Source organism: Sanguibacter gelidistatuariae (assembly GCF_900096585.1).
In the GTDB taxonomy this organism is placed as follows: Bacteria; Actinomycetota; Actinomycetes; order Actinomycetales; family Cellulomonadaceae; genus Sanguibacter; species Sanguibacter gelidistatuariae.
The window spans coordinates 154,081-211,493 of record NZ_FMYH01000002.1; the positions used below are offsets into that span (position 1 = coordinate 154,081).

A 57,413-nucleotide genomic window follows, 5' to 3' on the forward strand; every position below is an offset into this window, starting at 1 on the left:
GTCGTCAAGTCTTCCCCGCGTATGCGGGGGTGAGCCCTCCACCTCGAGGCCGTTCAGGCGGAAGAACTGGTCTTCCCCGCGTATGCGGGGGTGAGTCGCCGCCCAGGATCACTACCAGGAGATGCTGCGAGTCCTCCCCGCGTACCCCGCCCAACGGAGACTCACCATCTCTGTCATACCTGGCCGAGTCGATGTACCAGATCGGCAGCTGCGAGCCGTCATATGCCGAGCAGCAGACCGACCGAAGCGTCGAGCCTCCCAGCCGTCAGGCTTCAGGTGCCCGCGGTTCGCGCCACCCGTCACTTGACCGCCGAGCACACGGTCCCAGCACGCCAGCATGGCAGCCGGTCGCCGCAAGCACCGTGCGGGGAATGAGATCGACTGATGGCAGGGGGCCGCCCATGTCCACTGGGCGACCCTGCCCCAGACGAGTGTCAGCTGACCTCGGTCCCGGCGGGCTGATCCCCCGTGGCCGGGATCTCCGCGAAGGGCATCACGAACACATAGCCGCTGATGACCTGCTCGACTTCGCCCTTAACGATCGCAGGCTTGCCCCCAGACGGCTCAGCCGCATCCTGACCGGCGATGTTGACTGTCTGGACGATATAGAGCCGTGAGCTCGCCCTTTGGAGGTCGTCAAGAAAAAGCGTCGCGTTGTCGTATGTCCCGAGGACTGTGATGCTCACCGAAATTGCATAGAGATTCGCGACGCCCTCGGGTTCGGTCGCGGGGTCGGAGGCTACGGGATCCGTCGCCACAACTGCATCTGGAACTGCGGCCAGCGGAAGCACCAGAGTGGCAGGGTCGGCTGTCACAGATAGGATCGTGACGCCGCGAGCCGCCGCGAGTTCACCGACGAAACGGTTGAACGCCGTTATGCCGTCGTCCCCGGGGATCTGTGTCTGAAGGGTCGCGAGCTCCGACTGGAGCTCGCCGATTCGCGAGAACTCGTCAGCGAGCTTCGCGGTCTCAACGCGCAGCTGGGCGTTGCGCTCGCTCGCGACCTTCGTGTCGGCCTCGGCCTGGGACGCCTCAGAGAGAGAGGTCGAGGCACCGAGGAACCAAACGATTGCAAGGATTGCGACCGACAGGAGTGCCGTGCCAAGGATAAACGTCGAGGACTTGACCTGACTCATCAGCCGGTACCTTCTTCACTGAAACGGTTGGCGAAGACGGACGTGTCGACCTGGACCATCGCCTGGACCTCGTAGATCGGTTCGAGGTCGTCGTTCTCACCGAGCGTCGCGGTGCTGAACGTCGCCTCCATGAATCCCGGAATCTCATCGAGCACGTCAAGCCACGCGGACGTGTCGAGGACGGTCGGCGACTCGACGGCGACCGTGACGGTCGCAACGCCCTGGTCGGTGATGGGGTCAGGGGCGGCCGGCGCTCCTGCGAGCGGGGTCGTCGTCGCGATGTCGATCACTCCGACCACAACCCCCTCGGGCAGGCCGACCATGATCTGGTCGGTCAAGGACTTCCAGAAGATGTCGTGACCAGTCACGAAGGTCCGTGCCAAGAGCGCGTCCCCGATCTGACCCTTGATTGCAGGAACGGCCGCATACTTGGCCTGCTCCCTGAGCAGCTTGCTGGTCTGCATCTGCTCGTTCTCGAGTTCAGTCTGGGCATTGATGGCAATGTTGGCAGTGGTGAACCAGATGGCCACTCCGAGCACCATGACAGCGCCGAGCACGAAGAGGAGCCGCACCTTGAGCCGTTGCAGCTGCCTCCGGGCTCGGATCGATGGCGGGAGCAGATTGACCTGCGGGAGCCGGGAGGCGCCTGCGATGACCGGCGTGTAGCCCCCCACTCCGGCCCGGTTCTGGGAGAGTTTCGTCGTGCTCATGCTGCCGCTCCCATCGCGAGGCCTGCCGACAGGCTGATGGTCTGCTGCCACGACTCGTCACTCTGGCTGGCGATCGCGTGCCCCAGCCTCAGGCCGGACATCGGCGCAGCGAGGGAGACGCTCACGCGTGCAGCCGTCGACAGATACTGACCAAGCCCGGGCAGGCTTGCGCCCCCACCTGTGAGGAGGACCATCTCGATCGCCCCGCCGGAGTTGTTCATGGAATAGAACGACAGGGTATTGCGCACGGCCTCGACAAGCACGTGCCCAACCTCCGCGATCGCGGACGCTGCCTCCTGGTAAGCCGGCGGGACGGTCTTCCCGATCCCGACCTGACGCTTGAGCTGCTCGGCATCAGACAACGAAAGATTCATCGAGCGCGCAATGGCCTCCGTCATGTCTGCGCCACCGGTCGGCAGGGTTCGCACGAACCGCGGGGCACCGCGGTCGATGACAACGACGTCGGTGATCCGTGCGCCGAGGTCCACGACTGCGATGGTGCGTTCAGCCCACTGACCGCGCGAGAGCGCCCGGGTCAGTGCGAACGCATTCACGTCGACCATGACTGGGCGCAGACCGGCAGCCTCGACCGCAGCAGTGTTCGCCTGGACCGTGTCCTTGGTCGCGGCGACGAGAAGGCCTCCGACGAGGGAGCCGTGCTGTCCGTCGTAGATCCCCGTGGGCAAGTAGTCCAAGACGGCGTCTTCGACGGCGACTGGCAGGAGGTCTTGCACTTGATACGGGAGAGACGCGCGGATCTGGTCGAGCGGCATAGCGGGCAGGTCGAGATCACGGATGAGCACGCGCTGGTTCCCGACGCCGATGGCGACGTCCTTGGTGCTGAACTTCTGCTCGCGCCAGAGCTGCTTGAGCGCTGTGGCGACCACGTTGGGCTCGGCGACCTCACCGTCGCGCAGGGCGCCTTCCGGTAGCGCTACCTGACCGAATCGCACAAGCTCCGGAACGCTCTGTGAGTCCAGGCCTTTGGGGTCGAACTTGAGTTCGGCAGCACGCACGTGCGTGCTACCGATATCCAGTCCGATAATTCGTGACTTCGTCACAGGTCTCTCCATCCTGGGGCCGTCGCATGGCCCACCGGAGTCATCGTCCTCAGCCGGGCGACTCTTGAGGATTCGGCGCGACGAGAATCTCGGCGGCTGTCACATGACTGCCGAGAGGTAGGACGACCAGATCTGCTCCCCGAATGCGATGCCACAGGCGGCACCGAGGATCATCCACGGGCCAAACGGGATTCCAGACTTCCGGCCCGCACGGCGAAGAACGATCAGAACCAGGGAGAATGCTCCACCAAGCAGGAAGGCGCCGAAAGCGCCGATGGCCAGTGCTCCCCATCCGATCCATCCGAGGTAGGCGCCGATGAGGGCGGCGAGCTTCACGTCACCGAATCCCATGCCCGCGGGATAGGCGAGGCACATGAGGAAGTACGCCGCATAGAGAACCACTCCACCGATCCCGGCGCGCAAGAGCGCGGACCAGTCTCCGGTGCCGATGGCTGCAACCAGGAGCAGGGCGCTCACGACGATGTATGACGGGAGGACGATCGCATTGGGGAGCCGGTGCACCTTGAGGTCGATGACCGTGAGTGCGACGCCGATCGCGGCGCCGTAGAGGTACCCGGGTAGCTCCCAAGTGAGCCCGAAGCGCACGAGAACCAGCACGAACAGCACTCCGGTCAGGAGCTCGACGACCGGGTACTGCGCGGAGATGGGCGCACGGCAGTCGCGGCACCGTGCTCGCAGGAGCAGCCACGAGAGCACCGGAACGTTGTCACGTGCGCGGATCTTACGGCCACAACCGGGACAGGCGCTCGGCGGGCGGACGACGGACTCCCCGCGAGGGACGCGCCAGATGACGACGTTGAGAAACGATCCGATGGCGAGTCCAAGTGCGGCGAAGAGCGCGACGATCACTGCTGTCATGGTGGGTCAGGTCGCCTAGCGGTAGGAGCCGTCGGGGTCGAAGGCTGTGTCGACCTCGATCCAGGTCGAGACGCCGTAGGTGGTCGTCACAGGTGAGAGGAACTTCGGGGGGGCTGTGTAGCGGAACCTGGTGTCGTACTTGTAAGCCTTCTTGTACCCGCTTGAGATGGCCGTGCCCGAGATGAGGCCGACGGTCCCACGGAACTTCTGACTGATGGCTCCGTTGATCGTGAGAGTTCCGCGGCTGACGCCCTGGTCGTAGTTCTGCACCTGGAACGTGTGAGCGACCGACAGGATTGCGGCGTCGATCCGGCGGCCGGAGTCGCTGAGAAGGTTGCTCTTGTCGCTCTTGACGGGGTTCCAGACCCAGACGACGTTGTTCGCCACGAGCCCGAGCATGTCGTCGGCGGCGCTCTTGTACTTGATGTCACCAGTGATGTAGATGTGGTTCTCGGTGGCGATCGTGAGCTGTCCGTCCAGTGTGCCCTCGACAAAGGCATCACCAACATTGCACCCGTATGCCGACGCCGTCGGGACTACCTCATTGGCCACGGGATAGCCAATTCCGTTACCGGCGGCGCCGCTGGCGCCCTTGCAGGTTGTCGCAGCGGTCGTTGCGAAGTTGGGGTCGCTGGACAGGCTAGGGACGTTCTGGATGTAGACCACGTTGTGATCGGGAACGGTGATCTTCGCACCAGTGGCACTTCCGAGCTGGTTGCTGCCGGTGCCCGGAGTTCCGCACTGGCTCGAGATCGCGCCGGCAGTAGCGGGAGACCCTGAGACCACCGTCTTCTTGGTCCACGGTGACCGAACAGTCATCGTTCCGTCGCTGTTCAGCTTGATGGAGGTGGGCCCGGTGTAGAGGCACCCTGGGCGAGGGACCTCTGCCGCCAGGTCGTTGCGGACCTCCCGGCGGAGCTCGGAGTTGGTGGGGGGCATCGGGATGCTGGGGCTGTAGACCGGCTTCCCATTCTCGAAGACCGCGCCGGTGCAACTCGTACCGGTCGATCCCTGCGCGAGGTACTTGAGGCCGGTGGTCGGGTTGTACGCGGTCGAGACTATTCCCTTGAACGTCGCGTCGCAGATCCTCAGGGTGTCGTTCGAGTGCACCGGACCGTCGACGACGTCGCTTCCGCCGAACTGGATCTCGCCGCAGCTTGTCCCCGTCCGGCCCTCCCAGTAGTGCTTGACGCACGAGGTGGCCTTGCCGGAGATGCTCGGGTCTTGGATCTCGTAGTCGGTGAAGTACAGGAAGTCGATGAAGCCTTGTTGCTTGAGGTCCGCCACGATCGTCCGGGTCTCCCCGCCTGCTCGCCCTGTTGCGCGGAGCCGGAGCTGCCCTGCCGTGGAGTAGGTGGAGCTGTCGACCTCATAGCGGAAATGTGCGCTGCCCCCGCTGCCGGCAACCTCGGCCCACGTCCCGGTTTTCCCGATCCCAAAGGCTGGGTTGCTCGCGAGCCCTGTCGGCAGCGTCAGGTTCGTCGACGCTGAGGAGAACTGGGCGGCAGGATTACCGAAGCGGACGTACGCGGTGTCGTTCGCCAGGCGACTCTGGTACTCCTCAACTCCCGCGTAGGCAGCCGCCATGGCCGAGCTCCAGTCCTGGTCTGTACGCGCCTTGCGCTGAGACCCGAGGGCGAGCGCCACACCGGCGACGAGCAGAATGGTCAGGGCCGATGAGACACCGATGACGAGGACGAGCGCGAAGCCCGACTCGTCGCCCCGGCGGACAGCAAGCTTGCGAAGCATGGTCAAAGCCCCAATCGGCTGACGGAAAGGTTCGGGATACCGATGGTGTTCTCAATCCGGACAGGTGCCGTCTTACCGGCAGGTCCGGTCTGGGTCTCGATGCTGACGGTCACCGCGACAACTCCTCGTCGCGCATCAAGCGTGAGCTCGCCGCTCGTGAAGGGCCAGGGTGAAGCATCTTCCTTGAGGTACGCGAACAGTGGCGTTGATGCGGTCGGTGCCGTCACGTTCCGCGCGATCACCCGAGTGCTCGTGGGAGTCGCGACGAATGTCCAGTTGGGCTTGCTCGATGCGATAGCGGCCCATCGGGTCTCTGAGAGTTCTCCGGTAGCCACGTTGAGCTCGAACCGCACCTGCACGGGTTGTGACGCAGCCGCCGAAGTGTCGAGGAAGGCGGAGAGCGTCACCGAAGTCGCGGAAGCTTTCAGGAACACCGGTGTCCCCGTCGTCTGACCCGCGACGGAGATCGTGGTTCCTGCCCGAAGAACTCGGTTCATCTCGTTCATCGCGATCGCGGCGGTGGTCGTGTTGTCGTTCGCGATGCGATCGGAGGTGAAGGCGCGCGACACCGACGTGACCAACGTGCCTACCAAGATTGCGATAAGAGACATGAGCATCATCGTGACAAGAAGCTCCGCCAGGCTCATACCGGAGTCCCGACCTTCTCTCTCCGCACGTGCCCAGCGGCTCCCCTGCCAGGCCATCACGGGACAACCTCAACTCGCGGGTCGAAGGTCACAGAGTTGCCCGTGACGGTGCCGCCGTTGAGCGGCACGAGTGCAGCCCCGGGGACGGGGACAGTCGCGCCGGTAGCGCTGGACCCACGAAAGACGTTCCACGAGCCGTAGGGGAGCGCGATGGTTGCGTTGTTCCCTATGTTGTCGAAGGCGTACGTCATCTTCTGCGCGCAGCCAGGATCGTCACCGACAGCGGCCGCTGAAACGGCCTTGACGAACCCTCCACCGCTGCCACCGACGGTCACCACTCCCATCGCCACGGGGGCGTCGACGCTCTGCCCACCTGCAGCGGCCACAGCGATGGGCTGGGGACTGCTGACAGCGACTCCATTCACCGTGCCGTCCAGCCACGCTGCAGGGTCGACGGACAGGCAGCTCTGGATACCGTCTGCGGGAGCCACGTACTTCCCCGCGAGGACCGTGTATCCGGAGGAGAACGGGAAGAGCTTCGCCGACGTACCCGTCACGACGTGCGCTCCATAGGAACTGATGAACGTCGTGTCGAGGGCGGTCGGGAACTTCACGGTGACACCTGGCGGCGGGGTGAAGTTCGCTGCGCGCTTGAGCACGAAGGTAGCAGCAGCGTCGTACTGGAACCCGACGGCCGCGGACTCACCCGCGGCGACACCCACGATCTGGCTGCTCGTCCCCTCCTGCAGGTAGGAGACGTAGTTGGTCGCGGAAACCCCGACATTGTACGTGCCCGGGATCACCTTGAGGATGTAGGTGCATCCCTGTGCATCTGTCTTGGCCGGTGCGACGGTGAGGGGCTTCGCGCCGTTCGCCGGACTTGCCGGGGACGCAGTGACCGTCACGTTGCTGCGGCCCGTCCCGTCACCGCTGAGTACGGAGACGAGGATCGTGCCGAGGCTGGGGTCGTTGAGGTGCCCCTTGGGACTGATGACGGTGTCTGACTGCACGGCCTTTGTGGACTCCCGCATGCCATCCCATGTGACGCTGATGTTCACGCGCTTGTAGCGCAGGGTTGCACCCGCGCTGCCGGTCGAGCTCGCACCGCACTGCAGGGACGCGCCCGGGTCAGAGACCCACTGTGTCTTGCGCGTGACGTGGAACTTGTCCTTGTTCAGCGTGACGTCCTTCGTCGCGTCAAGCACCGCGAAGAGGTCTTGTGTGTCCCGGGCGAGATCGATCTCTTGGGACGCGAGGTTGAGGGCGACCTGGCGGGCGCGGGAGTCGCGGCTCACGCTCAGGACGCTGAGCATCGTGTAGATGATGCCGGTAGAGACAAGCGCGAAGATCATCATCGCGACGAGGGCCTCGACGATCGACATCCCTGCCTCGCCCTCGGACGCGATCATGACTCGTCGACGGATCGCCTTCACTGTCCCTCTTTCGCGTACGTGGTGCGGAGTCCGACCTGTGGCCGGAAGTGGCTGGCGGGAACCCACAGGACCTTGTTTGATACAGCCGTGTGGGGCGCCGCCTGCGCGACGCCCCACACGTAGACCCAAGTATCTGGGAATTACGGAGTCTTCGTGATGACTCCGGTTGCGCTGCTGTACGTCCAGACCGCCGTGCCGAGGTTCGCGTGCTTTCCGGTCAGCGTGTAGGTCGTGGTAGGCCCTGTGCCGACCGCCACGGTTACGTCCGCCGTCGCGTTGTAGCCGTTCGCCTTCAGCTCTGCGTCGGTCAACTTTTCGAACGTACCGTTGTGTTCGGTTGCGAAGGACTCGGCCGCGATCGACGCGTTCTTGAGGTCGGAGGTCACCGCGGAGGCCCAGGCCTTCTCGCGCTGCTTGAGGAAGGCCGGGATGGCGATCGCGGCGAGGATGCCGATGATGATGATGACCACGAGCAGCTCGACGAGGGTGAAGCCCTTGTCGCGGTCCTTGTCGTTCATTGCCTTGTTGATGCGAATGAGCACGGAAGGCTCCTGTTCTAGGTGTCGAGATGAAAGGGAAGCACCGGTGCCGCACGTTCTGCGGCCTACATCATCTATCGGTCGCCGTCGGGCGGGACTTGAGGACGATGTCGAGCGCCTGGAGGATTGGTACTCTTGCGTACGGCATCACGCCGAGGTTGCGCGCGAACCGGCCGACGGCGACCTTGCGGAGGAGCCCTCCGAATACGGGATCTTGTGCTGGATCAGTTCTTCTTGATGACCCCAGTAGTACTGCTGTACGTCCAGGTGTCACTCAGGTTCGCGTGACCCGCAGTGAGTGTGTAGCCCGTGTCGCCAGTACCAACAAGGGCGACTGTGATAGCGGTCACGTCCGCCGTCTTGTTGTATCCGTTGGTGCCGAGCGCGGTCGCGTCCAGGCCCGTGAACTTCCCGTTGTGGTCGGTCGCGAACGACTCGGCCGCGATCGACGCGTTCTTGAGGTCGGACGTCACCGCGGACGCCCAGGCCTTCTCGCGCTGCTTGAGGAAGGCCGGGATCGCGATCGCGGCGAGGATGCCGATGATGATGATGACCACGAGCAGCTCGACGAGGGTGAAGCCCTTGTCGCGGTCCTTGTCGTTCATTGCCTTGTTGATGCGAATGAGCACGGAAGGCTCCTGTTCTAGGTGTCCAGATGAAAGGGAAGCGCCGGTGTCGCACGTTCTGTGGCGTACATCATCTATCGGACGCCGTCCGGCGGGACTTGAGAGCGTTAGGCAAAGAAGTTCTTTTCACCCGCGCTGCGCCCAAGATCACCCGATGAGTTCGAAGATGGAGAAGATCGGCATGTAGAGCGCGATGATCATTCCGCCGATAAGAATGCCGAGAACAAGGATCATCAACGGTTCGATGAGGCTCGTGAGCTGCTCGGTCGTGGATTCGACCTCCTGGTCGTAGAACTCGGCGATCTTCTCGAGCATCGTGTCGAGCGCGCCGGTGTCCTCACCCACGGCCATCATCTGCACGACCATCGGTGGGAAGACCGGATGCTTCGCCAAGGGGTCGGTGAGCGGGAGCCCTTGGCGGACCGACGCCTGGACGTCCTTGATCGCGTTCGCGATGACCACGTTGCCACTGGTTTCGCCGACGATGTCGAGCGCCTGGAGGATCGGGACGCCCGCGTGCAGCATCGTGCCGAAGTTGCGAGTGAACCGGGCGACGGCGACCTTACGGAAGAGCCCCCCGAACACGGGGATCTTGAGCTTGATCGGGTCGAGCTTGGCACGCACGCCGTCGTCGTTCTTGTGCTTCGACCACCACGCGGACCCGATGATCAGGGCGACGACGAGTGGGGGGAGGACAAACTTCATGGACCCCGAGAGGAAGACGAGGAACTGAGTGGGTGCTGGCAACGCTCCTCCGAGGTCGGCGAACATCTTCTCGAAGACCGGCACGATGAACAGGAGCATCCCGACCACGGCCAGGATCGCGATACAGAACACGACCACGGGGTAGGTCATGGCGGACTTGATCTTCGAGCGCAGCCGCACCTCGGACTCGAAGTTCTCGGCAACGGAGACGAGCACCTGGTCGAGGAACCCTCCGATCTCTCCGGCGCGCACCATGTTGAGCATGATGGGTGGGAAGGTCGCCTTGTGCTGGCCGAGCGCGTCGGAGAACGACAGTCCCGTCTCGATGTCGCCGCGGACGAGGTTGAGGATCTTTGCGAGCTCCGGGTTGTCCGTCTGCTCGGCCAAGATGCTTAAGGCCCGTAGCAAGCTGAGGCCCGCAGAGATCATGGTCGCCAACTGGCGCGCCATGATCGACAGGTCCTTCATCGTGATCTTCTTGCTGAAGCCAGGGATCGTGATCTCCCGCTGGAGCCCGGTGTTCTGGACCTCGGCGATCGACATCGGAGCGACGCCCATGCTCTTGAGGCGTGTCGCGACCGCGGACTCGTTGTTCGCCTCGATCCGTCCCTTGATCACCTTCCCCTTGGCGTCGCGCAGGGTGTATTCGTATGTGCGTTGGCCTGCCACGGTCAGAGTCCTCCGATGTTGGTGGCTGCCTGCTGGAGCGTGGCGCCGCCCTGGTTCATCCGGGCCTGGCGTCCCGTGAGCTTGTTGTAGTCCTCGACGTGGTGGCACTTTTCGAGGCCGGTCTCGTACGAGATCTGGTTGGTCCGGACGAGGTCCGCGAGGTGCTGGTCGAGCGTGTGCATGCCGAGCTTCTGCCCTGCCTGCATGGCGGAGTAGATCTGGTGCGTCTTGCCTTCGCGGACAAGGTTGCGGATCGCAGGGGTGGCAATCATGACCTCGGTGGCCACGACACGTCCCGGACGGCCCGTTCGTTTGCACAGCGTCTGGCAGACCACGCCCTGGAGGGCGCCGGCAAGCTGGGTGCGCACCTGGCCCTGCTGCTCGGAGGGGAACACATCGATGATGCGGTCAATCGTCTGCGCAGCGTCTTGTGTGTGCAGGGTCGCGAAGACGAGGTGCCCGGTCTCGGCTGCTGTGAGAGCAACGGACATCGTCTCGAGATCGCGGAGTTCGCCGATGAGGATGATGTCGGGGTCCTGGCGCAGCACGTGCTTGAGGGCGGTCGAGAAGCTGTGCGTGTCAGATCCGATCTCGCGCTGGTTGACGATCGACTTCTTGTGCCTGTGCAGGAACTCGATCGGGTCCTCGACCGTCATGATGTGGTCGGCGCGTGTGCGGTTGGCGAGGTCGATGATCGATGCCAGCGTGGTCGACTTTCCTGAGCCGGTGGGGCCGGTCACGAGGACCAGCCCGCGGGGCAGCCCGGCGAAGTTCGCGACCACCGCAGGGACGCCCAACTCCTCGAGCGGCTTGATCTCGTAGGGGATGACGCGGAAGACGGCACCTACCGACTCGCGCTGCTGGTAGATGTTCACACGGAAGCGGGCCAGGCCGCGCAGAGCGTGCGAGAAGTCGAGCTCGAGCTCCGTCTCGAACTTCTCACGCTGCTTCTGAGTCAGGATGCTGTAGAGCGTGCGCTGCAGACTCTCAGCCACGATCGGCGGGTAGTCCTCGAGCGGGACGAGCGAGCCGTTACGCCGAATCATCGGCGGCGCGCCCACTGTGAGGTGGAGATCGGACGCCCCGGCCTCGACCAACGCCCGGAGGACGACCTCGAGCTCGATGTCACTGTCCTGCTGCTGCCGGCTCATGCCGACGCGGCTCGGAGCTACGCCCTGCGCACGGGGTGCGCTGGAGAGTGCCGTCGGAGGCTGGGCCTGGTGCAGGCTCGCAAACGCCGCAGCTGGAGGTGTCGCAGACGGCACCTGCGCCGTCTGCAACGGCTGCTGGATCGCACGTGGGGGTGGCGCAGTCTCTTGACGCGGACCGCCCCACGGCGCCTGGCTGGCTGAGGCCTGCGGCGGGGGCAGAGGTGCCGGGGCACCGTAGGCGCGTGCGAGCGGCGAGGTCGGACTGTCTATGCCGGCGCCACCCATCCAGCTGGCCGCTGATCTGCGCGTCGGAGGCTCCGCTCGGAGAGCGGGCGCCTGCCACTCCCGGGCGATCGTCCCGTCTGCCGGGTGGGACCCACCCTGGGGCTCCACAGGAGGAACCGGGAACTCGCTCATGGATTAGCCTCTCGCGTCGACAATCACACGAAACATGTGACGCCTGGTTATCGGCGCACCGACGGCAGACCTTAAGCGACCACTCGCATGATCTCCTCGATCGAGGTCTGCCCCTGGACTACCTTCATCCATCCGTCGTCGCGCAGCCGCCGCATCCCCTGGGCCACTGCAGTCTTCATGATCTCCGCGGACGACGACCCTGTGACCGCGTGCCGCTCGATCTCCTCGGTCACCCGCATGACCTCGTGCAGGGCGAGGCGCCCGCGGTACCCGGTCCCCGAGCACGTGGTGCATCCGCCCGCCCGGAACAGCTGCGGCTTGGGCTCCCCCGGCGTCCACGGGAACCGAGACGCGACGAGCTCGACCTCATCCGGCTCGTACGGCGCCTTGCACTTGCCGCACAGCTTGCGCGCGAGGCGTTGGGCGACGATGCAGTCGATCGCCGACCCGACGAGGAAGGGTTCGATGCCCATCTCGACCAACCGGGTGATCGCCGACGGTGCGTCGTTGGTGTGCAGGGTCGAGAGCACGAGGTGACCGGTGAGCGCCGCCTCGATGGCGATCTGTGCGGTCTCGTGGTCGCGGATCTCACCGAGCAGCACGACGTCGGGGTCGGAGCGCAGGATCGAGCGGAGCGCGCCGGCGAAGGTGAGCCCGGCCTTCGGGTTGACCTGCACCTGGTTGATGCCGTCGAGGCGGTACTCGACCGGGTCCTCGACCGTGATGACGTTGATCTCCGGCTTGGAGACGGCGTTGAGTGTCGCGTACAGCGTCGTCGACTTTCCCGAACCCGTGGGCCCGGTGACCAGGATCATCCCGTAGGGCTTGTTGTACGCCTCGGAGTAGACCGCGTAGTTCTCCTCGCCGAAGGACAGGTCACGCAGGTCCAGGCTGGCCGTGGAGTTGTCGAGGATTCGCATGACGATCTTCTCGCCCCACACGGTGGGCAGCGTCGCCACGCGGAGGTCGATCTTGCGCCCGTTGTGGACCACGGACATGCGCCCGTCCTGGGGCTTGCGGCGCTCGGCGATGTCGATGTCGGAGAGGATCTTCACGCGGGAGGTGACCCCCGCGGAGATGCTCTTGGGCGAGCGTTGCATCTCGTGCAGCACGCCGTCGATCCGGTACCGCACCCGTAGGTCGTGCTCGGCCGGCTCGATGTGGATGTCGGAGGCCCGGTCGGTGATCGCCTGGGTGACGATGAGGTTGACGTACCGCACGATCGGGGCGTCGTCCTCGACGGAGTCACCGATCTTAGACAGGTCGACGTCCTCGAGGCGGCCTTCTTCCACGAAGGCGTTCGTGAGGTTGTCCATCTCGTCGTCGGCGCGCACGAAGCGGTCGATCGCGCGGGAGACGTCCTCGTGCGTGGCCACGACGGGTCGCACCTGCATGCCGGTCATGGAGCGCACGTCGTCGATGGCGAGCACGTTGCCCGGGTCGGCCATGGCCAGGACGATCGCGCCGTCCTCGAAGGCGATCGGCAGGACCGTGTACCGCCGGCACACCGAGCCGTTGAGGCGGGCGACGGCGGTGCGGTCGACCGGGAACACGTCGAGGTCGACGAACTGCATGCCGACCTGGGCGGCCAGCGCCGAGACCAGCTGGCCCTCGGTGAGCACCCCCAGCTCGACGAGCACACGCCCCAGGCTCGTGCCGCGGATGACCTGCTCGTCGAGCGCAGCCATCAGCTGCGTCTCGTTGACCAGTCCCTCTTCGAGCAGGATCTCACCGAGCTGCTTCATGGATTCTCCTCATCGGCCGCTGCGCGCTCAGTGTCGCCGAGCGAGTTTCAATCGTCCGTGGAGTTATCGGCAGAGGATCGGCCGCACGTGAGGGCGAGACTGGGTGACGTCTCTCACGCCTCGAGGGTGCGGGTAGGCGCCTGGGCGAGCGCCTGCTCGAGCGCGTCAGCCATCGCCTCGGTCGGGGCGACCCGCCCGGTCATCAGCCGCACCTGCTCAACCGCCTGGTGCAGCAGCATCCGCTGCCCGCCCACAACCGCTCCGCCGGCCGCGCTCCACGCGGCGGCCAACGCCGTCGTGCGGGGTTCGTAGCAGACGTCGAGGAGGACTCCGGTCACGCCGGACTCCCCCGCCGCGACCAGCGCGCCGAGCTCGCCAGCGACCCCGTCGGCCCCGTGGGCCGGCAGCGTCGAGACGACCACCGCGGCCCCGAGCATCGCCCGAGCGGCGCCGTCGAGAGCGTGGAATCGCGGGGTGACGCCCATCCGGTGCGCCGCGCGCTGCAGGTCACCGGTGCGCCCGAGGGAGCGCACATAGACGTCCGCCGATGGGTAACCGAGCTCGGCCAGCGCCGCGAGCGTGGACGACGCCGTCGCGCCGGCCCCCAGCACGACCGCGCCCCCACGGGGCGCAGAATCCACGGCCCCCTCCCGGATCGCCGTGACCAAGCCATAGACGTCCGTGTTCGTCCCGACGAGCGTCCGCCCGGCTCCCACCCCGGAGAACACGACCGTGTTGACCGCGCCGGTGACCTCGGCGAGCGGCTCGATGTGGTCGAGCAGGGCGATGATGGTCTGCTTGAGCGGCATGGTCAGGCTCAGCCCGGCCCACGAGTCGTCAAGGTCAGTGACAAAGGCGCCGAGGGTCTCAGAAGTTACGTCGACCGCGTCGTACTCCCAGCCCGTCAGGCCGAGCGCGGCGTAGGCCGCGCGGTGCAGCACAGGCGAGAGGGAGTGCGCGATCGGATGACCGAGCACCGCGGCGCGGCGTGGAGCGAGGGGCACGTCCCGCTCAATCCTTGGCCGCGTTGTGCTCTGCGCGCCACGCGTCGTAGAGCTTCTTGTTCGCCTCGTGCTCGGCGAAGGTCGCCGCGAACTTCGTCACCTTGTTGACCGGGTCGACGGCCACCCAGTAGAGGTAGTCGGTGTCCGCCGGGGTGAGTACCGCCTGGAGGGACGCCACGGAGGGCGAGGCGATCGGGCCCGGAGGCAGGCCGGCGTACTTGTACGTGTTGTACGGGTTGTCAACCTCGGTGTCCGCCGTGGTGGAGCTCGCGTCGTCGGTCGTGCCGAGGAAGTAGTGCAGCGTCGCGTCCATCTGCAGCTTCATGTCGATCGCGAGGCGGTTGTTGATGACCGAGGCCATGAGCGGGCGGTCCGCGTCGGTTCCTGCTTCCTTCTCGACGATGGACGCCGTCGTGAGAAGCGTCTGACGGTTCTCGATCGGAACAGCCAGGCTATCGAGCGTGGCAACCGTCCCGGCCACCATCTGCGCGATCATCTGGGTCGGGGTCGAGTCGAGGCCGAACTCGTAGCGCGCCGGGGCGAGCCACCCTTCGGCGTTGCCGCCCGCCTCGGCGGGCAGGCCGATCCCGGCGGCGTCGGCCATCGCGGCGGTCACGTCGGCCTCGGCGAAGCCGGTGACCTTGACGATCCGGGCGATGGTCTTGGCCTTGTTGAAGCCGTTGGGGATCTCGACGATGAAGTCGGCTCGGTTCGCGGGGTCCAGCAGCGCGGTGACCGCGTCGGACGCCTTCATCTCCTTGAAGAGGTTGTACGTGCCCGGCTGGATCGAGGCGGCATTCGGGTTCGCGGTGTACGCGGCGGTGAATGCCTTGGCCGAGGCCACGACGCCGGACTCGGCGAGCGTCTGGCCGATCTGCGATCCCGCGGCGCCCGCGGCGACCGTGACCTGTACCTCGCCGGTACCCGGTCCCGGGTAGTCGATGATCTCGTCCGGTGCGCTCGACCCGAAGGGGTCGAAGTCGTCGAAGAAGGCCGTGCCCTTGGTCCACACGAAGTATCCGCCGGCGCCGATCAGGACGACGGCCACGAGCACACTGATCAGGGCGCGCCGACGGCGCTTCGCCGCCCGCTTGCGCTCGGCACGCAGCTCGCGCTTCTCGGCGCGCGACAGGTGCTCCTCGCCATGAGGATGTTCGACATGTGTCGGTCCCTCGAAGAGATCATTCACCGGTTGGAGCCTCCACACTCGTCAAACATCGTCGCTGCGCCCCCGTGGACAAACCCACAACCTACTGCAGATACACCGTCAAGGACATACCCGCGACCGCGGGTCACAGGTATCGCTCAGGGAATGAGCTCTCCCGCGCGCTCACCGCTGCTGCGCTCACGCTCGAGAGAGGACTGCAGGATCACGACCGCAGCGACCTGGTCGATCACCGAACGGTGCTTGCGTCCTGCCCGTCCCGACGCGTGCAACGCCTGGTGTGCGCTCACGGTGCTCATCCGTTCGTCGACCATGCGAACCGGGACGGGTGCGATGATCGCAGCCAAAAAGCCAGCGTACGCCCGTGCACTGGCCGAAGCCGAGCCCTCAGCCCCAGAAAGGTGCCGCGGAAGACCGACATACACAACCTTCACACCGCGCTCGTCCACCTCGGTCGCAATCTGCGCGACATCGGTCGGCACGGCCGCCGGGTTCTTCGCGGCCGTGACCATGTCCCGGGCCAAGGTGTCGACCGGGGTCGCGATGAGCCCGTCGGGGTCGCTCGCCGCGACCCCGACCCGCACGCTCCCCACGTCGATGCACAGCCGCGGACCGCGGGGAAGGCCCTGCGGAAGCTCCTGTGAAGCGGGATCGCTCATGCGCCGAGGACCTGCGCGACGCCGTCGCGCACCCCGGCGAGGGCCGCCGGCAGCGCGGTCGCGTCCTGTCCCCCGCCCTGGGCCATGTCGTCCTTACCGCCACCGCCACCGCCGAGAACGCTCGAGGCGGCCTTGGCGAAGGCGCCGGCCTTGAGCCCCCGCTCACGCGCACCCGCGTTGGTCACGATGACCACGAGCGGGCGGCCGGAGGACACCCCGCCGATCGCCACGACGGACGCCTCAGCCTCGCCGAGCCGCCCGCGCAGGTCGAGGGCCAGGGCCCGCAGGTCGTCTGCGGAGGCCACCTCCCCGGCGTCGTGCACGACGACGCGCGCACCGGCGACGACGTCGGCGCCGGCCGCGAGGGCACCGGCCGAGGCGAGAAGCTGGCGCTGGCGCATGGCCGCGAGCTCCTTCTCGGTCTCCTTGAGGCGCGCGAGCAAGCCGCCGACGCGGTCGGGCAGCTCGTCCGTGCGGACGTTGAGCAGGCCCGTGAGCTGGCCGACGAGGGCGTGCTCCTTGGCGTGGAAGCCGTAGGCGCCGTCGCCCACGAGGGCGTCGACGCGGCGGACGCCGGAGCCGATCGAGGCCTCTCCGAGCAGCGTGACCATGCCGAGCTGACCGGAGCGCTTGACGTGGGTGCCCGCGCACAGCTCGCGCGACCAGTCGCCGCCGATCGAGACCACGCGCACGCGGTCGCCGTACTTCTCCCCGAAGAGGGCCATGGCGCCCAGCGCCCGGGCCTCGTCGATGTTCATGATCTGCTCGGTGACCTCGAGGTCCTCGGCGAGCTGGGTGTTGACCCGCTCCTCGATCTCGCTCAGCGCGCCCTGCGGGAGCCCCGTGCTCGAGCGGAAGTCGAAACGGATCCGGCTCGGGGCGTTCTCCGACCCGGCCTGGGTCGCGTCCTTGCCGAGGGACTCCTGGAGTGCCTTGTGGATCATGTGCGTCGCGGAGTGGGCGCGGCTGATCGCCTTCCGGCGGGCCACGTCGATCGTCGCCGTGCCGGTCTCGCCCATGGTGACGATGCCGTCGACGACCCGGCCGCGGTGGACCGAGAGGCCCTTGATCGGGGCCTGGACGTCGTCGACCTCGATGGTCGCGCCGCCGTCGAGCACGATCGTGCCGTGGTCGGCGAGCTGGCCGCCGGCCTCGGCGTAGAAGGGGGTGCGGTCCAGGATGACCTCGACCGTGGCCGGGGCGGTGGCCGCGGGGCCGGGCACGCCGTCGACCACAAGGCCGACGACGGCCACCCGGGCGGTCGTCTCGGTGTAGCCGAGGAACTCGACCGGCTTGGCTATCTCGCTGGCCAGCGCCTCGTAGGCGGCCTTGTCGGCGCCGCCGTTGCGCTTGGCGAGCGCGTCCGCGCGGGCCCGGGTGCGCTGTTCCTGCATGAGCGCGCGGAAGGCCTTCTCGTCCACAGTCACGCCGTGCTCGGAGGCCATCTCGAGCGTGAGGTCGATCGGGAAGCCGTACGTGTCGTGCAGGGCGAAGGCCTCTGGTCCGCCGAGCACGGGCGTCGCGGAGCCAGCCTTGGTCGCCGACTCGATCGCCGAGCCGACCGCCGACTCGAGGATCGTGGTCCCAGCCGTGAGAGTGCGCCGGAACGCCTCCTCCTCGGCGTAGGCGATCGCGGAGATCCGCTCGAAGTCGGTGCCGAGCTCGGGGTAGGACTCCTTCATGACGTTCATGCTGGCCGGCAGGAGCGCGGGCAGCGAGGGGTCCTCCACGCCGAGCAGGCGCATGGCGCGGACCGCGCGGCGGATGAGACGGCGCAGCACGTAGCCGCGGCCCTCGTTGGAGGGGCGGACGCCGTCACCGATGAGCATGAGGGCCGAGCGGATGTGGTCGGCGACGACGCGCATGCGCACGTCGTCGGCGTGGACCGCGCCGTAGGCCTTGCCGGAGAGCCGCTGGGCGACCTCGATGACCGGGAAGACCTCGTCGATCTCGTACATGTTGTCGACGCCCTGGAGCAGGAACGCGACGCGCTCGAGGCCCATGCCGGTGTCGATGTTGCGCTGCTTGAGCTCGCCCAGGATCGGGAAGGAGTCCTTGCCGCCGCCGTCGCCGCGCTCGAACTGCATGAACACGAGGTTCCAGATCTCGATGTAACGGTCCTCGTCCGCGACCGGGCCGCCCTCGATGCCGTAGGCGGGGCCGCGGTCGACGTAGATCTCCGAGCACGGGCCGGCGGGTCCGCGCGCGCCGGTGGACCAGAAGTTGTCCTTCATCCCGCGGGACTGGATGCGCTCGTCGGGCAGGCCCGCCACGCGCTTCCAGATCTCGCGCGACTCCTCGTCCTCGTGGAAGACGGTGACCCAGATGATCTCTGGGTCGAAGCCGAGCTTGCCGTCCTCGACCGAGCCGGTGATGAAGTCCCACGCGAACGTGATGGCTTCTTCCTTGAAGTAGTCACCGAAGGAGAAGTTGCCGTTCATCTGGAAGAACGTGCCGTGCCGGGTCGTCTTGCCGACCTCTTCGATGTCCAGGGTCCGTACGCACTTCTGCACGCTCGTCGCCCGCTTCCACGGCGCGGTCTGCTGACCGGTCATGTACGGGATGAACGGGACCATCCCCGCGATCGTGAAGAGCGTGGAGGGGTCCGGGGAGATGAGAGACGCGGACGGGACCACCGTGTGATCGCGCTCGGCAAAGTATGTGAGCCAACGCTTGCGAATCTCGGCGGTGCGCATGATGTCCTCTATCGACGGTTGTGCAGGGAAGGATGGTGCGGAGGCCCGCGGCAGGGCCGCAGTGCGGATCAATCTTAGTCAGAAGGAGTAGCCGAGCTCGTCGTCGTCGGAGTCGTCGTCCTGGATCGGCGCGTTGTCATTGTCGACGGCATAGCGGGCCCGGGTCGCGCGCTCGGAGTCGTCGGCGTGGCGGCCGGGACCGTGCCGGCCGGCGTCGTCGCGAGCGGCGTCGGCGTCATAGGCACGGCGGCGGGCCTGCAGGTCCTCGACCGATCCCTGGGTCGGTGCGAGCAGCGCGTCGGCGAGCTCTCTCGCCCGCTCGTCGCGGGCCGCTCGGAAGTCGGAGAGGAAGTGCGTGGCTGCGTCCGAGAGCGCCGAGCCGGTGGCCGCTGCGGTCGCGGTGGCGCGATCGACGACGGCGGCCGGGGCGTAGCGGTGGATGATCTGGCGTCCCTTGATCACGACGACGACCGTCAGCGCGACCCCCGTGCCGACCCAGAACAGGCGGGCCATCAGCGCGCCTTCTTGCCTGCGCCGTCGCGCACCCGGGAGGCCGCCTGGCCGAAGGCCTTGCGCACGCCGTAGGAGAAGGCCGCGACCTTGACCAGCGGGGCGCCGAAGGTGGCGGCGTACAGGCCGGTGAGGGCCGAGACGTTCTGGCTCACCTCGGCCGCGGCCGTGGTGATGGTGTCCACCTTGATGAGCTGGACGTTGGCGCTTGCGACCGTCTGCGCAGACTCGTCGAGGATCGGCACCGAGTGCTCGGTCAGGTCCTTGATGGACTGCGTCGTGGTGTCGAACACCTTGCCCAGCTTGAGCAGGGGTACAGCGATGAGACCGACCAGCGCCACAAAGGCGACCGCCGCGATGAGTCCCGCGATTTCTCCGATCACAGACGCGCTCCTTGCCATAGACACCAAAGTCATCCCCACACCCACCCAGCCCCGCTGAGTGCGGCCGAATGGCTGCACATACCGGACGTCAGGCAGCCATCTCCCCGCACTCAGCGGAGGTGGCACTGGGGACGAGACTACCTGCACACAAGGACGCCCCGCTCGCAGCAGCGCTGCGAGCGGGGCGTCCTTGTGTGCAGATCAGGAACAGATCAGCGCGAGTAGTGCTCGACGACGAGCTGGACCTCGGCGGTGACCGGAACCTCGGCGCGCTTGGGCGAACGCACCAGCGTGAAGGACAGCTTCTCGAGCTGAACCTCGAGGTACGGCGGGACGGCCGGGAGGACGTCGCGGTGCGCACCGGCGGCGGCGACCTGGAACGGAACCGTTGCCTGGCTCTTCGGCTTGACCTGGACCGTCTGGCCCGGCTTCACCTTGAACGAGGGGCGGTCGACGATCTTGCCGTCGACGAGGATGTGGCGGTGAACCACGGCCTGGCGCGACTGGAGCGTCGTGCGGGCGAAGCCCGAACGCAGCACGAGGGCGTCGAGGCGGACCTCGAGGATCTCGACGAGAGCCTCACCGGTCAGACCCGGAGCCTTGCGAGCCTCTTCGAAGGCACGCGCCATCTGCTTCTCGCGGAGGCCGTACTGGGCGCGCAAACGCTGCTTCTCGCGAAGACGGACCGCGTAGTCCGACTCGGTGCGGCGACGGGCGCGGCCGTGCTCGCCCGGGGGGTAGGGGCGCTTCTCGAAGTGCTTGACGGCCTTCGGGGTGAGCGCAATGCCCAGCGCGCGGCTCAGGCGAACCTGGCGGCGCGAACGGGTCACAGAAGACATAAAAAGTCGTCCATTCCTGTCGTGATTGACGTCGCATACCTCACGCGGGTCGCGTGGGATGCGGGACCAGCCGACGGAGCGAACCCGTGCGTCAGACGCAGGTCCCGCTCACAGGGCCGAGGTCCCAGTGGTCACCCAAGAGGGCAACCTGAGAATTCTAACATCTGTGGGGCTACTCCCCGCGCAGGATGGTGCGGATCTTGTCCATCCGCTCGGTCACGGCACGCTCGTACCCGCGGTCGCTGGGCAGGTAGTAGCGCGATCCGGCCAGCTCGTCGGGCAGGTACTGCTGCGCGGCGACTGCGTGCGGGGCGTCGTGGGCGTACTTGTAGCCCTGCCCGTGCCCGATCCCCTTCGCCCCCGCGTAGTGGGCGTCGCGCAGGTGCGCGGGGACCGACCCGGCCTTGCCGGCGCGCACATCGGCCAGCGCCGCGTCGATCGCCATGTACGCGGCGTTCGACTTGGGCGCGGTCGCGATGTGCACAACCGCCTCGGCGAGGATGATCCGTGCCTCGGGCATGCCGATCAGCGCGACCGCAGTCGCCGCGGCCGTCGCGGTCTGCAGCGCGGAGGGATCGGCCATGCCGACGTCCTCGGCCGCGGAGATGACGATCCGGCGGGCGATGAACCGCGGGTCCTCCCCCGCCGCGATCATCCGGGCCAGGTAGTGGATCGCCGCGTCGACGTCCGATCCCCGCATGGACTTGATGAACGCGCTGATCACGTCGTAGTGCTGGTCGCCGTCGCGGTCGTAGCGCACCGCCGCGACATCGATCGCGCGCTCCATGGTGGCCAGGTCGAGCGTGACCGGATGCTCACGGTCCGGTGGGGCCCCGTCCTCCCCGTCCGGGGCGGACAGCACCGCACCGGCGGCCGCCTCGAGGATGGTCAGCGCCTTACGCGCGTCGCCGCCGGCCAGGCGCAGGAGGTGGTCCTGCGCGTCGTCGGCCAGGGCGACCGTGCCAGCCAGCCCGCGCTCGTCGTCGACCGCCCGGTCGACGAGCGTGCGCACGTCCTGCGTGCTCAGAGGCTGCAGGGTGAGCAGCAGGGACCTCGACAGGAGCGGGGAGTTGACGGAGAAGCTGGGATTCTCGGTCGTGGCCGCGACGAGGGTCACCCAGCGGTTCTCCACGCTCGGCAGCAGCGCGTCCTGCTGCGACTTGGAGAAGCGGTGCACCTCGTCGATGAACAGGACGGTCTCCGACCCACCGGTGGCCAGGCGTCGTCGGGCATCCTCGATCACCGCGCGGACGTCCTTGACGCCCGCCGTGACCGCCGAGAGCTCGACGAAACGCCGGCCCGAGCTTGTCGCGATGAGGTAGGCCAGCGTCGTCTTGCCGGTCCCGGGCGGGCCCCACAGGATGACCGAGCCGGGCGCCGCGCGGCGCGAGGACTCTTCGGCGGGCTCCACGAGCCGGCGCAGCGGCGAGCCGGGCACCAACAGGTGCGCCTGCCCAGCGACCTCGCTGAGCGAGGCGGGGCGCATGCGCACCGCGAGCGGGGACCCCGTCCCGACGCTGGGGACGCCACTGGCTGCCTGCGTCGTGGCGTCGAACAGATCCATGGACCCAGCCTAGATCCTCCTGCGAGATCGCCCGCATGTGGGATGCTGGCCTGCGTGTTCGAAAGTCTAGGTCGCCGAATTGCAGACCATCCGCGCAGCGCCATCGTCACGTGGGCCGTCATCACGGTCCTCGGCTTCGCCCTGGCCGTCTTCGGCGTACACGGAGAGAGCCTGTTCTCCAGGCTCACCTCGGGGGCGCCGGTGGTCCCCGGATCGCAGAGCTACGAGGGCGCGGCGATCCTCGACCGGATCAGCCCGACAGGTGAGTACGTCTCCCTCATCGTCGACGGCGTCACGCCCTCCGCGACCGGCGTCGCGGACGTCATGGCCGCCGCACACACCGAGCTGCTGAAGATCAGCGGCGTGGAGTCCGTGCTCGACCCGATCATCGTCCCGGACGGCCCCGAGAGCGACGTCGGCAAGCTCTTCACCGCCCAGGACGGCGCCGGCTTCCTCGTCGTGGTGGGCGTCGAACCAGGGATGTCCGACGACGCCGAGGCCGCCGCGATCGCCGACGTCGCCGACGTGCTGCGCACCGTGCCGGAGTCCCTGGCGGCCACGAATGCCGGCGTCACCGGGCTCGTCGGCGGCAACGCCCTCATCCTCGATGCCATCACTTCCCAGGTCGAGCGGGACCTGACCACGGGCGAGGCGATCGCGCTGCCGATCGCGCTGATCATCATGGTGGCGGTCTTCGGCGGATTCCTCGCCGCGGCCATGCCGATGGCCGGCGCGCTCGCTTCGATCGGCGTCGGGCTGGGGCTGCTGCTGGGCATGTCCTACCTCATGAAGATCGACGCGTCCGTCGTCAACGTCGTCACGCTGCTGGGCCTGGGCCTGTCGATCGACTACGGCCTGCTCATCGTCTCGCGGTTCCGCGAGGAGCTGCAGCGGCTGACCGCCGAGTCCGCGACGGAGAACCCGGGCAAGCGCAGACGCAGCCGTGCCGACACGCAGGTCGAGCAGGCGCTCGTGACGACCATGGGCACCGCCGGGCGGACCGTGGCGTTCTCGGCCGTGACCGTGGCGATCTCGATCGCCGGACTGATGGTCTTCACCCCCGAGATCCTGCGGTCCATCGGCGGGGCCGGGCTCGCGGTCATCCTCGTGGCCGTGGCCACCGCTCTGACCCTCGTGCCCGCTCTGCTGCGCCTGGCCGGCAAGCGGCTGCTCCGCCCGGGGATCTTGTCCACCATCCCCGGGATCCGTCAGGTGCTCACCCGCACGGCCGCCGCCGACCGGGACGAGGGCGTCTTCTCACGCCTGGCGACCCGGGTCCAGCGGCACCCGGCGTGGGTGATGATCGGCTGCGTCGTCGTGCTCGGGGTGCTCGCGATCCCAGCGGCGGGTCTGCAGATGCGCAACTCAGGCATCGAGCTGCTGCCGGCAAGCTCACCCCAGCGCCAGTTCGTCACCCAGCTCGCCGAGCAGTTCCCGAGCACCGCTTCCCCCGAGATCCACGTGCTCGTGCGCGACGACGAGGCCGGCGCGCAGGCTTTCGCCGACTCGATCGCCTCGCTCGACGGCGTGGACTCGGTCACTGCGCCCGCCTTGATCGACGACTACGCCACCGTCGGCGTCTACATCAGCTCCGGCGACCCGGGTGGCTCGCAGGCCCTCGACGTCGTCGGCGCGATCCGCGACCTCGACCCCGGTGCCGACTACTGGGTGCTCGGGCAGGCCGCAGGCCAGGTGGACTTCGTCCACGCGCTCGGCGAGCGGGTCTGGTGGGCCGTGGGAATCGTCGTGCTGGCTACGTTCGTGCTGCTCTTCCTCATGACGGGGTCCGTGGTGATCCCGGTCAAGGCGCTGCTGACCAACGCGATCTCCCTCGCTGCGTCTCTCGGGGTGCTCGTCTGGGTGTTCCAGGACGGTCACCTGTCCGGGCTGCTGGGCTTCTCCTCGACCGGCGGGATCGAGACCTTCGTCGTGGCGCTCGTCATCGCGTTCGCCTTCGGCCTCGCGATGGACTATGAGGTGTTCCTGCTCTCGCGGATCAAGGAGCTGCATGACGAGGGTGTCGACTCCGAGACGGCTGTCCGGCTCGGGCTGCAGCGGACCGGGCGGATCATCACGTCCGCGGCCGCGATCATCATCGTGGTCTTCGCAGGGTTCGTGTTCGGCCAGCTGCTCATCATCAAGCAGGTCGGGTTCGCCCTGGCCGTGGCCATCCTCATCGACGCGACGATCGTGCGGATGCTGCTTGTCCCGGCGACGATGACGCTGCTCGGCAAGTGGAACTGGTGGGCCCCGGCCCCGCTGCGCCGGCTGCACGAGCGTTTCGGCATCACCCACTAATCCGGCGGCGGGTTGGAGACACCCGGCGCAGGTGCGTGTCACACTGTCCGGATGAATCCGACCTCCGCCGGTATGGGCCCCGCGGCCCGCGCGGTCATCACCACGCACGAGGCCGCCATGGCGCGGTATCGGCGCTGGACCTTCGCCACCCGAGCGATCACGATCGCGCTGATCGTGGCCGCGGTCCTGCCGTTCGTCGCGATGGTCGTCGTTGTCAGCGGGCTCGGCACGCCGACGCTGCTGAACTTCGTGCCCGTGGGCCTTCTTGTATCCTGGCTGCTGAGGAAGGACGAAATCCTCACCCTCCTCGGCCGCCCGGGCTACCCGCAATTCCCCGCCACGACGCTGGCGCTCGCCCAGGACAGCGACGCCCGGGCTGCCAACCCGCAGCCCTTCGGCTCGCTGCCGCCCGGCCCGCGGTTCCCACCCCGAAACTGGTAGCCCGCATGGACGACCCGCTCACCCAACCCATGCCCGACGACGCGTATCTGGACCGCTTCCGCCCTCACCTCCCGCAGCCCGACGCCGCCGTCACATCCCCCGACGAGACCGCTGGGCCCGCCCAGCCCGTCACGACCTGGGACGAGTGGTCCCTCGTCGACCGGGACCGGCGCGAGCGTCGCTCTCTGGTTACGCGCATCCGCGGCAACCGCGGCGCGCAAGGCCTGGCGCACGAGCGAGCCGTCACCGCGCACCGGTCGCGGGTCCGCACGGCCGCGACCGTCACCGTCGCAGTCACCACGCCTCTCGTGGTCGGGTGGTTCTGGGTCATCGGTGCGCGGGACGCATCGATAACACTGGGCTCCGGGGACCGCAGCTTCGCGCCCTTCGGTTTCCTGCTGCTCGTGGTCACGGCCCTCGCCGGGGTGGCGCTCCTGCGCTGGTGGGCGGGGATCTACCGGGACCGCCCGGACCCGCTGCGCTTCGACCCGCTCCCCGACTCCCCCGAGGCCCCACGCCACGGCTCCTTCGACGGCAGCACGACCCCGCCCACCCGCTGGTAGGACGCCAACGAGCCCTCCCTGAGCATCGGCTCGGGGAGGGCTCGTGGCACCTCAGGTCATACCGCCGGGATCACGGAGCGGCGGTCACCTCGGCGGCGGGCTTCACCTCGCCTTCCGGGGCCTTGGCCTTCGCATCCACGCCGGCCTCCTTGCGCTGCTGCGCGGTGATCGGCCCGGGCGCCTGGGTGAGCGGGTCGTAGCCGCCGCCGGACTTCGGGAACGCGATGACGTCGCGGATCGACTCGGAGCCGGTGAGCAGGGCGAGGATGCGGTCCCAGCCGAAGGCGATTCCGCCGTGCGGCGGGGCGCCGAAGGCGAAGGCGTCCAGCAGGAAGCCGAACTTCTCCTGCGCCTCTTCCTCACCGATCCCCATCATCGCGAACACCCGCTCCTGCACGTCGCGGCGGTGGATACGGATCGACCCGCCACCGATCTCGTTGCCGTTGCAGACGATGTCGTAGGCGTAGGCCAGTGCCTCGCCCGGGTCGGACTCGAAGGTGTCGATCCACTCGGGGGTGGGCGACGTGAAGGCGTGGTGGACCGCGGTCCAGGCGCCCTCGCCGACCGCGACGTCGTCGTCCTCGCCCGTGGGCTTGAACAGCGGCGCGTCGACGACCCACACGAAGGACCATTCGTCCTCGTTGATCAGGCCGGCCTTCTTGCCGATCTCCAGGCGCGCGGCGCCGAGCAGCGCCCGTGCCGCAGCCGGCTTGTCCGCGGCGAAGAACACGGCGTCACCGGGCTTGGCACCGGTGGCCGCAGCCAGGCCCTCGCGCTCGGCGTCGGACAGGTTCTTGGCGACCGGGCCGGCGAGCTCGCCGTCCTCGGTGAAGGTGACATACGCCAGGCCCTTGGCCCCGCGCTGCTTGGCCCACTCCTGCCAGGCGTCGAAGCCACGACGCGGCGTGGCTGCCCCGCCCGGCATGACGACGGCACCGACGTAGGGCGCCTGGAACACCCGGAACGGGGTCTCCTTGAAGTACTCGGTGAGCTCGACCAGCTCGAGGTCGAAACGGAGGTCGGGCTTGTCGGAGCCGTAGCGCTCCATCGCGTCCTTGAAGGTGATGCGCGCGATCGGCGTCGGGACCTGGTAGCCGATGAGGTCCCACAGCGCGACGAGGATCCGCTCGCCGAGGGCGATCACGTCGTCCTGCTCGACGAAGCTCATCTCGACGTCGAGCTGGGTGAACTCCGGCTGACGGTCCGCGCGGAAGTCCTCGTCGCGGTAGCAGCGGGCGATCTGGTAGTAGCGCTCCATGCCGGCCACCATGAGCAGCTGCTTGAACAGCTGCGGGGACTGCGGCAGCGCGTACCAGGAGCCCGGGGCGAGGCGCGCGGGGACGAGGAAGTCGCGGGCCCCCTCGGGGGTGGACCGGGTCAGGGTCGGCGTCTCGATCTCGACGAAGTCCTGGGCGTCGAGCACGCTGCGCGCGGCAGCGTTGGCCTTGGCGCGCAGGCGCAGTGCGCGGGCGGGCGCCGGGCGACGCAGGTCGAGGTAGCGGTGCTTGAGGCGCGCCTCTTCGCCGATCGTCTCGGTGCCCTCCAGGGCCGTGGACACCTGGAAGGGCAGCGGCGCGGACTCGTTGAGGACGACGACCTCGGTCGCCACGACCTCGATCTGCCCGGTGGCCAGGTTCGCGTTCGCGTTGCCGTCGGGCCGCTGGGACACGGTGCCGGTCACCTGCAGCACGTACTCGCTGCGCAGCGGGTGCGCCACGGCTTCGTCGCGGATGACAACCTGCGCGATGCCGCTCGCGTCACGCAGATCGATGAAGGCCACGCCTCCGTGATCACGACGACGGTCGACCCACCCGGTCAGGGTGACGGTCTGGCCGATGTGCTCGGCCCGCAGCGATCCGGCAGTGTGAGTGCGTAGCACGAAGAAGCCCTTCAGACGTGGGGTTTTGGTGTCCGGTCACCCGGACGGAGAAGCAGAGGTCAAGTCTAGTCGGTTGGCTGCTGGACCCGCGCAACGCTCGGCCACCAGTCGGCGGCCGGCGGCTCCCAGGCCGCGGGGTCCGCCTCGGCCTGCGCGCCCGTGCGGATGTCCTTGACCTGGTGGGCGACCGGCTCGCCGTCGGCGTTCAGCCCGGCCGGGAACCAGACGAAGGGCACGCCGCGCTTGTCGGCGTACTTGATCTGCTTGCCGAACTTCGCCGCGCTCGGGGCGACCTCCACGGGGATCCCGCGGGCCCGCAGCGCGGTCGCGACGGCGTCGGACGCCGGGCGGGTCTCCTCCGCGGTGACCGCGACGACGACGGCGCTGGGCACCGAGCGGCTCGCCTTGACCAGGCCGGCGCTCAGCAGGCGCGAGACGAGGCGGGAGATGCCGATGGACAGCCCGACGCCGGGGTAGGTGTTCGCGCCGTCGGAGGCGAGGGTGTCGTAGCGCCCGCCCGAGCAGATCGAGCCGAGCTCCTCGTGGCCCACGAGCACCGTCTCGTAGACCGAGCCGGTGTAGTAGTCGAGGCCGCGGGCGATCTTGAGGTCTGCGTGGACCACGCCGGGGGCACGGACGGCGGCGGCCTCCATGAGGGCGCCGAGCTCGGCGAGGCCCTCGTCCAGCAGTGCGGAGGTGATCGCACGGGTGGCGGCCAGGGCCCGGACGCGGTCGATGACAGACGCGTCCGCACCGGAGATCGAGGCCAGCTCGAGGCAGGCATCGGCCTGGTCGGAGGTCGCGCCGACCTCGGCGACGAGGGCCGCGGCCACCTTGACCGGTCCGACCTTGTCAAGCTTGTCGATGATCCGCAGCACGTCGTCGACCGCGTCCAGACCCAGCCCCCGGTAGAAGCCCTCGGCGACCTTGCGGTTGTTCACGAGGATCCGGACTTCCGGCACGCCGATCGCCTGGAGCTCGGCGAGGGCCGCCGCCATGACCAGGGGCACCTCGACCTCGAAGTGGTAGGGCAGCTCGCCCGCGCCGACGACGTCGATGTCCGCCTGGGTGAACTCACGGAAGCGGCCGTCCTGGGGGCGTTCCCCGCGCCAGACCTTCTGGATCTGGTAGCGCTTGAACGGAAAGGCCAGGTGCCCGGCGTTCTCGAGCACGTACCGGGCGAAGGGCACTGTGAGGTCGAAGTGCAGGCCCAAGCCCGCCTTGTCCGCGGCGGAGACGTTGGTCTCCTCCTCGGCCTGCAGCCGGCGGAGCACGTAGACCTCCTTGGAGGTCTCTCCCTTGCGCAGCAGCTGGTCGAGCGGCTCGACGGCGCGCGTCTCGATGCCGGTGAAGCCATGGAGCTCGAAGGTGCGGCGCACGGAATCGAGGATGTGCGTCTCGACGATGCGGTCGGCTGGGAGCCATTCGGGGAAACCTGAGAGGGGTGTGGGGCGGGCCATGATCACAGATTCTCCCAGATCCGCCGGCCTCCCGTCGCCGCCCGTGCATATCCCGTCACGCCGCGCCGCGCGGACACGTCAGCACGGCGGCCAAGTCTTCCCTAGACTGTGGGGAACTCGTCGACGCAGGGGCCTCCGCGCCTGCGCCACATGCGAGCAGCAGATCACCGGCTTGGGTATCCCCAAGCAGTCGCTGACGACCAGATCGCGCCCCGGCGCCCGTGTCGTCATCATCCAAGGAGTTGAGCCCCAGTGAGCGAGAGCACCGACCACGCTACGGACGCCGCACAGGACGGCGTCGTGACAGCGGACGCTCACGAGGCGGCCCCCGCCTCGACGCAGCCCCCCACGCCGGTTCCCGCGGCCGACGCCGCACCTGCGGCCGAAGAGCCCGCCGCACCCGTCGAGGCAGCTCCCCTCGAGGCGGCCCCCGCTCCCTCCCCTCGCCCGACGCCGCGCCCCACCCCGCGTCCGACGCCGCGCCCCGCGCCCGCGCAGGCCGCACCCGCCGCGGACGAGACCACCACCGCCGTCATCCCGGACGAGAACGCCCAGACCCAGGCTGCCCTGGCCTTCGGTCGCGTGGACGACGACGGCACCGTCTTCGTCACCGAGGCAGCCGGTGAGCGCACCGTGGGCCAGTTCCCCGGAGTCACACCCGCCGAGGCCATCAGCCTCTACGTCCGCCGCTTCCTCGACCTGCAGTCCAAGGTCGCCCTCTTCGAGGCACGCCTGGGCACCGCCGAGCTGACTGCCAAGGAGATCGACTCGACCCTGGCCAAGCTCACCGACGAGGTTGCCGAGCCGGCAGCCGTGGGTGACCTCGACGGCCTGCGTACCCGTGTCGAGGCCCTGCGGGCCATCGCCGCAGGCCGCCGCGCCGAGCTCGAGGCCGAGCGCGCCGCCGCCAAGGAGATCGCTCTGGCCGCCCGGACCGCGATCGTCGACGCCGCCGAGCGTCTGGCCGAGACGGACCCGTCGAAGATCCAGTGGAAGCCTGCCGGCGAGGAGCTGCGGATCCTGCTGGACACGTGGAAGGAAGCCCAGCGCTCCGGGCCGCGCCTGGACCGCCCGAGCGAAGAGGCGCTGTGGAAGCGGTTCAGCCACGCCCGCACCACCTTCGATCGCGAACGCCGTCACTTCTTCGCCGAGCTCGAGAAGCAGAACACCGGCGCGAAGGCCACCAAGGCCGGACTCGTGGCCGAGGCCGAGCGCCTCGCCTCGAGCACGGAATGGGGGGCCACCGCAGGCGCCTACCGCGACCTCATGACGGAGTGGAAGGGCGCGGGCCGGGCCAACCGCAAGGACGACGACGCGCTGTGGAGCCGCTTCCGCGGGGCCCAGGACGCGTTCTTCGCCGCCCGTGACGCCGCCAACGCCGAGACGGACGCGGAGTACGCCGAGAACCTCATCGTCAAGGAGGTCGTCCTGGCCGAGGCCGAGGCGCTCCTGCCGGTCACCGACCTCGCCCAGGCGAAGGTGACCCTGCGCAACCTGCAGGACCGCTGGGAGTCCGCCGGCAAGGTGCCGCGCGCCGACGTCCAGCGCATGGAGGCGCGCATGCGCGCCGTCGAGACGGCTGTCCGCGACTCCGAGCAGGCCAAGTGGACCCGGACCAACCCCGAGACCCGCGCCCGCGCCGAGGGCATGCTTGCCCAGCTCGAGTCCGCCATCACCGGGCTCGAGGCCGACCTGGCCAAGGCCGAGGCGGCTGGCAACAAGCGCAAGGTCAAGGACATCGAGACCGACCTGGCCGCCCGCCGGGCCTGGCTCGAGCAGGTCGTCAAGGCCGCTGAGGAGTCACGCGGCTGATGCCGCTTGCACGCTGACGGCGGAGCTGAGGGCGGGGGCACGTCTACGGACGAGCACCCGCCCTCCGTGGTCCACAGGCGACACCAACCCCCTAGCCAGCGCCCACCTGGTGCGGGCACGGTGGAGTCATGGCCCCCGGACGCACCCTCCACGACCTGCTCGCCCTGCCGCCGACCGTGCGGGCGCCCTTCACCCCGCAGGGCCTGCGCATGTCCGCCACGACGTGGGCGACGTCGCTGCGCGACGGTGACATCGTCGAGGTCCGGCCGGGCTTCGCGGTCGTGCCGGGAACGCCGATCACCGCCCGGCTGCGGGCGTGGTCGATCGCGGCCGACGTGCCGCGCGGGGTGGTCGTCGGCCGGGCGAGCGCGGCGTGGGTGCACACCGGGTACGGGCCGCCCAAGCGCGTCTGCGTGCTCTACTCCCCCGGAGGCTACCGCCCGCGGGACATGCGCCGGCTGGAGATCTGCCAGGCGACAGTCCGTACGTGGGAGAGAGACAACTTCGCCACCGGTGACACCGGCACCGACGAGGCCCCCCGCACCATCCCGGTCACGACCGTCGTCCGCACCGCCATGGACGTCGCGACCTGGTCCGACCACGAGCAGTCGGCGACCCTCCTCACGCACCTGGTGGCCGCGGGCCTGGACGTCGACGAGGCACTGCACCGCCTGGACCTGGTCGCGAGCTGGCGCGGTGCCGAGACGGCGCGGACCCGACTGCTGGCCGTGCGGCGAGCGACCGGTGCCGCACGTCAGGCCCTCGCGTCTGCCTTCGAGCCGGTGATCCGGTAGACATCGAAGACGCCCTCGATCTTGCGCACCGCGGTGAGCACCGTGGCCAGGTGACCCGGCTCGGCCATCTCGAAGACGAAGCGGGACAGCGCGACGCGGTCCGTCGACGTCGACACGGTCGCCGAGAGGATGTTCACGTGGTGGTCGGAGAGCACCCGGGTCACATCCGAGAGCAGCCGGGACCGGTCGAGCGCCTCGACCTGGATCTGGACGAGGAACAGGGCGTTGCCGCCGACCGTCCACTCGACCTCGACGATGCGCTCGGGCTGAGACTTCAGCGCCTCGAAGTTCGCGCAGTCCGAACGGTGCACGCTGACGCCCTGACCGCGGGTGATGAACCCGACGATCTCGTCCCCGGGGACCGGGGTGCAGCACTTGGCCAGCTTGACCCAGATGTCCGCGACGCCCTTGACCACGACGCCGGGGTCACCCGTGCGGGGTCGGCGTGGGGCGTGCCCGGGGCGCGCTGTCTCGGCGAGGTCCTCGGCGTTGCCCTCTTCCCCGCCCATGGACTGCACGAGGCGGTGGATGACGTTGGCCGCAGAGACCTGTCCCTCTCCGATGGCCGCGTAGAGCGCCGACACGTCAGCGAAGCGCATCTCGTGCGCGGTCGTGACCATCGACTCGTGGGAGAGGATGCGCTGGATCGGCAGGTTCTGCTTGCGCATCGCCTTCGCGATCGCGTCCTTGCCCTGCTCGATGGCCTCCTCGCGGCGCTCCTTGGAGAACCACTGACGGATCTTGTTCTTGGCCCGGGGGCTCTTGACGAAGTTGAGCCAGTCACGGCTGGGACCGGCCGTCTCTGACTTCGACGTGAGGACGTCGACGACGTCACCGTTGTCGAGGGTCGAGTCGAGGGGAACGAGGCGCCCGTTGACCCGAGCGCCCATCGTGCGGTGCCCCACCTCGGTGTGCACCGTGTAGGCGAAGTCGACCGGGGTGGATCCCGCCGGCAGGGCCACGACGTCGCCCTTGGGGGTGAAGACGTAGACCTCGGCGCCGCTGATCTCGAAGCGCAGGGAGTCGAGGAACTCCGACGGGTCCGCGGTCTCGCGCTGCCAGTCGACAAGCTGGCGCAGCCACTGCATGTCGGAGCCGCCGGCATCCTCACCGGGCTTGTCCGCTTCCTTGTACTTCCAGTGCGCCGCGACGCCGTACTCGGCCCGGCGATGCATCTCGTGGGTGCGGATCTGGATCTCGACGGGCTTGCCGCCGGGGCCGATCACCGTTGTGTGCAACGACTGGTACATGTTGAACTTCGGCATGGCGATGTAGTCCTTGAACCGGCCGGGGACCGGGTTCCATCGCGCATGCAGGGCGCCGAGCGCCGCGTAGCAGTCCCGCACCGAGTCCACCAGGACGCGGGTGCCGACCAGGTCGTAGATGTCGGCGAAGTCGTGCCCGCGGACGATCATCTTCTGGTAGATCGAGTAGTAGTGCTTGGGCCGCCCGGTCACGGTGGCCTTGATCTTCGCCGAGCGAAGGTCGGCCGAGACCTGCTCGCGAACCACGGCGAGATACTCCTCGCGCGCCGGCGCACGCTCGCTGACCAGGTGCACGATCTCGTCGTAGACCTTGGGGTAGAGGGTCTGGAAGGACAGGTCCTCCAGCTCCCACTTGATCGTGTTCATCCCGAGGCGGTGAGCCAGCGGGGCGTAGATCTCCAGGGTCTCGCGCGCCTTGCGCTGGGCCGAGCTCGACGGGACGAACTTCCACGTCCGGGCGTTGTGCAGGCGGTCGGCCAGCTTGATGACCAGCACCCGGATGTCGCGAGCCATGGCCACGACCATCTTGCGCACGGTCTCGGCCTGGGCCGCGTCCCCGTAGGTCACCTTGTCGAGCTTGGTGACGCCGTCCACGAGCATGGCGATCTCGTCACCGTAGTCGCTGCGCAGCTGGGCGAGGGAGTAGTCGGTGTCCTCGACCGTGTCGTGCAGCAGGGCCGCGGCCAGGGTCGGCGGGGTCATGCCCAGCTCGGCCAGGATCGTGGCGACCGCGACGGGGTGCGTGATGTACGGGTCGCCGCTCTTGCGCAGCTGCCCGCGATGCGCCTTCTCGGCCGTGACGTAGGCGCGCTCGATGATGGCCGTATCGGCCTTGGGGTGGTTGGACCGCACCGCGCGCAGCAGCGGCTCGAGGGCGGGCGTGCCCACCGCGTGCCGGGAACCGAAACGGACCAGCCGGGAGCGGACCCGGCTCGCCGAGCTGATGCCCAGCGGCGGGGTGGGCGGACCGGCTGTCTGGGAGTCGTCGGCCGCCGCGCCGTCCAGAGGTGCGCCGTCGAGCCCGGGTGCAGGCTCGGTCGACGCGGCCGATGTCCGAGTGTCGTCACTCATGCGCGCCTCCTGGCCTCGGGAGCGGGCTGCTCCAAGGAAGCGATTCTACGACGCCGCCGCGAGCACCGAGCACACCGTGCGACCTGACAGCCGTTCTCGGCCGCCCAGCCCCTCGAGCTCGAGCACAAACCCCAGCCCGACGACGACCGCACCGAGCTGCTCGAGCAGCTCGGCGCCCGCGGCCGCCGTGCCACCCGTCGCGAGCACGTCGTCGATCAGCATGACGCGGGCCCCGGCCTCGACCGTGCCCTCGCGGATCTCGACCGACGCCTCGCCGTACTCCAACGAGTACGTCAGGCGCCGGGTCGGCGGCGGGAGCTTGCCAGCCTTGCGGATGGGGACGAACCCCTTGCCGAGGCGGCCAGCCAAGGCTGCGCCGACGATGAAGCCGCGCGCCTCCATGCCGGAGATGAGATCGGCGTCGGCCGGCACGAACGCGACGAGCGCCTCGATCGCGGCGGCGAAGGCCGCCGGATCGACGAGCAGACCGGTGATGTCCTTGAAGAGGATGCCGGCGCTCGGGTAGTCCGGCACGTCGCGGATGAACGAGGCCAGGTCGATGCCTGCCCCCTCGAGCTGCGCCTGGGCAAGGGCCACGTCAAGACTCACTTCGTTCCTTTGCGCTTGCGCGGCTGGGCCGCGTTCCCCTGGTGCGAGCCGGGCTTCAGGGCACCGGTGAAGGCGAGCGAGCTCGTCTCACCGACGCTCTCGCCGTCGACCGCCCCGGACGCCGCCTTGGCGCGCGCGGCCAGCACCTTGGTGGCATGCGCCTTGATCGCCGGTTCGCGGTACCGCAGGGTGACCTCGAGCGGGGTCGCGAGGAAGATCGAGGAGTACGTGCCCACGGCCATACCGACGAACAGCGCCAGAGAGATGTCCCGCAGAGTGCCCGCACCGAGGATGAACGCCCCGATGAAGAGGATCGAGGCGACCGGGAGCAGAGCCACGACCGAGGTGTTGATCGAGCGCACCAGGGTCTGGTTGACGGCCAGGTTCGCCCGCTCCGCGTACGTGCTGCGGGTCTGGGCCAGCACGCCGTCGGTGTTCTCGCGGACCTTGTCGAAGACCACCACGGTGTCGTAGATGGAATATCCGAGGATGGTCAGGAAGCCGATCACCGTGGCCGGGGTGACCTCCCAGCCGATCAGCGCGTAGACACCCGCGGTGATGATGAGGTCGTGGAAGAGCGCGATGAGCGCGGCCACGGCCATCCGCCAGGCCCGGAAGTACGCGGTCATCACGAGGCCGACGAGGATGAGGAACACCACCAGGCCGGTGATCGCCTTCTGCGACACGTCCTTGCCCCAGGACGGGCCCACGAAGGAGCTTGTGACCTTGTCCTCGCCGACGTCGAAGGACTTCATCAGCGCGTCGCGGACCGCGGTGACCTGGTCAGCGGTGAGCTGGGCCGTCTGGACGCGGACGGCGTTGCTGCCGACCGAGGACACGCGGGGAACCTCGTCGGGTGCGACCGAGGCCACAGCCTCCTCGGCCAGCTGCTGGCTCTGGGTCGTCACGCCGGAGACGGTGAACTCGGAGCCGCCGCGGAACTCGATGCCGAGGTTGAAGCCCGGCTTGAACAGCAGCACGATGAAGACCACCGAGAGCACGATCGAGACGAGGTAGAACTTCCGTCGCTGACCGACGATGTTGTACGACTTGCGACCTGTGTGCAGGTCGTTGCCCCACTGGGCGAATCCGACAGCCATCAGAGCTTTCCGTCCTTGTTCTCGTCAGAGGCCGCGTCGGGAGCGGCGTCGTCGTCGGGTGCAGCGTCATCGTGTGGGGAGTCGGAGTCCTTCTCGGACTTCTTCTCGGCCAGTGCGCGTGCCGCGCGCCGTTCGGCGATCGTCATGCCGCTCGCGGCCCCGTCGGTCGCTGGGCCGCTCGTGCGGGCCGAGGCGCCGACGAGCTCCTTGGCGCCCTTGCCCGGCTTGGTCCCCGCCGCTGACTGCACGTCCTTGGTCGCCTGCCCGGAGGGCTCCGCGTCGACGCGGACAACCCGTCCGCGTCCGCCGTAGCGCACGCTCGTCGCACCGAGGCGGTGCGGGTCGAGGCCCGAGGCCGGGTGCCCGTCGCCGAAGAACTTCGTCTTGGCGAGGAGCTTCATGATCGGGTGGGTGAAGAGGAATACCACGAGGACGTCGACGATGGTGGTCAGGCCGAGCGTGAAGGCGAATCCGCGCACCCCGCCGACGGCGAGGAAGTAGAGCACGATCGCGGCGAGGAAGTTCACGCCGTCCGAGGCCAGGATGGTGCGGCGCGCGCGGTCCCAGCCTGTGTCCACGGCCGAGGTGAGCGACCTGCCGTCGCGCAGCTCGTCTCGGATGCGTTCGAAGTACACGATGAAGGAGTCCGCAGTGATACCGATCGCGACGATCAGACCGGCGACTCCCGGCAGCGAGAGCCGGTACCCCTGCGTCCAGGACAGCAAGGTGATCACGCCGTAGGTGATGAGCCCCGCGATGCCCAGCGACGCGACCGTCACAAGCCCGAGCGCGCGGTACTGGACGAGGGAGTAGAGGACCACCAGGAGCAGACCGATGACGCCGGCGAGCAAGCCCTTCTCGAGCTGCTCGCTGCCGAGCGTGGCGGAGATCTGGGACTCGCTCTGAACCTCGAAGGTCAGCGGCAAGGCACCGAAGTTCAGCTGGTTGGCAAGGTTCGTGGCGCTCTCACGCGTGAAGTTCCCGGTGATCTCGGCGCGACCGTCGGCGATGATCAGGTCGACCCCGGGGGCGGAGATCACGAGGTTGTCGAGCACCATCGCGAACATGTTGGGCGCCTGCGTCGGCGGCTGGGTGGCGAGCCACATCTCGTACGAGGGGAGCTTGGACAACCGGGTGGTCGTCTCGGCGAACTTCTTGGTGCCCTCGCCCGTGAACTTGATGCTCACGGCCCAGGTGCTGAGCTGCACACCCTGGGAGTTGGTCTGCAGACCCGAGCTGGCGCTGGCGATGTCCGAGCCGGCGAGCTCCATCGGGCCGAGAATGTACTTCATCGCCCCGTCATCGGCGCAGGCCACGATCGGCGTCGTCGGGTCCTTCGTGCCGCCGCCTGTGAGGTTGGCGGGGTCGGCGCAGTTGAGCGCGGCGAACTCGGCCTGCAGCTCGGGGGTCACCTGGGCAAAGTCGGACGGGTTCGTCGCCACGGGGGGCGTCGTCGCGGCATCGGTCGGGGCCGGCGTGGGATCCACGGTCGGGCCGGCGCCGGTGGTCGGCTCGGCGGTCGCGATGGGGTCGGTTCCCGCACCGGAGCCGAAGTACAGCACCGGGCGGAACTGCATCTGGGCCGACTCGCGCACGAGGTCCAGGGTCTCCTGGCTCGGGGTGCCGGGCAGTGCCACGACGATGTTCGTGCCGCCCTGGCTCGTGATCTCTGCCTCGGAGACGCCGGAGGAGTCGACTCGTTGCCGGATGATCGCGATCGCCTGGTCGATGTCCTGGGACGTGACCTTCTCGTTGTTCAGCGTCACGGGCCGCAGGATGATCTGCGTACCGCCCTCGAGGTCGAGCGCAAGCTTGGGAGTCCAGGCGGCGTCGGACAGCTGTGTCCCCGCGAAGATGGATCCGAAGATGGCGACGATGATGATTCCGAGGCCGATGAGCGACCGGTTCGATCGCGACTTTTTGCGGTTGGTGGTAGCCAACAGAGTGTCTCTTCTCGTGCGCGCATCCGGATCGCTCTCGCGACCCGGATGCGGGACCGTGACCCGCCGGGACAGGGGGCCGTCAGGGCGGAGCCTACTTGTCGGAGTCGTCCGGCTTCGGCTTCTCGAAGCTGGGCTTGTCGATCAGACCCGAGATGTCGTCGGGGATGTTGAAGGCCCGCTTGTTCTCGGCGTCGATCTGCGCGGCGGCGGCGGCCGAGCTGGCTACGTCACCCTCGGCGTCGTCGTCGGTGTCCGCGACGGGTGCCTCGACGAGCTTGGCGATCGCCGCACGCAGCCAGCGCGAGGTGTTCCCCGGGGTCGACTCGAGCGTGATGGCATCATCGTCGACAGCCACGATGGTGCCGAAGTAGCCGGAACCGGTCATGACCTCTTGGCCGATCTGGAGGTTGTCCCGGAAGGACACGGCCTCCTTCTGCTTCTTCCGCGAGTTGCGTGACATGAGGTACATCGCGCCGGCCGCAAGCACGATGATGATGACAATATCCATGACGTGGAATCACGTCTCCTGTTCTGCGTAGGGAACTACCGGAGTCTAGGCGCACTTGCGCCTAAGTAACTAACGTCTCAGAACCCGGAAACGTGCCCGCTCGATCAGGAGAAGAGGACGGCGCCGTCTACGGGCGGGGTCAGGCCGAGATGGCGCCAGGCCGCCGGGGTCGCGACCCGCCCGCGCGGGGTCCGGCCCACGAGGCCTTCGCGGACAAGGTACGGCTCGGCGACGGTCTCGACCGTCTCGGGCTCCTCCCCCACGGTGACCGCGAGCGTCGTCAGCCCGACGGGCCCACCGGCGAAGCGGACGCACAGCGCGGTGAGGACCGCACGGTCCAACCGGTCCAGGCCGAGGTCGTCGACCTCGTAGACCTGGAGCGCGGCGCGGGCGGCCCGCAGATCGAGCTGGCCGTCCCCGCGGACCTGTGCCCAGTCGCGCACCCGGCGCAGCAACCGGTTGGCGATCCTGGGCGTCCCCCGGGAACGAGAGGCGATCTCGCTCGCGGCATCGCCGGCGAGCTCGGTCCCGAGCAGGCCCGCCGAGCGGGTGAGCACCCGTTCGAGCTCGGCCGCGGAGTAGAAGTCGAGGTGTCCGGTGAAGCCGAAGCGGTCGCGCAGCGGCGCGGGCAGCAGCCCGGCTCGGGTCGTGGCGCCGACCACCGTGAACCGCGGCAGGCTCAGCGGTATCGCGCTGGCACCGGCGCCCTTGCCGACGATCACGTCGACGCGGAAGTCTTCCATCGCGACGTAGAGGAGCTCCTCGGCCGGGCGGGCCAGGCGGTGGATCTCGTCGATGAAGAGCACCTCCCCCTCCTCGAGGGAGGACAGCACGGCCGCGAGGTCGCCGGCGTGCTGGATGGCTGGCCCGGAGGTGACGCGCAGGGAGGCACCCAGCTCGGCCGCGATGATCATCGCCAGCGTGGTCTTGCCCAGTCCCGGCGGACCAGAGAGCAGCACGTGGTCGGGCGGCGCCCCGCGTCCCAGGGCCGCGTCGAGCACGAGGGACAGCTGGTCGCGGACCACTCGCTGCCCGACGAACTCGTCGAGCCTGCGCGGGCGCAGCGCTGCCTCGGCGGCCCGTTCGAGCTCGTCGGCTCCGCTCGTCCGCGCCGGGGTGAGTGCGGGAGTGAGCTCGATGCCATAGGCGTCCAGCTCGTCCGGCTCGTCGAGCTCGCCCACGTGGTCAGCCACGAGGACCGCCGAGGGACCGCAGGGTCGCGCGCAGGATGATCGGGACCTGGGCGAGATCCACGCCCTCCGAGCCGGAGTCGGCGACCACGGTCGCGACGGCGTCCTCGGCTACCTTGGCCGACCAGCCGAGGCCCACGAGGGCCTCGACGACCTGCCAGCTGAGGTCCGTGTCGGCCGCGGGCGCTGCGGGGGCGCCGTTCACGGCGACCTGCGAGCTCGGCTTGCCAAGCTTGTCCCCCAGCTCCAGAATGAGCCGCTGGGCGCCCTTAAGCCCGATGCCGGGCACCCTGGTGAGAGCCTTGACGTCGCCGCCCACGAGGGCGCGGCGCACGCCGTCGGGCGTATGCACCGCGAGGATGGCCAGGGCCATCCTCGGCCCGACGCCGCTCACGGACTGCACGCCCTCGAAGATCAGGCGCTCGTCGTCGTCGGCGAAACCGTAGAGGGTGAGGGAGTCCTCGCGGACGACCAACGACGTCGCGAGGACGGCCGGGGACCCCACGCGCAGGGCAGCCAAGGTGGCGGGGGTGGCGTGCACGAGGTAGCCGATCCCGGCGACCTCGAGCACGGCGTTGTCCAGCCGCAGGGCCTGCACGGTTCCGCTGAGGGACGCGATCACTGCCAACTCACTCTCTGTGACGTGCACTCTGTGACGTGCTCTGGAAGATCATCTGCGAACACTTGTACGAGTCTTACCGTAGCAACGGTTCAGCGCGTACCTTTCGCGCGACGCGCCGCCTGCTCGGCCGCCGCCCAGGCGCGCTGAGCCGGCGTCTGGGCGAAGCGCTCGGCCTTGTCCATGATCGCCGACGGGCGCCACAGGTGGCAGATCGCGATCGCGAGCGCGTCCGCGGCGTCGGCCGGGCGCGGCACCTCGGCGAGGCCGAGGATGTTGGCGACCATCCGCTGCACCTGTTCCTTGGGCGCCCGACCGCTCCCGGTCACCGCGGCCTTGACCTCGCTCGGGGTGTGCATCGCGACCGGCACCCCGCGCCGCGCCGCAGCGAGCATCGCCAGCCCGGCCACCTGCGCGGTCCCCATCACCGTGGACACGTTGTGCTGGGCGAAGACCCGCTCGACCGCGACGACGTCGGGGACGTGCGCGTCCATCCACGTGTCGAGCTCGGTGGCGATCTGCAGAAGCCGCTGGTCCACGGACAGCGCCGCCGGGGACATGGCGACGCCGACCGCAACGAGCTCGGCGCGCCGACCCGGCAGGGAGTCGACGACGCCGATCCCGCAGCGGGTCAGCCCGGGGTCAACCCCAAGGACTCGCACCAAGCCCTATTCGTCGTTCTCGAGCTCGGCCATGACCTCGTCGGAGGCGTCGAAGTTCGTGTAGATGTTCTGCACGTCGTCGGAGTCCTCGAGCGCGTCGATCAGGCGCAGGATCTTGCGGACGCCCTCGGCGTCCACCTCGACCTGCATGGCCGGGTGGAAGACGACGTCGGCCGAGTCGTACTCGATGCCGGCCTCCTGGAGCGCGGTGCGGACCGCGACGAGGTCGGTGGCCTCGCAGAGCACCTCGAAGACGTCACCGGCCTCGGTGATCTCTTCGCCGCCGGCGTCGAGCACAGCCTCCAGGACGGAGTCCTCGTCGGTCCCGTCCTTGGGGACGAGCACGACGCCCTTGCGGGAGAAGAGGTAGGCGACCGAGCCGGGGTCGGCAAGCTGTCCGCCGCTGCGGCTGAAGGCGATGCGCACCTCGGCCGCCGCGCGGTTGCGGTTGTCGGTCAGACACTCCACGAGCATCGCCACGCCGCCGGGGGCGTAGCCCTCGTAGATGATGGTCTGGTAGTCGGCGCCGCCGGCCTCCTGACCAGAGCCGCGCTTGACCGCACGGTCGATGTTGTCGTTGGGGACCGAGGTCTTCTTGGCCTTCTGGATGGCGTCGAAGAGCGTCGGGTTGCCAATGACGTCACCGCCGCCGGTGCGCGCCGCGACCTCGATGTTCTTGACGAGCTTGGCAAAGAGCTTTCCACGCCGGGCGTCGACAACAGCCTTCTTGTGCTTCGTGGTGGCCCATTTGGAGTGACCTGACATCGCTTAGTACTCCCTACGAACGATCGAGACGAACAATTCATGGATGCGACCGTCCCCGGTGATCTCCGGATGGAACGACGTCGCCAACAAGGCGTCCTGACGGACTCCGACAATCCTACCGGCGGCCGGGCCTGACGTGATCGTCGCGATCACCTGGGCGGACGGGCCCACGGACTCGACCCACGGCGCGCGGATGAACGCGGCGTGGACCGGCGGTCCGGGCACCCCTTCGACGGCGACGTCCGTCTCGAAGGAGTCCACCTGCCGGCCGAAGGCATTGCGGCGCACGGTGAGGTCCATCCCGCCCAGGGTCTGCTGGTCGGCCGCGCCGTCCAGGACGCGGTCGGCGAGCAGGATCATCCCGGCGCAGGACCCGTAGACGGGCAGGCCGCCCGCTATGGCCGCGCGCAGCGGGTCGAAGAGGTCGAAGATCCGCAGCAGCTTGTCGATGGTCGTGGACTCCCCGCCCGGGATCACGAGCCCGTCGACCTGGGCGAGCTCGCTGACCCGGCGCACCGTCACGGCGCTCGCGCCGGCCAGCTCGAGGGCGGCGACGTGCTCGCGGACATCACCTTGCAGGGCGAGGACCCCGATCTGTGGCTTCACGGGGAGCAACTGTACGCGGGCACGGATGGGGCTGAGCTCCCCATTGCAGCGTTCCCAGCGTGATGGGACGATCCCAGAGATGAGCCAGCCATATCCAGGACAGCAGCAGCCCAACCCCTTCGGCGCGCCCGGGCCGGGCGTGCCTGGGCCGGGCGGGCAGGCCGGTCCGTATGGTCAGCCGGGTCCGTACGGGCCCGGTCCGTACGGGCCCGGTCCGTACGGGCAGCCGGGTCTGTATGGCCAGCCGCCGGTCCCCTCTCGCCCGCCCGCCACCTCCACGACCGGACCCAAGGTCATGACCTTCATAGGGATCGGCCTGATCCTGGTGGCCGTCGCCGCTCTGATCGTCGGGATCACCCAGGTAGCCGGTGCGATCTCCGGGGTGACCAACCCGGCCAACTCTCCCTACGCGCTCGCCCACGCGACCCTGCCCGGCTCGCTGGAGTTCCATGGTGGCGCCGGAGAGGACTATGCACTCCTGTACACGACCACGTCCGCCGGCTCGATCGACGTCAACGACCTCGAGGTGATCGGTCCGGACGGAGCCAAGATCGACGTATCCCTGAGCTCCTTCACCTTTGACAAGAACACCACCAACTCCCAGTCGTCCTCCCGCGCCGCGACCTTCACTGCTCCCGAGGACGGCGTCTACACCGTGAGCGTGACGGGTGGCTCGGCAGACGCGTCCGGCAGCATCGCGGTCGTCAACGCCTCCGAGCTCGCCACAATCTTCGGCAAGACGGCCATCGGTGTTGTCTTCATCGTCGGGGCGGCCCTGTGCGGCGTGCTCGGCCTGGGCCTGACCATCGCCGGCGCCATCTGGTGGAATCTGCGCCGCAAGGCTCGGGCACAGTTGGGGCAGGCGGGGCGCTGGCCGACCGGACCGACCCCACCCGCCGCTCATGGACCTCTCTCCTCATAGCCACCGCCATAGGCGCGGCGGAGAGGAAATGCGCATCGTCCTTGCCGTACTCACCCCGCGCTCCCCCGTGTGCTGCACCCTTGCAAATTTCTGACTAGGGTCGGCGTCGAATGTGTCGGCGTCGTCGAGCGAGACGACGTGCTCATCTCGATGATCTGAGCAAAGTCGGAGACAATGAATTTCCAGAGGATCCAGCGTCCGGATATTTCGCGTCCATCAATTCACCAGACATTCTTGCTCCGATCGGTGCGGATCCGCACGAGGCGGCACGCGGGCACGGCATCCGCCGTCGGGATCGCGACACCACCGGGCGCCAGCTTCGGTGCGCTCGCGCCGGACCCGTCATGGTTGCTCGCATCCCGGCGAAGCATCGGCGCCAACCCGCCATTCGCACAGTTCGATGCCCCAGTCCGATCCGATCGTGTCGGAGAGGCAAGGTTCGCCGGGTTGGAGCGCTGGAGCGACCGCCACCCTGTCTTGCCCCGGGCAGCCCGGCCCGGCCCGCCGCGAGACCTCCCCCGACGACGTTGCACGTGAAGGTCAACACGCCTCACCAAGGTCCAATGGCTACCCCAACAAAATATCCATACTGCATATTCAAAACTCTTGTCGGAGCCACATTCTTTCGATAGAATTGGCAGATAGCCAATAGGGCAGGTTTTGACAGAGGTAGGAGGTGTGCGATGGGACCGATGAATATATCGTCTCACGTTTCCGCACCTGCCCCTGTGCACATTGAATGCGCCCCTGGCGTATGGGCCGACGTGGCGGCGCGTCCGGCGACCACGCTCGTCGAGGATCACCTTGAGACGGCGTTCGAGGACTTGATCCGTTCGAGTTGGCCGGGCGCGTCGGAGGCACCTGCGTCGGGCAAGAGTGCGTCCGGTAGGCGCGCGTCGCGTGAGGAGGTCTGCGCGTGCGCGGTCCCAACGGACGGCGGTCTGTGCGTAGGCCCTGCAGATCCCGCAGGCGCTCCCTCGTCGTCATTCTCCGCGTCGCCCTTGCCGGACCCGGACGTGGCCGCCGCTGCGGAGTTCGCCGCTACTAACCTCACCGTTGACAACCTCGCTGCTGCCAACCTCGCTGACCTTGGCGCGTCTGAGGGTCTGTTGGCGCAGTTGGATCGGTTGGAGGCGGCGGTTGAGGCGATCGCATCCGGCGATCCATCGACGCTGCCGGGGTCCCTGGCAGCGGAGGTCTCGCAGCGGGTGCGCCGGGCGACCGACCGGTTGGGCGCCCAACGCTTGGTGTTGATAGGTCAGATCGAAGCTGAGGGGTCATGGCGGGTGGACACGATGCACTCCTTCTCGTCGTGGCTAGCGTCGCGGGAACGCTTGTCCCAGGCGTTGGCGCAGCGGACGGTCGGGGCGGCGCGGGCGTTGCGTGAGCACCTGCCCGCGACCGCTGCTGCGGCGTGCGCCGGGGAGATCACCGCCGAGCACGTGACGATCATGGTGAAAGCCACAGCCACGCAGACGTTGTGTGAGGCGCTGGCCGGGCCGGTGAGCAGTGACACCCCGGAGACCGGTGATTCCCCTTCGGCCAGTGACACCCCGGCGGGGCCGGTGTGCACAGGTGAACAGATGCTCCTGGCGCTCACCGCGACGTGGAAGATCGGTGAGTTTGGCAAGTTCGTCAAGAGGTTCACCGTCGTCGGTGACCCGGAGGCGCAGGAGAAGGCGTTCAAGGACGCGGTCGAGCGGGAGTTCTTGCAGATCTCACCGACGTTGGGTGGGATGCAGATCAGCGGGTTCGTCGCGACCGAGAACGGTCAGCTGCTGATCGCCGCGCTGCGTGCGGTAGCCGCTGTGCCTGCCGCCGGCTCTCTCGTTCCGGCGGACCTGCGCCGCCTCGAGGCGTGGCTCGACCTGTCCCGCCGTTTCCTGGACGGCGGGTTCGCCGGCAAAGGCGCGAACGTCCGCCCGCACCTGTCGGTCCACATCACCTGGGAAGAGTTCAAGAACCTCTACGCCAACACGACCACCGGCGACGACGACGCGACCGACGCAGATGGCCACGGAGGCATCGGCACTGACCATGCGGGTTCAGGAGCCAGCCGCACCGGCCCCGGTACGACCGGCACCGGCTCCCAGACCTGGTCACCCGAAGACCTGGAAGCCCGCCTTCGGGCCGGGTTCGCGACCTGGGAGGACGGAACCGGGCCCATCCCGGACGCGGTCCTGAGGCGGATCGCGTGCGATGGGGAGATCACCCGGATCATCTTTGGTCCCGACTCCCAGATCCTCAACATCGGCCGGTCGAAACGCACCTTCACCAAGGAGCATCGCCGCGCCATCGTCGCCCGCGACCGGCACTGCGTCTGGCCGGGCTGCGACGCGCCACCGAATGTCTGCGAGATCCACCACGCCATCCGCCACTGGGCCGACAACGGAGACACCACACCCTCCAACGGGGCACTGCTCTGCCGTCACCACCACCACCGCGTCGACGGCGAGAACATCGCCATGACCTACAACAACGGCTGGCACGTCAACACACCCGACAGCTACCGCACTTGATGCCCGGCCCCCTGCCCTCAACCGGCACCGCCGATGGCGGCACCGCCGGCACGACCCAGACCTCCCCGTCCGGCAGATGAGAGTCCTCGCTAGTACAGGGGATCAGTCGTCGCGCTCCACACCGATCACTCGCACCACACCGTCCCAGCCGTGGGCGAGCTCGTCCAAGAGATCGGGCAGCGAGTGGGGAAAGACCTCCTGCGGCGCAGCGCGCAGCTGGGCCGGGCTCATCCATGCCATCTCGTCGATGAAGCTCACCTCGAGCTCGGTCCACCCCGCCCGGGTGAGCTCGTTCTCCTGGGGCGACACGCGCGCGAGGAAGAACTCCTCGTGCTGGAGGCAGTGCTCCCGCGCGAAGTCGAAGATCGCCGAACGCGTGAGGACCGGCCCTTCGAGCTGGTCCGGCGACAAGACGATGCCGGTCTCCTCGCGGACCTCACGGACCGCAGCCTGCCGCGGGGTCTCCCCCGCGTCGATCCCGCCACCGACCGTGAACCACCAGCTCCGGGTGGGTTCGTCCCCGTCATGTCCGCGCACGAGGAGTGTCCGCCCGCCCGAGTCCATGAGCAGGACTCGGGCGGCGTGCCGGGTGCGCATGCCGTCGGGACCCCGGAGCCAGCCCTCGTCGAGGTACTCGCTCTCCCCTGTGGGACGGGCCTGCGCAGCTGTCACCAGCCGCGCTCGGCCAGGCGGTGCGGCTCGGGGATCTCCTCGACATTGATACCCACCATTGCCTCACCGAGGCCGCGGGACACGTCGGCGATGACGCCCGGGTCATCGAAGAACGTCGTTGCCTTGACGATCGCCGCGGCGCGCTGGGCGGGGTTGCCGGACTTGAAGATGCCGGAACCGACAAACACACCCTCTGCGCCGAGCTGCATCATCATCGCGGCGTCGGCAGGGGTGGCGATGCCGCCCGCGGTGAACATCACAACGGGGAGCTTACCGGTCCGCGCGACCTCCTTGACCAGCTCGTACGGTGCCTGGAGCTCCTTGGCCGCAACGTACAGCTCGTCCTCGGGCAGCGACGTGAGGTGGCGGATCTGGCCGCGGATAGTGCGCATGTGCGTGGTCGCGTTGGACACGTCGCCGGTCCCGGCCTCGCCCTTGGAACGGATCATCGCGGCGCCCTCGTTGATCCGGCGCAGCGCCTCCCCAAGGTTCGTCGCGCCACAGACGAAGGGAGCGGTGAAGCTCCACTTGTCGATGTGGTGGGCGTAGTCGGCCGGAGTGAGGACCTCGGACTCGTCGATGTAGTCGACGCCCAGGGACTGCAGCACCTGCGCCTCGACGAAGTGCCCGATCCGCGCCTTCGCCATGACCGGGATGGACACCGTGGCGATGATCGCGTCGATCATGTCCGGGTCGCTCATCCGCGACACCCCGCCCTGAGCCCGGATGTCGGCGGGCACCCGCTCGAGCGCCATGACCGCGACCGCTCCAGCGTCCTCGGCGATCCGGGCCTGCTCAGGGGTGACCACGTCCATGATGACGCCGCCCTTGAGCATCTCGGCCATGCCGCGCTTGACCCGGGCGCTGCCGACGACGGCGTCGTTCGCGCTGCTGGTGGCCTCAGGTGATGTGTTCTCGCTTGGCACAACAAACCTCACTCGGTCAGGTCGGAGCGCCGCAGCCCGTTGACCACGACAGTGGGGACGATCCTACGCCGCCGAGGCGGGCGAAACGCCGGAATGTCCAGAAGAGGTCCCGGGGCGCCGCAGCCCGGCAGGCCAGGCGTCGTCGAACTCGACGGTCTGCGGCATCGCCGCGTGCCCGGCGAGGCGCACAGTTCGCACCAGGACCTTGGCCCGCACGCGCTGCGCCTGGGCCACGGCCTCGTTGTGGAAGCGACGAGCCAGCTGCACCCGGTACCAGGCGGCGGCGACCGCGTCGAGCAATGGCGCGCTGTCGGGCGAGGCGTAGAGCTCCTCCGTCTCGGCCGCGTCGTCGAGGACGGTGCGCAGGGTCGCGGACAGGACGCTCTCGGCCTGCGCACGCTGGTCGCCCAACCCGCTGTCCAGGGCGTGGGAGACCGAGGTGCGCGACGGCGCCCGCTTGGTCTGTGCGTCCAGCCGGGTCGAGAGGATGAGGTCCGCGAGGTCGGGGACCGCTGCCGCGAGCTCGCGTTCGCCGGAGTCCGCGCCCGAGGACGCCTCCCGCGCGGCCTCCACGAGCAGGACCGAGCTCACCGGGTCCAGCACGCCCGACGTCGCAAGCTCAGCCGCGGCGGCGGAGCGGCGCACGAGCTGGGCGTCCAGGGCGAGGCGGGACGCGACAACCTTGCGGTGCAGCCGGTCCAGCCGGGTCGCCGACACCCAGACGAGCCAGCCCACAACGACCAGGACACAGCCGACCACGACCAAGATCTCTGACCACGTCATCGCGTGACCTCCGTCCATCCGCGTCGCCGGGTCGAGGAGGGATCCTCCTCGACGCCGCCCAGGGCCCGCGAGGCCTCCAGGACCATCTCGTAGACCGTGAGCACCTGCGCGGTGACCGTCGACCAGTCGTACTGCCGGACCGCCGTGGAGGCCAGCGCGGACAGCCTGGCCCGTTCGTCGGGATCGGCGAGGGCCTCGCAGACCACCCTGGCCAGGTCGGCCGAGTCGCCCGCCTGGAAGACGTAACCGGCCCGACCGTCGTCGAGCACACGCTGGAAGGCGCCGAGGTCGCTCGCCACGACGCACGCGCCGGCGCTCATCGCCTCCACGAGCACGATGCCGAAGCTCTCGCCCCCGGTCTGGGGGGCGATGTACAGGTCGACCGAGGACAGCAGCTGGGCCTTCTCCTCGTCGGAGATCGACCCGAGGAACTCGACCGAGCGAGCCAGCTCGGGGCCAAGCGTCTCGATGGCAAGGTCACGTCCCTCGTCGCCACGGCCGGCCACCAAAAAGCGGGCACCGGGCACTTGCCGCACGATCTCCGGGACCGCGGCGGTCAGGACCGGCAGACCCTTGCGGGACTCGTCGAGGCGTCCCAGGAAGGCGACGGTCGGCGCCTGGGGAGTGCCCACCCATGCCGGGTTTGCGCTGGCGGCTGCGAAGGTGTCGACGTAGACGCCGTTCGGGATGACGACCGCGTCGCCGCCCATGTGCTCGATCAGGGTGCGGCGGGCGTCCTCGGACACCGCGATCCGCGCGGAGATCTTCTCGAGCGACTGACGCACGAGCGGGTAGGCGGCCTGCAGCGCCCGGGAGCGGATGAGCGCGGTGTGGAAGGTGGCCACGATCGGCCCGCGGGCGATCCACAGCGCGAGCATGCTCAGGCTCGGGGTGACCGGCTCGTGCAGGTGCAGCACGTCGAACTCCCCCTCCTTGAGCCAGCGGCGCACCCGCGCGGCGGTCCGCGGACCGAAGGTCATCCGGGCCACGGCGCCGTTGTACTTGACCGGGATCGCCTTGCCCGCGGACGTGATGTAGTCCGGGATCGGGGTGTCCTCGTCGGCCGGGGCGAGCACGGAGACGGAGTGGCCCTGGGCCATGAGCGCCTCGGCGAGATCGCGGATGTGGAACTGCACCCCTCCCGGAACGTCGAAGGAATAGGGGCAGACGATGCCCACCCGAAGACTGCGCGAGGCCATCGTCACTCCGTCTCCTGCCGTTCCGGCAGGGGTTGGTCGGCCTGTGCGGCCGCGGTCGAGCGGGCATAACGGTCGGCGTCGAGGTCGTCGATGAACACCTTCTGGAGCATGTGCCAGTCCTGGGGGAACTCGCGGATGTCCTCGCTCAGCGCGCTGACCCAGCCCTGCGTCATGGCCGCGATCCGCTCGTTCTTGCTTCCCTCGGTGGCCACGGCCACCGGTGGGTGGAAGCGGATGACGATTCCCCACGGGGTGCCCGCCGCGCGACGTCGGGCACCGGTGAGGCGTTCGTAGAAGATGCCCGCCGGGATGAGCGGGGCGCCGCAGGCCACCGCGAGGGCCGCGGGGCCGGCGGCGACGCGGGCCCGGTGACCGAGGTAGTCCACCTCGATGCCGTTGCGGCTGAGGTCCCGGTCGGCCAGCAGGCAGACGATCCGCGCGCCGGACGCATTGCCGTCCGAGGCACCGCCCCGCGCGGCGCGCATGAGCTCGCGGAACACGCCCGGGTCGCCCGCGGTGAGGATCTCCATGCCCAGCCCCTGGCGGAAAGCCAGGAACTCCTGGTAGACCTCGGGCGGCTCGAGCCGCTCGGCGACCGTGAGGACCGGGGCGATGTGCTTGCTCGCATAGACCCCCGCGAGGTCCCAGTTGCCCTGATGGGTCAGGGCGAGGACCGGCGTCACGCCCGCGGCGATGAACTGGGAGCACTCGTCGTAGTTCTCCAGCCGGACCCGCGCCTCGATCTGGGCCGGGCGCGCGTGGCGCAGCACGAAGGCCTCGCCGTAGTAGCGCATGTAGGACCGCATGCCCGCACGGGTCAGCGCGCGCAGCTCCCGCTCGGTCGCCTCCGGGCGCACCCGGGCGAGGTTCTTGCGCAGCTGCCCGACGCCGCCCGCCCCGGCCAGGCACGCGACGTCGGCTCCGAGCGTGATGAGTCCGCGAAGAAGTGGGCCGGGCACCTTGCCGGCGTGCCGCCATGCCAGGTGGAAGATGGTTCCCGAGCTGATCGCCATCTGTTCAGGCCTCGCTCGGGGCGCTCGGGGAGACCGCTCGTGCAGCGAGGGCCTGGGTGCGGACCGTGGCCATCCGCTGGAGGACGGTGACCAGGCTCGCCGCGGCGAGCAGCGACAGCAGGGCAAGCAGGACCCAGACCGGCAGCCCGAAGCCGACCACCCCGGCCGCGACGAGGGAGACCACGAGCCGTTCCCCGCGTTCGGCGATGCCGACGTTCGCGGTCATGCCCAGCCCCTCGGCGCGGGCTCGCGCATAGGAGACCATCGATCCCAGGACGAGGCAGGTCAGCGCCACGATCGTGCCGAACCTGCGGACGGCGCCGTCGGTCTGCAGCAGGAAGTACCCGGCAAGACCGCAGAAGATCGCGGCGTCGGCCAGCCGGTCGAGGGTCGAGTCCAGGAAGGCGCCCCACGGTCCCGAGCGTCCGGCGAGGCGGGCCATCGTCCCGTCGAGGGAGTCGAGGAAGGCGAACAGGGCGATGACGATCGCACCGACGGCTAGATGGCCGGTCGGGAAGGCCCACAGCGCAGTCACGAGCACGCCGATCGTCCCGAAGACCGTGACGGCGTCCGGAGAGACGCCCATCCTCAGCAGGACGCGCGCCAACGGGTTGAAGAGGGTCGTCATGACGCCCCTCAGTCGGCTCAGCACAGCGGCTACTCCTCGGTGTCGATCGGTGCGGGCGCCGGCCACCGGGCGGCGAGCAGGTCGCGGGTCTGGGACAGCAGCTGCGGCAACGCCTTGGTCTGGGCGACGACGGGCAGGAAGTTCGCGTCCCCAGCCCAGCGGGGAACCACGTGCTGGTGCAGGTGCGCGGCGATCCCGGCCCCGGCCACCTCACCCTGGTTCATGCCGAGGTTGAAGCCGTGCGGGGCCGAAACCTCACGCACCACGCGCATGGCCGTGCGGGTCAGCTCGGCGACCTCGGCGACCTCGTCCGTCGTCAGATCGGTGTAGTCCGCGACGTGCCGATAGGGGCACACGAGCAGGTGACCGGCGTTGTACGGGTAGAGATTGAGGACCACATAGGCCAACCGCCCGCGCGCGACGATGAGGGCGGTCTCGTCGTCGCGCGCGGGGATGGTGCAGAACGGGCAGGACGCCTCAGAGGCGTCCGCCGGCTTGTCCTGACCGCCGATGTATACCATCCGGTGCGGCGTCCACAGTCGGTCAAAACCGTCGGGGACGCCGGGATGGTCGGCTGCGGACTCGCTCACACCTGGACCCGGTCACGCACGGCCGCGAGGACCCGCTCGATCGCCTCGGCGACGGGTACGCCGTTGTCCTGGCGTCCGTCGCGGTAGCGGAAGGAGACAGCGCCGGCCTCGGCGTCCTCTCCCCCGGCGATGAGCACGAAGGGAATCTTCTGCGTGCTCGCGGTGCGGATCTTCTTGGCGAAGCGGTCCGTGCTGTCGTCGAGGTCCGCCCGGATGCCGTTCTTGCGCAACTGCGCGACGACGTCAGCCAGGTAGTCGTTGAAGGGCTCGGCGACCGGGACTGCAAGGACCTGGACGGGAGCGAGCCAGGCCGGGAACGCACCGGCGTAGTGCTCGGTGAGCACTGCGAAGAAGCGTTCGATCGAGCCGAAGAGGGCCCGGTGGATCATCACGGGACGCTGACGTGTGCCGTCCGCTGCGGCGTACTCGAGGTCGAAGAGCTCAGGCAGGTTGAAGTCGAGCTGGATGGTCGACATCTGCCACGTGCGCCCGATCGCGTCCTTCGCCTGGACGGAAATCTTCGGGCCGTAGAACGCGGCGCCGCCCGGGTCGGCCACGAGCTCGAGGCCCGAGGCGAGCCCGACCTCCTCGAGGGTGCGGGTCGCGATCTCCCACGCCTCATCGGTGCCGACCGACTTGTTGGGGTCGCGGGTCGACAGCTCGAGGTAGAAGTCGCTGAGGCCGTAGTCCTTGAGCAGGTCCAGGACGAAGTTCAGCGCATCGGTCAGCTCGGACTTCATCTGGTCGCTCGTGCAGTAGATGTGAGCGTCGTCCTGGGTGAAGCCGCGGGCCCGGGTCAGGCCGTGCACCACGCCGGACTTCTCGTAGCGGTAGACCGTCCCGAACTCGAAGAGCCGCAGCGGCAGCTCGCGGTAGGACCGCCCACGCGCGGCGAAGATGAGGTTGTGCATGGGGCAGTTCATCGGCTTGAGGTAGTAGTTCTGACCGGCCTTGCGCACGTTGCCGTCGGCGTCAAGCTCGGCGTCGAGGTGCATGGGCGGGTACATGCCGTCGGCGTACCAGTCCAGGTGCCCGGAGATCTGGTACAGCTTCTCCTTGGTGATGTGCGGGGTGTTGACGAAGGAGTAGCCCGCCTCGATGTGGCGCTGGCGGGAGTACTGCTCCATCTCGTTGCGGATGATGCCGCCCTTGGGGTGGAACACCGCGAGCCCGGAGCCCATCTCGTCCGGGAAGGAGAAGAGGTCGAGCTCGGTGCCCAGGCGGCGGTGGTCGCGGCGCTCGGCCTCGGCCACGCGCTCGAGGTACTCCTTGAGCTCGTCCTTGGTGGGCCAGGCCGTCCCGTAGATGCGCTGGAGCTGGGGGTTCTTCTCGCTGCCGCGCCAGTAGGCCGCGGCGCTGCGCAAAAGCTGGTAGCCGTTGCCGATGAGCCGGGTGCTGGGCAGGTGCGGGCCGCGGCACAGGTCCGACCATGCGACGTCGCCGTTGCGGCGGACGTTCTCGTAGATGCTCAGCTCGCCCGCGCCGACCTCGACGTCGGCGCCCTCGCCCGCGGTCTCGCTCGAGCTCTTGAGCCCGACGAGCTCGACCTTGTACGGCTCCCCCGCGAGCTCGGTGAGCGCGTCGGCGTCGGTGACCACGCGACGTCGGAACGTCTGGCCTTCCTTGACGATCCGCATCATGGCCTTCTCGAGGGCCTTGAGGTCCTCGGGGGTGAAGGGCTCGGCGACGTCGAAGTCGTAGTAGAAGCCGTCCGTGATGGGCGGGCCGATGCCGAGCTTGGCGCTCGGGTTGACCTGCTGGACCGCCTGCGCGAGCACGTGCGCGGCCGAGTGTCGCAGCACGGCGAGACCGTCCGGGGAGTCGATGGTCACGGATTCCACCACGGCGCCGTCGACCAGCTCGGTCGCCAGGTCCTTGAGCTCGCCGGCGATCCGCACGACGACGACGTCGCGGCGCTCGGTGAACAGCTCCGCTGCGGTCGTGCCCGTGGTCACCGTGGTCTGCTCGCCGTCGAGGGTGATGGTTACCTGGGGCTGCAGCAGCGGCGGCTGGGACACGGTGGTCTTCTCCTGGATCGATCGAGGGGCCCGCTCGTGCGAGCGTGCCCCTCGATGTTACCGATGTTGGCCCGCAACGCGTGCCACGACCACACCCGTCTGGTCGCCGATGTGGGGAATCCGTCAGTCGTTGGCTTCCTTGGCCTTCTCCGCCAAGGTGTCCACGTGCCCGTCGATCGAGTCGGGCGCGACCGACTTGATCTTGTCCGCGATGACGTCGATCTTGTCGTCGGTGAGGAACTCCTTCGCCTTGCCGACGAGGTCGCCCAGCCCGCCCTTGGTCTCTTCGCTCATTTCAGCTCCAGCCGCTCGGTGTTGCCTCGGTCGACAACGCTCGTTGCGAAAGTACCGCGGGACAGCTAATCTCACGACCGCTGGCGGGCCCCGCGAATCCCCGAGGGTGCGCATGTGACAATTGAGGCAGTTCTCCGGATGTACTGATATGACTCGCACCCACCACACCCGCGCCCGGCGTACCCGCCTCTCGTCCGCCGTCGCGCTCTTCAGCACCTCCTCGACCACGACCGTGAATGTGGGAGTATTCACGGTGGCACGTTCGGCATGGAACAACTCCTCGAAGGCCGCGTATGTGTACTCGGGTTCTGGGGGAAGTGGGTCGTCGACGTGTCTTCTGCCCGGTTCGACGACCACCTCGACGACCCTGTCGTCGGGATCGGTCAGGGTGAGCAGCAGCGGGAGCTGCTGACCGCTGATGCTCAGCGAGAGCTGTTCAGCGAGCTGTACCGGCAGATGTACACCGAGCTGCGGACGTACCTCGTCCGACACCTCGATGTCGGTCTCATCGACGACGTGCTCGCCGAGACCTTCCTCGTCGTGTGGCGCCGCTGGCCGGACCTCCCCGAGGACTCCTCAGGCCGCAGGGCTTGGGTCTACGGCGTCCTCCGCAACAAGATCATGCAGGCCACCGACATGCTCAACAGGCAGCTGCGGCTCACCTGGCGGGCCGGACGTCTCCTCGATGCGGAAGCCGCATCCGACATGCTCGGCCTGGAGGCCCTCGACGAGGCCCGTCGGCTGCTCGACCTCCTCCCGCAGGGAGAGCGGGACGCCCTCAGCCTCATGGTCGTCGCCGGTCTCACGTCCGCCGAGACCGCATCCGCGCTCGGCTGCTCGGTGAGCTCGGTCACCACGCGCGTCGCCCGCGCTCGGAAGCGACTGCTCCTCATTCTCACCGAGCAGGACCAAGGGAGGGAAAAGGCATGAGTACAGAACACAGCGACGTCGACGTCGCCGAGCTCCGTGGCCTCATGCGCGGCGCCGGCATGCTCCCACCGGTCCCCGCCCACCTGACCGACGACGTCGAGGCGCGCGAACGCCTGCTCAGCCGGATCCTCGCCGAGGCCACGGGAGCCGCTGAGGTCCCCGGCGATACAGAGCCGGTCGCGCCCAGCCGCCCCGCCCGCGTAGGCTCACGCCCTCACGCACCGACCCGCTCGCGACGGCGTGTGCTCACCTTGGCCGCAGCCGGGGCCTTCGCTCTGGTCGCGGCGCTGGGTACACAGCTCACGTCCGGTCCGCCGGCCCTCGCCGGCACACCCGCCACCCTGACCTACGCCCGCGCCGATGCGCTCGACGTGGCCACGGGCTCGGCGCCGAGCGCGGGCCAGGCCCTGACCGAGCTCGCCGAGGCGGCCCGTTCGGCGCCCGCGCCGGACCGGGCCGGCGACGTCCAACGCGTGGCGACCTACGCCTGGCTGCTCGAGCAGAACGGGGACACCGGGCAGACCGCCGTCATCCCGACCCGGAGCGTCTGGTGGCTGGCACCGGATGGTGCCATCCGCTCCACCCAGCTCCGCACCGACGCCATCGACCCGGAAGGCATGATCAGCCCCTCGGCGGAGTCGTCACAGGCCGGTCCTGTCTCGAGCGACGACTTCCCTCCGGGTTCCCTCGACCCAGCACTGCCCACCAACCTCCCCCGGGATCGGGTCGCCCTGACCGCCGAGCTCACGGCGCTCGCCGGCGGCCCGTCCTGCGAGGTCGACACGACAACGCAGGCGACCTGCCTGTTCACCGCCGTGCAGCAGCTGTTCTCCCAGTACGTGGTGCCCGGCGACCTGGCTGCGGCGATGTGGTCGGCCCTGGCGGCCCAGCCCGGAGTCGTCGACCTGGGATCGACGACCGACCGGTTCGGCAGGCCCGGCGCGGCCGTCGCGGTGGCGCCCGCTCCGGGAGCCCCCAGCACGGTCACGGTCCTCGTGATCTCCCCCACCGACGGTCAGCTGCTCGCCGCGGAGACCATCACGATCGACGACTCTGAACGTGGCATCACATCGGCGAGCGTGACCGGGTTCACCACCTGGAACACGCCGACGTGGGTCGCCGCGATCGGCGATTGACCGGCTAGTGGTCTGCAGGTGGGCCGCATGCTCTCAGGCGGAACCCGGCTCGAACAGAACGCCCCCCTGCGACGTTCGGCTCGAGTCGTGCTCCGCCTGAGAGACCCTTACTGCGGACGAGACGGCCCGCGCACAGCAGGCTGGTCACCAGGGGTGGCGGCGACCTGCGTCTCGTTGTCTATACATCCCCGGAGCGGGCTCAAATGTCACATCAATTTCAGAACTGGTCTCTAGACGTCGATGACACGCCGCCACGACGTCTCCTGCAGTCACAGCCCTGGCGGGGCATCACCATCGGAATTCTGCCCCCGTAGCTCCCGTAGCTCCCGTGACTCCCGGAACGAGGCCACCAGGCTCGCCACGAGTGTCGCGAGGAAGATCTGCCCGACGAGCGCCTCGAAGGTCGCTAGACCACGCCCGGCCCCTGAGGCGGCCGTGAGGTCCCCGTACCCAAGGGTGGTCAGCGTCGCGAAGGAGAAGTACTGCAGGTCGGGCACGTCCTGGGGGGCGCCCGAGGCAAAGAACGGCTCCACCTCCAACCAGGCGACCACGGCGTAGACAGACGTGAACGTCATGCCGATGAGCAGGTAGGCGCTCAGGGCGCCGGCGATCGTCTGGACCGTCACTGTGCGATGGGCCAGCACCCGGCCCAGCACGAGCGCGAGGGTCACGGCGAGCAGGACCGTGAGCGCGACGTCGGACAGGCCCATGGCATCGGCGACCGGGAGGACGAGGAGGGCCAACCCGGTCGCGCCAGCTCCGGCCAGGACGATCCATACCACCGCGCGGCGCTGGGCCCGGGTGGGGTCGGCGGCCCGCACCGCGACGACCATCGTCATCACGTACAGCGCGGAGACCACCCCGCGGGCCCACGCCGCCGAGGTGATCGCGAACAGCACGTAGGACGCCGTGAGCAGGAAGAGGACGACGACGAAGTCGTCCCGGCCGCCGACCAGCCACCTCCGGGCCTGTCGCCGCCCGCCGGGAGGCCGCAGGACGGTCACGGCACGGGACCGAGCCCGGCCATCAGGCCACCGCCAGCTCACCGCGAGCGCGGCGGAACAAGATGATGGCGGAGGCTGTCGCGACCCAGAGCGGGATGACGAGGACGACGGCTCGTGCGTAGGTGAGGGTCAGCATCAGCCCGAACGCGCCGAGGTAGCTCAGGACGGCGAACCACCGGGGGAACAGGTGCGCCCGCCAGGCTCGGGTCGTGCTGACGATCATGAACACCGCGGCGGTGCGGATCGCGAAGATCATCAGGATCGCCTCCCCGAAGGTGGTCATGGTCCGCAGCTGGGCGAGGTCGCTCGTATCGTCCACGTCCCCCAGCCTGACTCCGGCCACCCCCGTCACGGACGCCGCGGCTGCGGCGTACATCATGGCCACGAAGAGCACGCCGCAGGCGAGCTGGACGGTTCCCAGCAGGGTGTCCTCGCGCCGGGCCAGCAGGCCCATGCGATGGCGGGTTGCGGCGATGAACCAGAGGAAGCACACCCCGGCGAAGGGGACCAGGTAGCACCCTGCGACCAGGAGCATCCAGCCGTCCGTCCCCCGGTAGAAGGCCAGGACGGCGGCGTCGGTCCCGTCAGGAGGACGGCGGTCAAGGAGCAGGAAGCCAGCGGAGAAGAGCACTGCGAAGGCCAGTCCGGCCGCGCCGGCACCCGAGCCCTGGAGACGGTGCCCCTCGCCCGGAACGGGAACCGCGCGGGGCAGGTCAGATGTCACGGACCTCGTCGCCGTGCACGATCAGTGCCCAGATGACGATGAGGTAGATCGCGATGACGATGATCGACCACACCGGGTAGGCGGGCAGGGTGATGAACTGGGTCAGCAGGTTGAGGGTGACCAGGACGATCGCGAGCACCCGGGCCCAGGTCTGCCCGGCGGCCAGGCACGCGCCCACCAGGA

General features: G+C 68.7%; 53 protein-coding genes (1 of these 53 running past the window's edge). 9 read left to right on the forward strand and 44 right to left on the reverse strand.

The annotated features are described in order from the left end of the window. Positions 1 to 434 precede the first annotated feature (434 nt). From BLQ50_RS05470 to BLQ50_RS05570, 20 genes are all read right to left on the reverse strand, one after another. A complete protein-coding gene (locus tag BLQ50_RS05470; protein ID WP_093181931.1) occupies positions 435 to 1,136 on the reverse strand; it encodes a hypothetical protein in 702 nt (233 codons plus the stop codon). Next, positions 1,136 to 1,846, reverse strand: coding sequence for a hypothetical protein (locus BLQ50_RS05475; protein ID WP_139185753.1), 711 nt, complete (start codon positions 1,844 to 1,846; stop codon positions 1,136 to 1,138). Before BLQ50_RS05475 ends, BLQ50_RS05470 begins: the two co-directional genes overlap by 1 nt. Beyond that, positions 1,843 to 2,907 carry a type IV pilus assembly protein PilM gene (gene pilM, locus BLQ50_RS05480; protein ID WP_217629109.1) on the reverse strand — a complete coding sequence of 355 codons (1,065 nt, stop codon included), beginning with the start codon at positions 2,905 to 2,907 and terminating at the stop codon, positions 1,843 to 1,845. The genes BLQ50_RS05475 and pilM overlap by 4 nt, the downstream gene beginning before the upstream one ends. Positions 2,908 to 3,006: 99 nt before the next feature. Continuing rightward, positions 3,007 to 3,786 (reverse strand): prepilin peptidase, encoded by a 780-nt coding sequence (locus tag BLQ50_RS05485; protein ID WP_093181936.1) that lies wholly within the window; start codon positions 3,784 to 3,786, stop codon positions 3,007 to 3,009. Between the two features lie 15 nt (positions 3,787 to 3,801). After that, a complete protein-coding gene (locus BLQ50_RS05490) occupies positions 3,802 to 5,535 on the reverse strand; it encodes a hypothetical protein (protein ID WP_093181937.1) in 1,734 nt (577 codons plus the stop codon). Between the two features lie 2 nt (positions 5,536 to 5,537). Continuing rightward, a complete protein-coding gene (locus BLQ50_RS05495; RefSeq protein WP_093181939.1) occupies positions 5,538 to 6,182 on the reverse strand; it encodes a hypothetical protein in 645 nt (214 codons plus the stop codon). A gap of 56 nt (positions 6,183 to 6,238) precedes the next feature. Continuing rightward, entirely contained in the window at positions 6,239 to 7,591 is a 1,353-nt protein-coding gene (locus tag BLQ50_RS05500; protein WP_093182562.1) for a type IV pilus modification PilV family protein, read from the reverse strand. Positions 7,592 to 7,755: 164 nt separating this feature from the next. Then, a complete protein-coding gene (locus tag BLQ50_RS05505) occupies positions 7,756 to 8,157 on the reverse strand; it encodes a prepilin-type N-terminal cleavage/methylation domain-containing protein (protein ID WP_217629110.1) in 402 nt (133 codons plus the stop codon). Positions 8,158 to 8,378: 221 nt separating this feature from the next. Next, the gene (locus tag BLQ50_RS19195; protein ID WP_281181303.1) at positions 8,379 to 8,783 is read right to left on the reverse strand and encodes a prepilin-type N-terminal cleavage/methylation domain-containing protein; all 405 of its coding nucleotides are present in this window, start codon (positions 8,781 to 8,783) and stop codon (positions 8,379 to 8,381) included. A gap of 144 nt (positions 8,784 to 8,927) precedes the next feature. Then, positions 8,928 to 10,154, reverse strand: coding sequence for a type II secretion system F family protein (locus BLQ50_RS05520; protein WP_175559030.1), 1,227 nt, complete (start codon positions 10,152 to 10,154; stop codon positions 8,928 to 8,930). A gap of 2 nt (positions 10,155 to 10,156) precedes the next feature. After that, entirely contained in the window at positions 10,157 to 11,305 is a 1,149-nt protein-coding gene (locus tag BLQ50_RS05525) for a type IV pilus twitching motility protein PilT (RefSeq protein ID WP_093181942.1), read from the reverse strand. Between the two features lie 488 nt (positions 11,306 to 11,793). Beyond that, entirely contained in the window at positions 11,794 to 13,467 is a 1,674-nt protein-coding gene (locus BLQ50_RS05530; protein ID WP_093181944.1) for a GspE/PulE family protein, read from the reverse strand. Positions 13,468 to 13,580: 113 nt separating this feature from the next. Continuing rightward, positions 13,581 to 14,471: a shikimate dehydrogenase gene (locus BLQ50_RS05535; RefSeq protein WP_093181946.1), complete on the reverse strand. Its 891-nt coding sequence runs from the start codon at positions 14,469 to 14,471 to the stop codon at positions 13,581 to 13,583. Positions 14,472 to 14,478: 7 nt separating this feature from the next. Beyond that, positions 14,479 to 15,660, reverse strand: coding sequence for an endolytic transglycosylase MltG (gene mltG, locus BLQ50_RS05540; RefSeq protein WP_175559031.1), 1,182 nt, complete (start codon positions 15,658 to 15,660; stop codon positions 14,479 to 14,481). Positions 15,661 to 15,776: 116 nt separating this feature from the next. Further along, the gene (gene ruvX / locus BLQ50_RS05545; protein WP_093181949.1) at positions 15,777 to 16,295 is read right to left on the reverse strand and encodes a Holliday junction resolvase RuvX; all 519 of its coding nucleotides are present in this window, start codon (positions 16,293 to 16,295) and stop codon (positions 15,777 to 15,779) included. Continuing rightward, positions 16,292 to 18,991: an alanine--tRNA ligase gene (gene alaS, locus BLQ50_RS05550; protein WP_093181950.1), complete on the reverse strand. Its 2,700-nt coding sequence runs from the start codon at positions 18,989 to 18,991 to the stop codon at positions 16,292 to 16,294. The genes ruvX and alaS overlap by 4 nt, the downstream gene beginning before the upstream one ends. A 78-nt stretch (positions 18,992 to 19,069) precedes the next feature. Next, entirely contained in the window at positions 19,070 to 19,504 is a 435-nt protein-coding gene (locus tag BLQ50_RS05555; protein WP_093181952.1) for a hypothetical protein, read from the reverse strand. Further along, positions 19,504 to 19,884: a DUF948 domain-containing protein gene (locus tag BLQ50_RS05560; protein WP_245700922.1), complete on the reverse strand. Its 381-nt coding sequence runs from the start codon at positions 19,882 to 19,884 to the stop codon at positions 19,504 to 19,506. Before BLQ50_RS05560 ends, BLQ50_RS05555 begins: the two co-directional genes overlap by 1 nt. Positions 19,885 to 20,096: 212 nt before the next feature. Beyond that, positions 20,097 to 20,723, reverse strand: a complete 627-nt coding sequence (gene rpsD, locus BLQ50_RS05565; RefSeq protein ID WP_093181955.1) for a 30S ribosomal protein S4 — start codon at positions 20,721 to 20,723, stop codon at positions 20,097 to 20,099. Positions 20,724 to 20,895: 172 nt separating this feature from the next. Continuing rightward, positions 20,896 to 22,287, reverse strand: coding sequence for a replication-associated recombination protein A (locus tag BLQ50_RS05570; protein WP_093181957.1), 1,392 nt, complete (start codon positions 22,285 to 22,287; stop codon positions 20,896 to 20,898). A 42-nt stretch (positions 22,288 to 22,329) separates the two neighbouring features. On the opposite strand from BLQ50_RS05570, the gene BLQ50_RS05575 reads away from it, so the two are divergent. The 3 genes from BLQ50_RS05575 to BLQ50_RS05585 are packed head-to-tail and all read left to right on the forward strand — an operon-like array spanning position 22,330 to position 25,589. After that, a complete protein-coding gene (locus BLQ50_RS05575; protein WP_093181958.1) occupies positions 22,330 to 24,585 on the forward strand; it encodes an MMPL family transporter in 2,256 nt (751 codons plus the stop codon). 51 nt (positions 24,586 to 24,636) lie between these two features. Then, entirely contained in the window at positions 24,637 to 25,026 is a 390-nt protein-coding gene (locus tag BLQ50_RS05580; protein ID WP_139185754.1) for a hypothetical protein, read from the forward strand. A gap of 5 nt (positions 25,027 to 25,031) precedes the next feature. Beyond that, positions 25,032 to 25,589: a hypothetical protein gene (locus BLQ50_RS05585; RefSeq protein ID WP_093181962.1), complete on the forward strand. Its 558-nt coding sequence runs from the start codon at positions 25,032 to 25,034 to the stop codon at positions 25,587 to 25,589. A 70-nt stretch (positions 25,590 to 25,659) separates the two neighbouring features. On the opposite strand, the gene aspS is transcribed toward BLQ50_RS05585, so the two are convergent. Then, a complete protein-coding gene (gene aspS, locus BLQ50_RS05590; RefSeq protein WP_093181964.1) occupies positions 25,660 to 27,468 on the reverse strand; it encodes an aspartate--tRNA ligase in 1,809 nt (602 codons plus the stop codon). 65 nt (positions 27,469 to 27,533) lie between these two features. After that, on the reverse strand, positions 27,534 to 28,928 hold the full coding sequence (gene hisS / locus BLQ50_RS05595) for a histidine--tRNA ligase (RefSeq protein ID WP_093182570.1): 1,395 nt from the start codon (positions 28,926 to 28,928) through the stop codon (positions 27,534 to 27,536). A 252-nt stretch (positions 28,929 to 29,180) separates the two neighbouring features. On the opposite strand from hisS, the gene BLQ50_RS05600 reads away from it, so the two are divergent. Together BLQ50_RS05600 and BLQ50_RS05605 are read left to right on the forward strand one after the other, a co-directional pair. After that, positions 29,181 to 30,740 (forward strand): DUF349 domain-containing protein, encoded by a 1,560-nt coding sequence (locus BLQ50_RS05600; protein WP_093181966.1) that lies wholly within the window; start codon positions 29,181 to 29,183, stop codon positions 30,738 to 30,740. A gap of 128 nt (positions 30,741 to 30,868) precedes the next feature. Beyond that, positions 30,869 to 31,534: a hypothetical protein gene (locus tag BLQ50_RS05605; protein WP_093181968.1), complete on the forward strand. Its 666-nt coding sequence runs from the start codon at positions 30,869 to 30,871 to the stop codon at positions 31,532 to 31,534. Here the strand turns inward: BLQ50_RS05605 and BLQ50_RS05610 are convergent. The 10 genes from BLQ50_RS05610 to pdxT form a co-directional block, all read right to left on the reverse strand. Further along, on the reverse strand, positions 31,495 to 33,870 hold the full coding sequence (locus BLQ50_RS05610; RefSeq protein ID WP_245700923.1) for a RelA/SpoT family protein: 2,376 nt from the start codon (positions 33,868 to 33,870) through the stop codon (positions 31,495 to 31,497). The two genes, BLQ50_RS05605 and BLQ50_RS05610, sit on opposite strands and share 40 nt — an antisense overlap. A 45-nt stretch (positions 33,871 to 33,915) precedes the next feature. Next, positions 33,916 to 34,479, reverse strand: coding sequence for an adenine phosphoribosyltransferase (locus BLQ50_RS05615; RefSeq protein ID WP_245700924.1), 564 nt, complete (start codon positions 34,477 to 34,479; stop codon positions 33,916 to 33,918). Next, on the reverse strand, positions 34,476 to 35,579 hold the full coding sequence (gene secF, locus BLQ50_RS05620) for a protein translocase subunit SecF (protein ID WP_093181970.1): 1,104 nt from the start codon (positions 35,577 to 35,579) through the stop codon (positions 34,476 to 34,478). The genes BLQ50_RS05615 and secF overlap by 4 nt, the downstream gene beginning before the upstream one ends. Continuing rightward, positions 35,579 to 37,519, reverse strand: coding sequence for a protein translocase subunit SecD (gene secD / locus BLQ50_RS05625; protein ID WP_093181972.1), 1,941 nt, complete (start codon positions 37,517 to 37,519; stop codon positions 35,579 to 35,581). The genes secF and secD overlap by 1 nt, the downstream gene beginning before the upstream one ends. Positions 37,520 to 37,613: 94 nt before the next feature. After that, positions 37,614 to 38,030, reverse strand: a complete 417-nt coding sequence (gene yajC, locus BLQ50_RS05630; RefSeq protein WP_093181974.1) for a preprotein translocase subunit YajC — start codon at positions 38,028 to 38,030, stop codon at positions 37,614 to 37,616. A gap of 104 nt (positions 38,031 to 38,134) precedes the next feature. Next, positions 38,135 to 39,184: a Holliday junction branch migration DNA helicase RuvB gene (ruvB, locus tag BLQ50_RS05635; RefSeq protein WP_175559068.1), complete on the reverse strand. Its 1,050-nt coding sequence runs from the start codon at positions 39,182 to 39,184 to the stop codon at positions 38,135 to 38,137. A gap of 31 nt (positions 39,185 to 39,215) precedes the next feature. Continuing rightward, complete coding sequence (gene ruvA, locus BLQ50_RS05640; RefSeq protein WP_093181976.1) at positions 39,216 to 39,842, reverse strand: Holliday junction branch migration protein RuvA; 627 nt, start codon at positions 39,840 to 39,842, stop codon at positions 39,216 to 39,218. An 89-nt stretch (positions 39,843 to 39,931) separates the two neighbouring features. Continuing rightward, the gene (gene ruvC / locus BLQ50_RS05645) at positions 39,932 to 40,501 is read right to left on the reverse strand and encodes a crossover junction endodeoxyribonuclease RuvC (RefSeq protein WP_093181977.1); all 570 of its coding nucleotides are present in this window, start codon (positions 40,499 to 40,501) and stop codon (positions 39,932 to 39,934) included. Between the two features lie 6 nt (positions 40,502 to 40,507). Beyond that, positions 40,508 to 41,266, reverse strand: coding sequence for a YebC/PmpR family DNA-binding transcriptional regulator (locus tag BLQ50_RS05650; RefSeq protein ID WP_093181979.1), 759 nt, complete (start codon positions 41,264 to 41,266; stop codon positions 40,508 to 40,510). Between the two features lie 3 nt (positions 41,267 to 41,269). Then, positions 41,270 to 41,872 (reverse strand): pyridoxal 5'-phosphate synthase glutaminase subunit PdxT, encoded by a 603-nt coding sequence (gene pdxT / locus BLQ50_RS05655; protein WP_093181981.1) that lies wholly within the window; start codon positions 41,870 to 41,872, stop codon positions 41,270 to 41,272. A 79-nt stretch (positions 41,873 to 41,951) separates the two neighbouring features. On the opposite strand from pdxT, the gene BLQ50_RS05660 reads away from it, so the two are divergent. Both BLQ50_RS05660 and BLQ50_RS05665 read left to right on the forward strand, forming a co-directional pair. Continuing rightward, on the forward strand, positions 41,952 to 42,794 hold the full coding sequence (locus BLQ50_RS05660; RefSeq protein WP_093181983.1) for a hypothetical protein: 843 nt from the start codon (positions 41,952 to 41,954) through the stop codon (positions 42,792 to 42,794). 692 nt (positions 42,795 to 43,486) lie between these two features. Next, complete coding sequence (locus tag BLQ50_RS05665; RefSeq protein ID WP_245700925.1) at positions 43,487 to 45,313, forward strand: HNH endonuclease signature motif containing protein; 1,827 nt, start codon at positions 43,487 to 43,489, stop codon at positions 45,311 to 45,313. Positions 45,314 to 45,415: 102 nt separating this feature from the next. Here the strand turns inward: BLQ50_RS05665 and BLQ50_RS05670 are convergent, their stop codons facing one another. The 9 genes from BLQ50_RS05670 to BLQ50_RS18565 form a co-directional block, all read right to left on the reverse strand. Continuing rightward, the gene (locus BLQ50_RS05670) at positions 45,416 to 45,985 is read right to left on the reverse strand and encodes an NUDIX hydrolase (RefSeq protein ID WP_245700926.1); all 570 of its coding nucleotides are present in this window, start codon (positions 45,983 to 45,985) and stop codon (positions 45,416 to 45,418) included. Then, positions 45,982 to 46,911 (reverse strand): pyridoxal 5'-phosphate synthase lyase subunit PdxS, encoded by a 930-nt coding sequence (pdxS, locus tag BLQ50_RS05675; protein ID WP_093181987.1) that lies wholly within the window; start codon positions 46,909 to 46,911, stop codon positions 45,982 to 45,984. Before pdxS ends, BLQ50_RS05670 begins: the two co-directional genes overlap by 4 nt. A gap of 63 nt (positions 46,912 to 46,974) precedes the next feature. Further along, on the reverse strand, positions 46,975 to 47,694 hold the full coding sequence (locus BLQ50_RS05680) for a hypothetical protein (RefSeq protein ID WP_093182581.1): 720 nt from the start codon (positions 47,692 to 47,694) through the stop codon (positions 46,975 to 46,977). Further along, positions 47,691 to 48,893: a glycosyltransferase family 4 protein gene (locus BLQ50_RS05685; RefSeq protein ID WP_093181988.1), complete on the reverse strand. Its 1,203-nt coding sequence runs from the start codon at positions 48,891 to 48,893 to the stop codon at positions 47,691 to 47,693. Before BLQ50_RS05685 ends, BLQ50_RS05680 begins: the two co-directional genes overlap by 4 nt. 2 nt (positions 48,894 to 48,895) lie before the next feature. After that, positions 48,896 to 49,906, reverse strand: a complete 1,011-nt coding sequence (locus tag BLQ50_RS05690; RefSeq protein WP_093181990.1) for a phosphatidylinositol mannoside acyltransferase — start codon at positions 49,904 to 49,906, stop codon at positions 48,896 to 48,898. Between the two features lie 4 nt (positions 49,907 to 49,910). After that, on the reverse strand, positions 49,911 to 50,558 hold the full coding sequence (pgsA, locus tag BLQ50_RS05695; protein WP_093181992.1) for a phosphatidylinositol phosphate synthase: 648 nt from the start codon (positions 50,556 to 50,558) through the stop codon (positions 49,911 to 49,913). Between the two features lie 5 nt (positions 50,559 to 50,563). Beyond that, entirely contained in the window at positions 50,564 to 51,124 is a 561-nt protein-coding gene (locus tag BLQ50_RS05700) for an HIT family protein (protein WP_093181994.1), read from the reverse strand. Further along, positions 51,121 to 53,142, reverse strand: coding sequence for a threonine--tRNA ligase (gene thrS / locus BLQ50_RS05705; protein WP_425424078.1), 2,022 nt, complete (start codon positions 53,140 to 53,142; stop codon positions 51,121 to 51,123). The genes BLQ50_RS05700 and thrS overlap by 4 nt, the downstream gene beginning before the upstream one ends. Positions 53,143 to 53,265: 123 nt before the next feature. Continuing rightward, on the reverse strand, positions 53,266 to 53,436 hold the full coding sequence (locus tag BLQ50_RS18565) for a hypothetical protein (protein WP_175559033.1): 171 nt from the start codon (positions 53,434 to 53,436) through the stop codon (positions 53,266 to 53,268). A gap of 267 nt (positions 53,437 to 53,703) precedes the next feature. Here BLQ50_RS18565 and BLQ50_RS05710 point away from each other — a divergent pair, with 267 nt between their 5' ends. Both BLQ50_RS05710 and BLQ50_RS05715 read left to right on the forward strand, forming a co-directional pair. Further along, the gene (locus BLQ50_RS05710; RefSeq protein WP_093181995.1) at positions 53,704 to 54,366 is read left to right on the forward strand and encodes an RNA polymerase sigma factor; all 663 of its coding nucleotides are present in this window, start codon (positions 53,704 to 53,706) and stop codon (positions 54,364 to 54,366) included. Continuing rightward, the gene (locus BLQ50_RS05715) at positions 54,363 to 55,502 is read left to right on the forward strand and encodes a CU044_5270 family protein (RefSeq protein ID WP_093181997.1); all 1,140 of its coding nucleotides are present in this window, start codon (positions 54,363 to 54,365) and stop codon (positions 55,500 to 55,502) included. The genes BLQ50_RS05710 and BLQ50_RS05715 overlap by 4 nt, the downstream gene beginning before the upstream one ends. A 269-nt stretch (positions 55,503 to 55,771) precedes the next feature. Here BLQ50_RS05715 and BLQ50_RS05720 read toward each other — a convergent pair whose 3' ends face one another. The 3 genes in view from BLQ50_RS05720 to BLQ50_RS05730 are tightly spaced (at most 22 nt apart) and all read right to left on the reverse strand, a layout consistent with a single transcriptional unit that may run on beyond the window. Then, the gene (locus tag BLQ50_RS05720; RefSeq protein WP_245700927.1) at positions 55,772 to 56,506 is read right to left on the reverse strand and encodes a potassium channel family protein; all 735 of its coding nucleotides are present in this window, start codon (positions 56,504 to 56,506) and stop codon (positions 55,772 to 55,774) included. A gap of 22 nt (positions 56,507 to 56,528) precedes the next feature. Continuing rightward, entirely contained in the window at positions 56,529 to 57,230 is a 702-nt protein-coding gene (locus BLQ50_RS05725; RefSeq protein WP_093181999.1) for a hypothetical protein, read from the reverse strand. After that, on the reverse strand, positions 57,220 to 57,413 hold the 3' portion of the coding sequence (locus BLQ50_RS05730) for a DUF7144 family membrane protein (RefSeq protein WP_093182000.1). 199 nt of this gene lie beyond the right edge of the window; 194 of the gene's 393 nt are visible here — the last part of the coding sequence; the start codon falls outside the window, past its right edge; the stop codon is at positions 57,220 to 57,222. Before BLQ50_RS05730 ends, BLQ50_RS05725 begins: the two co-directional genes overlap by 11 nt.

What these genes read in the sequence shown, in the direction of transcription:
- BLQ50_RS05470 (WP_093181931.1), bottom strand. Translation starts at nt 1,136, where the DNA reads ATGAGTCAGGTCAAGTCCTCGACGTTTATCCTTGGCACGGCACTCCTG.
- BLQ50_RS05475 (WP_139185753.1), bottom strand. Translation starts at nt 1,846, where the DNA reads ATGAGCACGACGAAACTCTCCCAGAACCGGGCCGGAGTGGGGGGCTAC.
- BLQ50_RS05485 (WP_093181936.1), bottom strand. Translation starts at nt 3,786, where the DNA reads ATGACAGCAGTGATCGTCGCGCTCTTCGCCGCACTTGGACTCGCCATC.
- BLQ50_RS05490 (WP_093181937.1), bottom strand. Translation starts at nt 5,535, where the DNA reads ATGCTTCGCAAGCTTGCTGTCCGCCGGGGCGACGAGTCGGGCTTCGCG.
- BLQ50_RS05495 (WP_093181939.1), bottom strand. Translation starts at nt 6,182, where the DNA reads ATGAGCCTGGCGGAGCTTCTTGTCACGATGATGCTCATGTCTCTTATC.
- BLQ50_RS05500 (WP_093182562.1), bottom strand. Translation starts at nt 7,591, where the DNA reads ATGATCGCGTCCGAGGGCGAGGCAGGGATGTCGATCGTCGAGGCCCTC.
- BLQ50_RS05525 (WP_093181942.1), bottom strand. Translation starts at nt 11,305, where the DNA reads ATGAGCCGGCAGCAGCAGGACAGTGACATCGAGCTCGAGGTCGTCCTC.
- BLQ50_RS05530 (WP_093181944.1), bottom strand. Translation starts at nt 13,467, where the DNA reads ATGAAGCAGCTCGGTGAGATCCTGCTCGAAGAGGGACTGGTCAACGAG.
- ruvX (WP_093181949.1), bottom strand. Translation starts at nt 16,295, where the DNA reads ATGAGCGATCCCGCTTCACAGGAGCTTCCGCAGGGCCTTCCCCGCGGT.
- alaS (WP_093181950.1), bottom strand. Translation starts at nt 18,991, where the DNA reads ATGCGCACCGCCGAGATTCGCAAGCGTTGGCTCACATACTTTGCCGAG.
- BLQ50_RS05555 (WP_093181952.1), bottom strand. Translation starts at nt 19,504, where the DNA reads ATGGCCCGCCTGTTCTGGGTCGGCACGGGGGTCGCGCTGACGGTCGTC.
- rpsD (WP_093181955.1), bottom strand. Translation starts at nt 20,723, where the DNA reads ATGTCTTCTGTGACCCGTTCGCGCCGCCAGGTTCGCCTGAGCCGCGCG.
- BLQ50_RS05570 (WP_093181957.1), bottom strand. Translation starts at nt 22,287, where the DNA reads ATGGATCTGTTCGACGCCACGACGCAGGCAGCCAGTGGCGTCCCCAGC.
- BLQ50_RS05575 (WP_093181958.1), top strand. Translation starts at nt 22,330, where the DNA reads ATGCTGGCCTGCGTGTTCGAAAGTCTAGGTCGCCGAATTGCAGACCAT.
- BLQ50_RS05580 (WP_139185754.1), top strand. Translation starts at nt 24,637, where the DNA reads ATGAATCCGACCTCCGCCGGTATGGGCCCCGCGGCCCGCGCGGTCATC.
- BLQ50_RS05585 (WP_093181962.1), top strand. Translation starts at nt 25,032, where the DNA reads ATGGACGACCCGCTCACCCAACCCATGCCCGACGACGCGTATCTGGAC.
- hisS (WP_093182570.1), bottom strand. Translation starts at nt 28,928, where the DNA reads ATGGCCCGCCCCACACCCCTCTCAGGTTTCCCCGAATGGCTCCCAGCC.
- BLQ50_RS05605 (WP_093181968.1), top strand. Translation starts at nt 30,869, where the DNA reads ATGGCCCCCGGACGCACCCTCCACGACCTGCTCGCCCTGCCGCCGACC.
- BLQ50_RS05610 (WP_245700923.1), bottom strand. Translation starts at nt 33,870, where the DNA reads ATGAGTGACGACACTCGGACATCGGCCGCGTCGACCGAGCCTGCACCC.
- secF (WP_093181970.1), bottom strand. Translation starts at nt 35,579, where the DNA reads ATGGCTGTCGGATTCGCCCAGTGGGGCAACGACCTGCACACAGGTCGC.
- yajC (WP_093181974.1), bottom strand. Translation starts at nt 38,030, where the DNA reads ATGGATATTGTCATCATCATCGTGCTTGCGGCCGGCGCGATGTACCTC.
- BLQ50_RS05650 (WP_093181979.1), bottom strand. Translation starts at nt 41,266, where the DNA reads ATGTCAGGTCACTCCAAATGGGCCACCACGAAGCACAAGAAGGCTGTT.
- BLQ50_RS05660 (WP_093181983.1), top strand. Translation starts at nt 41,952, where the DNA reads ATGAGCCAGCCATATCCAGGACAGCAGCAGCCCAACCCCTTCGGCGCG.
- BLQ50_RS05665 (WP_245700925.1), top strand. Translation starts at nt 43,487, where the DNA reads ATGAATATATCGTCTCACGTTTCCGCACCTGCCCCTGTGCACATTGAA.
- BLQ50_RS05680 (WP_093182581.1), bottom strand. Translation starts at nt 47,694, where the DNA reads ATGACGTGGTCAGAGATCTTGGTCGTGGTCGGCTGTGTCCTGGTCGTT.
- BLQ50_RS05685 (WP_093181988.1), bottom strand. Translation starts at nt 48,893, where the DNA reads ATGGCCTCGCGCAGTCTTCGGGTGGGCATCGTCTGCCCCTATTCCTTC.
- BLQ50_RS05690 (WP_093181990.1), bottom strand. Translation starts at nt 49,906, where the DNA reads ATGGCGATCAGCTCGGGAACCATCTTCCACCTGGCATGGCGGCACGCC.
- BLQ50_RS18565 (WP_175559033.1), bottom strand. Translation starts at nt 53,436, where the DNA reads ATGAGCGAAGAGACCAAGGGCGGGCTGGGCGACCTCGTCGGCAAGGCG.
- BLQ50_RS05710 (WP_093181995.1), top strand. Translation starts at nt 53,704, where the DNA reads ATGGAACAACTCCTCGAAGGCCGCGTATGTGTACTCGGGTTCTGGGGG.
- BLQ50_RS05715 (WP_093181997.1), top strand. Translation starts at nt 54,363, where the DNA reads ATGAGTACAGAACACAGCGACGTCGACGTCGCCGAGCTCCGTGGCCTC.